The organism is Paenibacillus sp. 1001270B_150601_E10, from assembly GCF_015558675.1.
Lineage (GTDB): Bacteria > Bacillota > Bacilli > Paenibacillales > Paenibacillaceae > Paenibacillus_B.
This window is the reverse complement of sequence record NZ_JADMOL010000006.1, coordinates 219,305-260,033: the sequence shown is the minus strand read 5'-3', so window position 1 is coordinate 260,033 and position 40,729 is coordinate 219,305. Positions and strand designations below refer to the sequence as shown.

31 protein-coding genes, 1 pseudogene and 1 other annotated feature (1 of these 33 only partly in view) are annotated in these 40,729 nt (G+C 45.3%); of the genes and pseudogenes, 26 read left to right on the top strand and 6 right to left on the bottom strand.

Annotated elements, in window-relative coordinates; all coding sequences use genetic code 11:
- Nucleotides 1–106 precede the first annotated feature (106 nt).
- The gene (locus I2H74_RS15815; RefSeq protein WP_195575184.1) at nt 107–685 is read left to right on the top strand and encodes a sigma-70 family RNA polymerase sigma factor; all 579 of its coding nucleotides are present in this window, start codon (nt 107–109) and stop codon (nt 683–685) included.
- The gene (locus tag I2H74_RS15810; RefSeq protein WP_195575183.1) at nt 675–1,664 is read left to right on the top strand and encodes a hypothetical protein; all 990 of its coding nucleotides are present in this window, start codon (nt 675–677) and stop codon (nt 1,662–1,664) included. Before I2H74_RS15815 ends, I2H74_RS15810 begins: the two co-directional genes overlap by 11 nt.
- A 161-nt stretch (nt 1,665–1,825) precedes the next feature.
- Here I2H74_RS15810 and I2H74_RS15805 read toward each other — a convergent pair whose 3' ends face one another.
- Nucleotides 1,826–3,340 (bottom strand): FAD-dependent oxidoreductase, encoded by a 1,515-nt coding sequence (locus tag I2H74_RS15805; RefSeq protein WP_195575274.1) that lies wholly within the window; start codon nt 3,338–3,340, stop codon nt 1,826–1,828.
- 425 nt (nt 3,341–3,765) lie between these two features.
- Here I2H74_RS15805 and I2H74_RS15800 point away from each other — a divergent pair, with 425 nt between their 5' ends.
- Entirely contained in the window at nt 3,766–4,965 is a 1,200-nt protein-coding gene (locus tag I2H74_RS15800; RefSeq protein ID WP_195575273.1) for an MFS transporter, read from the top strand.
- A gap of 139 nt (nt 4,966–5,104) precedes the next feature.
- Here the strand turns inward: I2H74_RS15800 and I2H74_RS15795 are convergent, their stop codons facing one another.
- A complete protein-coding gene (locus I2H74_RS15795; RefSeq protein WP_195575182.1) occupies nt 5,105–6,292 on the bottom strand; it encodes a Ger(x)C family spore germination protein in 1,188 nt (395 codons plus the stop codon).
- 264 nt (nt 6,293–6,556) lie between these two features.
- On the opposite strand from I2H74_RS15795, the gene I2H74_RS15790 reads away from it, so the two are divergent.
- From I2H74_RS15790 to I2H74_RS15760, 7 genes are all read left to right on the top strand, one after another.
- Entirely contained in the window at nt 6,557–8,035 is a 1,479-nt protein-coding gene (locus tag I2H74_RS15790; protein ID WP_195575181.1) for a protein adenylyltransferase SelO, read from the top strand.
- A 475-nt stretch (nt 8,036–8,510) separates the two neighbouring features.
- Entirely contained in the window at nt 8,511–9,350 is an 840-nt protein-coding gene (locus tag I2H74_RS15785; RefSeq protein ID WP_195575180.1) for an alpha/beta fold hydrolase, read from the top strand.
- Nucleotides 9,343–10,320, top strand: a complete 978-nt coding sequence (locus I2H74_RS15780; RefSeq protein ID WP_195575179.1) for a diguanylate cyclase — start codon at nt 9,343–9,345, stop codon at nt 10,318–10,320. Before I2H74_RS15785 ends, I2H74_RS15780 begins: the two co-directional genes overlap by 8 nt.
- A gap of 122 nt (nt 10,321–10,442) precedes the next feature.
- Entirely contained in the window at nt 10,443–11,114 is a 672-nt protein-coding gene (locus I2H74_RS15775) for a YdeI/OmpD-associated family protein (RefSeq protein WP_195575178.1), read from the top strand.
- Nucleotides 11,115–11,242: 128 nt separating this feature from the next.
- Nucleotides 11,243–12,271 (top strand): helix-turn-helix transcriptional regulator, encoded by a 1,029-nt coding sequence (locus tag I2H74_RS15770; protein ID WP_195575177.1) that lies wholly within the window; start codon nt 11,243–11,245, stop codon nt 12,269–12,271.
- A gap of 24 nt (nt 12,272–12,295) precedes the next feature.
- Nucleotides 12,296–12,784: a DinB family protein gene (locus tag I2H74_RS15765; protein WP_195575176.1), complete on the top strand. Its 489-nt coding sequence runs from the start codon at nt 12,296–12,298 to the stop codon at nt 12,782–12,784.
- 125 nt (nt 12,785–12,909) lie between these two features.
- Complete coding sequence (locus I2H74_RS15760; RefSeq protein WP_195575175.1) at nt 12,910–13,677, top strand: TrmB family transcriptional regulator; 768 nt, start codon at nt 12,910–12,912, stop codon at nt 13,675–13,677.
- Nucleotides 13,678–13,787: 110 nt separating this feature from the next.
- Here the strand turns inward: I2H74_RS15760 and I2H74_RS15755 are convergent, their stop codons facing one another.
- Nucleotides 13,788–14,987 carry an MFS transporter gene (locus I2H74_RS15755; protein WP_195575174.1) on the bottom strand — a complete coding sequence of 400 codons (1,200 nt, stop codon included), beginning with the start codon at nt 14,985–14,987 and terminating at the stop codon, nt 13,788–13,790.
- A 309-nt stretch (nt 14,988–15,296) separates the two neighbouring features.
- Here I2H74_RS15755 and I2H74_RS15750 point away from each other — a divergent pair, with 309 nt between their 5' ends.
- From I2H74_RS15750 to I2H74_RS15720, 8 genes are all read left to right on the top strand, one after another.
- Nucleotides 15,297–17,687 (top strand): polyprenyl synthetase family protein, encoded by a 2,391-nt coding sequence (locus I2H74_RS15750; protein WP_195575173.1) that lies wholly within the window; start codon nt 15,297–15,299, stop codon nt 17,685–17,687.
- A 241-nt stretch (nt 17,688–17,928) separates the two neighbouring features.
- A complete protein-coding gene (locus I2H74_RS15745) occupies nt 17,929–18,813 on the top strand; it encodes an aminoglycoside phosphotransferase family protein (RefSeq protein WP_195575172.1) in 885 nt (294 codons plus the stop codon).
- Between the two features lie 140 nt (nt 18,814–18,953).
- Entirely contained in the window at nt 18,954–19,487 is a 534-nt protein-coding gene (locus tag I2H74_RS15740; protein ID WP_195575171.1) for a dihydrofolate reductase family protein, read from the top strand.
- A gap of 134 nt (nt 19,488–19,621) precedes the next feature.
- A complete protein-coding gene (locus tag I2H74_RS15735; RefSeq protein WP_195575170.1) occupies nt 19,622–19,960 on the top strand; it encodes a hypothetical protein in 339 nt (112 codons plus the stop codon).
- A gap of 288 nt (nt 19,961–20,248) precedes the next feature.
- The gene (locus I2H74_RS15730; protein ID WP_229106727.1) at nt 20,249–21,991 is read left to right on the top strand and encodes a DUF5054 domain-containing protein; all 1,743 of its coding nucleotides are present in this window, start codon (nt 20,249–20,251) and stop codon (nt 21,989–21,991) included.
- The gene (locus tag I2H74_RS24735) at nt 21,918–22,316 is read left to right on the top strand and encodes a hypothetical protein (protein ID WP_229106726.1); all 399 of its coding nucleotides are present in this window, start codon (nt 21,918–21,920) and stop codon (nt 22,314–22,316) included. Before I2H74_RS15730 ends, I2H74_RS24735 begins: the two co-directional genes overlap by 74 nt.
- Before the next feature lie 248 nt (nt 22,317–22,564).
- A complete protein-coding gene (locus I2H74_RS15725; RefSeq protein ID WP_195575169.1) occupies nt 22,565–23,758 on the top strand; it encodes a Gfo/Idh/MocA family protein in 1,194 nt (397 codons plus the stop codon).
- Nucleotides 23,759–23,851: 93 nt separating this feature from the next.
- Nucleotides 23,852–24,103, top strand: a binding site (T-box leader).
- 42 nt (nt 24,104–24,145) lie between these two features.
- Nucleotides 24,146–25,141, top strand: a complete 996-nt coding sequence (locus I2H74_RS15720; RefSeq protein WP_195575168.1) for a tryptophan--tRNA ligase — start codon at nt 24,146–24,148, stop codon at nt 25,139–25,141.
- Between the two features lie 112 nt (nt 25,142–25,253).
- On the opposite strand, the gene I2H74_RS15715 is transcribed toward I2H74_RS15720, so the two are convergent.
- Entirely contained in the window at nt 25,254–26,231 is a 978-nt protein-coding gene (locus tag I2H74_RS15715; protein ID WP_195575167.1) for a hypothetical protein, read from the bottom strand.
- A gap of 457 nt (nt 26,232–26,688) precedes the next feature.
- Nucleotides 26,689–27,600 carry a serine hydrolase domain-containing protein gene (locus I2H74_RS15710; RefSeq protein WP_195575166.1) on the bottom strand — a complete coding sequence of 304 codons (912 nt, stop codon included), beginning with the start codon at nt 27,598–27,600 and terminating at the stop codon, nt 26,689–26,691.
- 430 nt (nt 27,601–28,030) lie between these two features.
- Between I2H74_RS15710 and I2H74_RS15705 the strand changes: the two genes are divergently transcribed.
- From I2H74_RS15705 to I2H74_RS15675, 7 genes and pseudogenes are all read left to right on the top strand, one after another.
- The gene (locus I2H74_RS15705; RefSeq protein ID WP_195575165.1) at nt 28,031–28,789 is read left to right on the top strand and encodes an alpha/beta hydrolase; all 759 of its coding nucleotides are present in this window, start codon (nt 28,031–28,033) and stop codon (nt 28,787–28,789) included.
- A 20-nt stretch (nt 28,790–28,809) separates the two neighbouring features.
- On the top strand, nt 28,810–29,772 hold the full coding sequence (locus I2H74_RS15700) for an ABC transporter permease (protein WP_195575164.1): 963 nt from the start codon (nt 28,810–28,812) through the stop codon (nt 29,770–29,772).
- Nucleotides 29,773–29,788: 16 nt separating this feature from the next.
- Nucleotides 29,789–30,691 (top strand): carbohydrate ABC transporter permease, encoded by a 903-nt coding sequence (locus tag I2H74_RS15695; protein WP_229106725.1) that lies wholly within the window; start codon nt 29,789–29,791, stop codon nt 30,689–30,691.
- Between the two features lie 53 nt (nt 30,692–30,744).
- Complete coding sequence (locus tag I2H74_RS15690; RefSeq protein WP_195575163.1) at nt 30,745–32,340, top strand: extracellular solute-binding protein; 1,596 nt, start codon at nt 30,745–30,747, stop codon at nt 32,338–32,340.
- 270 nt (nt 32,341–32,610) lie between these two features.
- Entirely contained in the window at nt 32,611–34,773 is a 2,163-nt protein-coding gene (bglX, locus tag I2H74_RS15685; RefSeq protein WP_195575162.1) for a beta-glucosidase BglX, read from the top strand.
- A gap of 40 nt (nt 34,774–34,813) precedes the next feature.
- A pseudogene (locus tag I2H74_RS15680) lies at nt 34,814–38,163 on the top strand (GH36-type glycosyl hydrolase domain-containing protein).
- A gap of 87 nt (nt 38,164–38,250) precedes the next feature.
- A complete protein-coding gene (locus I2H74_RS15675; RefSeq protein ID WP_195575161.1) occupies nt 38,251–39,243 on the top strand; it encodes a LacI family DNA-binding transcriptional regulator in 993 nt (330 codons plus the stop codon).
- Nucleotides 39,244–39,360: 117 nt separating this feature from the next.
- Here I2H74_RS15675 and I2H74_RS15670 read toward each other — a convergent pair whose 3' ends face one another.
- Nucleotides 39,361–40,248 (bottom strand): LysR family transcriptional regulator, encoded by an 888-nt coding sequence (locus I2H74_RS15670; protein ID WP_195575160.1) that lies wholly within the window; start codon nt 40,246–40,248, stop codon nt 39,361–39,363.
- Between the two features lie 234 nt (nt 40,249–40,482).
- Here I2H74_RS15670 and I2H74_RS15665 point away from each other — a divergent pair, with 234 nt between their 5' ends.
- Nucleotides 40,483–40,729, top strand: partial view of an ankyrin repeat domain-containing protein gene (locus I2H74_RS15665; protein ID WP_195575271.1) — the 5' end (the start) only. 350 nt of this gene lie beyond the right edge of the window; the window shows 247 of its 597 coding nt (coding positions 1–247); its start codon is at nt 40,483–40,485; the stop codon falls past the right edge of the window.

Below are 40,729 nucleotides of genomic sequence, written 5' to 3'. Positions count from 1 at the left end.
AAATATTTCGTGTTTATACCTGCAAAGGTTTATTTTACATCTGCAGTGAACCTTATATTGAATCAGAGCCAATATCTCATGTAACACCTGAATGGAGGCCGGCTACATGAAGGATATCAATATCGTTCCCTTAATCATCCGGATGAGAGAAGGGGATACAGAAGCGTTTCAGGAGCTTTATCATGCAACAAAGGACTATACCTATCGATTGATTTACTTTCTAGCAACCAATAAGCAGGATACTGCAGACATCATGAGCGAGGTGTACTTAGAGCTGTTCCGTGTGTGGGAGAAATACGATCCAGAGCAGCCCTTCCATGCATGGCTGAACGGTATTATCGTTCGCCAGGTACGCAATTGGAAGAGAGGAATATGGCGCAAATTCCGGCTGTTGGAACGTGTGAAATCGCACAGCGGTGAAGAGAGCAGCATTTGCTTGGAAGGACAGTTTGATGCGATCTATGCACAAATGGAAGTACTGCCTGCTGTTGAGCAGCTCTCGCTAAAGCTGAAGGAGGTCATCGTGCTTCGGTATATGCATGATTACAGCCTTCAGGAGATCGCGAGCATGTTAAATATCCCGATAGGAACGGTAAAATCACGTCACCATTTGGCGCTAAAGCAGCTGCGCCGTTATGTAGGCGAACAGATCGAAGAAAGGGGAGAAACCTCCTATGTCCATTGAAAACAAACTGAAGCAGGAATATCAGACAGCTTCCGATTCAGTGCAATGTCCTCCCTCGATGGACGTCTACATGACGGCCATGCTTGCAAGCCAAGGGACGAAATGGAGAGAGGGAAAGCCTGTGAAAGGTAAACGAGTATTCACCGCACGAAAGATGGTAGCTGCCGTATGTATTGCAGCCGTATTGTCCGGCTTTGGTTATGCAACACAGAAGTTCTTATTTGCAACGGATTCGGGTATGGTTCGTTCTGAGGTGTGGACGGATACTAGCTTTCATCTTCCAGAAGCATTGAAGTCCGATATCCACACAACACTGTCGTCTGTACAAGGACAATTGAATGAGGGACAGAGTGCTGTGATTTACATAGCCTCTCTAGAAAATGCTAAGATCCCAATGCTCAAGCAGCATCCATTGCTCAGTACTTCTAAACCAATAAAAGTAGCTCAGATGGAGGAATGGAAACAGCTATTGATTGCTGCTGATATCGCTCACACGTTACCGCTTCAATTAGAAGTCGGCTTTACCTTTGATTATGGCAAGAAGGAGCCCGCCTTTGGCGGCGATGTTAGCTCAGATAGCCTTCAGTTATTGGAGGTGCTACAAAAAGAAGCTAAGGATCAAGGGAAGCCTTATGCTTGGAGAATTCAAGAGTCGGACCCGAATCGTCCAATGGATTCGTATACAACTACTTACAGTAATTCAACCAACGACCACATTTATGTGCAGATCGATCACGCATTGGAAAAGGTGAAGATCAAGTCGGTATCTCCAGAAACCATTGCCCATGAACAGGTGCAAATGAATGATGTAGAAGCAAACTATGTGGAGAATGATCAGTACTTATTCAGTGATACGGGTCTATACAAGGAAGTATCATGGATGGCTGAAGATGATGAATCGGTCATGATACGAGTCAGCACGGATTCGCTTAACATTACGAAAGAGCAGCTCATTCAGGCTGCGGAATCCTTGAAGTAAGTTTGTATTGATCTGCTTAATAGCATGAAAGAAGCCTGCTCCTTTTCATTCGAGCAGGCTTCTTTTTTATATAGCAAATGGAAATACATGCAAACACACTTGATGAATATTCTTGAATACTCATTTCCCCACTTTCATGCAATGATGCCCAGCCTGTGAAGTTAGGAAGACGTTAGCTTCGGCAATGGTCTTTTGGCCGGCCCTTCAAGCACTTCGCCATCATAGGAGAATCGAGAGCCGTGACAAGGACAATCCCAGCTGCGCTCACCATGATTCCATTCGACCTCACAACCCATATGGGTGCATGTTGTATCCACAATATGAAGCATACCCTTGTCATCCCGATAGGCGCCCGCTCGCTTGCCATTCACCGTAACGACTGAACCCTCATCATTCTCCAAATCCTCAGGCGTCTTACGGACGAACTCAAGCTTACCTTCGATAAGGTGCTTCGCAACATCCACATTTTGTACGAGAAAGGTCTTAATATCGGGATCAGCATGGAACCTCGAAGGGGAGTAAAGCTCTTGGTAGGGATTTTCTTTCCCACGAATAAGATCAGACAGCAGCAAAGCAGCCGCCGTTCCGTTGCTCATTCCCCATTTTCGGTAACCGGTTGCCACATACATATTAGGTTTGTCTGAGGTCATATGCCCGACGTATGGAACCTTGTCCAACGTCACGAGATCCTGTGTCGACCAGCGGTAGGAGAACTCGTTGATGCCAAACGTTTGATTGGCGAACGTCTCTAGTGCCTCATAATGCTTGATCGTGCATATGCCTTGACCCGTCTTATGGCTTTCGCCACTGATAATCAGAAGTTCTTCCCCTGTGCTGAGAGGCGTGCTTCTCACGGAACGCTTCGGATCTTCTGCACTAATATACATGCCGCCTAAATAGTGTTTGTCGCTCTTCACACCAATAACGTAGGAGCGTTCAGAATGCAATCTCGCAAAGTAGAGACTCATTCCATCATGGAAGGGGAAGTGAGAACAGGAGACGACCTGCTGGCAGGTTACACGATGATTATCTTTGGTAACGATAACCGGCTTGTCACCTTCCTCTACCGTATTCACGGTTGTCTGTTCATAAATCTTGCCACCGTGTTGAACAAATAATTGAACGAGCTTATTCAAATATTTGAGCGGATGAAACTGAGCCTGTTTTTTCATCACAATGGCGCCTTTTATTGGGATAGGCAGAGCGATTTGTTCCACCCATTCACCGTTTATGCCAAGTGTCCTATAAGCTTCCAGCTCCTTCTCGAGCTTAGGGATTGAAGTTTCCTGATCCGTATAAATATAGGCATCCTGTTCACTTAGGTCACAGTCTATCTCATGCTCTTCAACCATACGCTTAATGAATTGCAGCGCTTCATCATTCGCCTTATAGTAAAGCCTTGCTTTTTCTTCACCAAAGTGGCTGATCAGTTCATCATAGATGATATCATGCTGAGCAGTAATCTTCGCGGTAGTGTGGCCGGTCGTACCATTCAGAAGCTCTCCAGCTTCAAGCAATACAACGTTAAGTCCTTCTTTTGCCAATAGGTAGGCTGTTGTGATCCCTGATATTCCACCACCCACTATTCCTATCTCAGCTTCAATATCGTTAGACAGCTTGGGGAAAGAGGGGAGGCTTATCGAGTCTCGCCAATACGATTCAGGCAATTCAGGCATAGACTTCGATACTTTAGGTTCCTTCTCCGACAATGCAGCTTCCTCCTTAGGTTAATCGTTTTGTTCTATTCATTTCCTTACAAGCAAAGGTTTAATCAATGACGTGCAACGAAGTGAATAGAATGAAACTGCCATCGTGATAAAAGGGAGGCCAAAGCTCTTCATCTGTGGACTCTGCAGCTAAAACAATCAAATCTTTTATATTGACTTTCTGGCCCATTCAACCTAATATTCAAGCAGTATAAAGCCCCATATTGCTTGTTCATTCTGGTATCGATAACATAACTTAGAGTACTAGCATTTTATCAATCAACGGGAGCTGCAGCTAAACGAAAGCTTTGCTAACTACTAAAGAGTAGCGCTAATATAGGTTCTGGGGGGATTGAGTGGAAAAGCGTTTAAAAAAAGTGAATAAAGTGTATGCGATGCAGCTGGCAACCATATTTCTAGGATTCGTCGTATTTGGCCTATCAGAAAATATAAAAGGGCCAGCCATACCGAGAATTCAGTTTGATTTCATGCTGAATGAGTCCCAGCTAGGCACACTGCTATCACTTAATGCACTAGGATACCTCATAGCTTGTTCGTTCACAAATTACCTTACAAGAATATGGGGGATCAAAGTCGTAAGCATCACCGCTTTTGGTTCTATGATGCTTTCTGGTGTATTGATTTATTTTTCGCGCAGCTACCCGATGTTCTCAGCCTCATACTTTCTGATGTATATCGGCAATGGCATGCTGGAAATTGCATTGGCTATCTTAGGGGCACGCATCTTCGTCAAAAATACAGGAACGATGATGAACCTCACGCATGGTTTTTATGGACTTAGCTCAACTATAGCACCGTTAATTGCAACGGGACTCATGTCCATCACCGTATTTGGACATACGCTGGATTGGAGAGGCATGTATCTTGTCATGTTGTCTTTGTCTATATTGCCGATTCTAATCGCGATGCGAAGTTCCTTTCCAGGTGATGATGTCCCGCATGAGGACCGTATTCCTTTGAAAAAACTGATGCGTGATCCCGTTCTGTGGTTCATGGTACTCATCCTCTCGTTTGGCGTTGTATCTGAATTAGCAGTAGGGGGCTGGCTTGTTAATTTCCTTGAAAAAGCTTACGGGTGGGACACCGTGAAAGCTTCAGGCATGCTGTCGATCTTCTTCTTATGCTTTGCACTAGCCCGACTGCTTCTGGGACCTCTTACCGATAAGATAGGGTTTACGTTCTCTCTGTTCATCTTCTCAGGATCGTCAGCGATATGCACGTTTCTGGCAATAGTGGGAGGAGAGCGTCTAGCGTTCCTATTTGCTGCAGCAGGCATCGGCATCGCCATGATTTATCCAACCGTGATGGCTTTTATTGCTAAAAGATATCCACATGGCAGCGATACAGCCATCACTTTTACCGTAACGTTAATGGGAATCGGCAGTGTTATAGGCAATTACCTCATCGGCGGGGTTATTGAAGTGGTTAAGCTGCTGTTCGGTGCAGAGACCGAAATTGGATTGCTTCGAGGCCTCCAAGCAGGATATGGATTTATTGGACTATGCGCAGCCATTGCTGCACTTTTTAGTTTTATACTATACCGAATGTTGAAGAAGCGACATGAACTGATCTAAGATGTTTAATAGGATTATGATTTGCTAATAGATAGCACTGAAAGAGCCGTAATGATTACGGCTTTTTTTGATGGACCATGAACATAACACGATGCGCTTGAGCAAAAAAAAGAGGAGCTTATTCGCCATGCCTCGCATGTTAGTTGCCTTGATTATTCAATTCAATATTGCGAATAAGCGAATTGGTTCTTAATCCTAATCGTTGGATTCGTACCGTCAGCTGAAGATCATGCTGAAGCTCTGGAAAGCCCTTGTCGGACCAATCCTTCTGCCAGTGGCGCCACAGCCCTGGTTCATATTGATGAACGACATCGCCAAAACCGAAGATATCACAATGAAGGGCCTGCAGCTTTGTAATGGCTTGGTTGACTTCTGCACGAATGGCGTCTTCTGTTAGCTTCTCTAACTCTAGAATGACGAATGGATCGAGAATATCAATATTCGTCTCAACCTCTCCAATGTTCGCATCTACTTCGATGTGAATCTGCATTTTAGGCTTGCCTTGTTGACTGATTGCCTTTACATTTGCTTTGGTACGGATTGGTTCTATACCAACGCTGTTTTTTTGTCCATTAACATCTAGACTTACTAATGTTGATCGGACCTTATCTAACACCCACATAACGCCTCGACTTGATTGCGAATCAAGCCAATGAACGAGCTTGCCCTCTTGAAATACACCTAAGCTGTCTAATACCACTATCGGAGCTTGAGGTGTTTGGACGATTTCAAATCCGTTAACCATTGCATTGCGTCCAGATGAAGTAAGCGTGCGAATGACCTGATACAATCGGGTGTCGGGGTTTTCTCCTAACAAGTTCTGCGAAAATTTTGTCAAGCGCTTCACTTTCATTGCGCTAATACGATCAATGATGGCTTTATTGCGCAATAATTTTTCTGCACTAATCCCTTTTGTAAGAATGATTGAAGCAGAGCTTCGAATCTCTGAATCTCGCTCTATACCATCCAGCATGTTATACAGACCTTCCTTTCTGGCGAGATCCTCGCTGATCGCAACCAGGATGGTATGACCATAGTGCAGCTGCCGTGAGATCATTTTGCTTATTTTTCGTGAGGCTTGAAATACGTTGTCCCCTTCGGCTGAATAGGTGACTGTGTCCAAAGAAGTTGGACCTTTCGAAAAAGTTCCGCCTGCAGAGTTGCTGGGGTTAACGACTTGCACGGATACACGATATCTATTTGTGCTGCCAAGATCTACTCCCAGTGCGGTAACAAATCCTGTTTCATTAAGCTCTCTGAGATCATAGCAACCAGTAACGAAGGGGAAAAGGATGATCAGTAGCAATATTTGGATCGATAACTTCATCGCAAATTTCTCCCTTCTTACTTGGTCGTTATTTCATATGACTCATGACATATTCGACAGAAATTCTTAAATCGTAATTATAATTCCCTTCCATTATTTGTTTGAATCCTCTATATTATGCGATGGAGGATCAGGGCTCGATATGCATCAAATTTAATGAAATAATGATCCATCAAGATCTGGATGCAGGTATAATAAATAAACGGAAGCAAACCCTAAAAGTGGATTTCTACTGAATATAAACGTCAAGAATAAGGAGATAAAATGAAAGAGATCAATGCAATAGAAGAAGCTGGGTGGAACTTCGATAATAGCTATAGTCGGCTGCCGGACTCCTTTTACACGAAACTCCAACCTGCACCTGTACGCTCCCCTCATTTGGTCATTGTCAATGAAGCAGTAGCGGAATGGTTAGGCTTAAGCCTGCAGCAGCTCCAATCGAGTGAAGGGGTTGAAGTCCTAGCTGGCAATCGGATCCCAGAGGGGGCTGAGCCTCTTGCTCAAGCTTACGCAGGGCATCAATTTGGGCATTTTACGATGCTTGGCGACGGAAGGGCTTGTTTATTAGGCGAGCAGATCACACCAAAAGGTGAACGGTTCGATATTCAGCTAAAAGGCTCAGGAAGAACGCCTTATTCTCGAGGAGGAGATGGACGAGCAGCACTAGGACCCATGCTTCGGGAGTATATCGTTAGCGAAGCGATGCATGCGCTTGGGATCCCTACGACTCGCAGCCTTGCTGTTGCACGGACTGGTGAGACGATTATCCGCGAGACTGAGCTTCCAGGCGCTATTCTCACACGCATCGCTTCGAGTCACATCCGTGTGGGTACTTTTCAATATGCTGCCGGCATAGGAAAGCCCAGTGATCTTAAGGCCTTAGCCGACTATACGATTAAAAGACATTTTCCAGAGGCCGCCGAGCATGAGAACTGCTATCTTGCTTTACTTCAAGAAGTGATTAAGCGCCAGGCCGCGCTTATAGCGAAGTGGCAGCTTGTCGGCTTCATCCATGGGGTCATGAATACAGACAATATGGCTTTAAGTGGGGATACCATTGATTATGGACCTTGCGCCTTCATGGATGCCTATGATCCAGAGACCGTATTCAGCTCTATTGATCGATATGGTCGTTATGCCTACGTAAATCAACCGAGTATTGGGGCATGGAATCTTGCCAGATTAGCGGAAGCTTTGCTGCCGCTGCTGCATGACAATGAGGAGGAAGCGATAAGGCTTGCTGAAGAGGCGATAGGAGATTACTTCGAGTTGTACAACCAGAATTGGCTGACAGGCATGAGAGCTAAGCTTGGTCTTATCGATGAGGATGCCGAAGATCAGGCACTGATCAATCAACTGCTGTCCTTGATGGAGGAACATGGTGCAGATTACACGAATACATTCCGGGCCCTAACATTAGGCAAGTTAGAGAGTAGTACGAATTTATTCCACTCGGAAGCATTCGCCGAATGGAAAAGGCATTGGGAGCAAAGAAGATCGAGAGAATCTCAAACGTTAGAAGCTTCTAAGGCTCTTATGATGAACAGCAATCCTGCGATTATCCCTCGCAATCACCGTGTTGAAGAGGCGTTGGACGCTGCTGTCACGAGAGAGGACTACAGCATCATGAAGAAGCTGCTCAATGTGCTGTCTAGACCTTATGCATACGCTCCAGAACAGGATGAATATACTGCACTTCCGCCGCAATGCGATGCTCCTTATCAAACGTTTTGCGGGACGTGAGGTCTCATGATGCCCTACGAACCGATGAGAATCACAAAGGAAACAATCATTTTTCTTACTAATAGCTTGAGAACATCAAATCTATAGATTACGATATCGTCTCTAGATTCAACTAGAGCCGAGGTTCGAAAAGCGATCCAGCAATTAGCCTGAAGCAGCAGACATGCTCAGAATCAATCCAAGAGGAGCTGAAGACTGAGGGATATACGCAAAAGAACGTGGAGGAAGGAATATCCACATTAAGAGCAGCGATTGAGCGTTTCAAAGCAATCACACAATGATGAAATACGTACGAAGACCGTTTCTGACGAAAGTGGAAACGGTCTTTTTCTTAGGATCGTCCATACGTAAGGTCGGTTTCCATCCAGCAATCCATATCCGTAGATTTCATTTAGGAGATGCCACAATGTTCTTGAAATTTAAAGGATACGCCTTCAAAATAAAGAGAATGGAAAATATAGAGGAGATAATGTAGATGAATCTTGTATCTGCCCGCAATCGAGTAAACATAAGTGGAAGAGGGGACCAGACGATTGTATTTGCCCATGGATTTGGCTGCGACCAAAGCATGTGGAGATACATAGCCCCTGCATTTGAGGAAAAGTATCGAGTGGTTCTGTTCGATTATGTTGGCTCTGGCGAATCCGATCTTCATGCGTATGACCCGAAGAAGTATCATACGCTGAGAGGGTATGCCCAAGATGTGATCGATATTATCGAAGCATTCGGACTCCATAATGTCATATTTGTCGGCCATTCAGTAAGCTCGATGATTGGCATGCTCGCTTCCATTGAGCAGCCGGAATATTTTGATAAGCTTATTATGATCGGCCCTTCGCCTTGTTACTTAAATGATGGCGATTACAAGGGCGGCTTCGAGAAGAGCGATATTGACGAGCTGCTTGAAATGATGGAAATGAACTTTGCAGGCTGGGCGAGCATGATGGCCCCATTAGCCATGAACAACCTCGAGCATCCAAAGCTAACGAAGGAGCTGGAGCGGAGTTTTATTTCGTCCGACCCTGTCATTGCTAGGCAATTTGCAGAGGTTACCTTCTATTCTGATCATCGATCAGATCTGGCTCAATCGAATCTCCCTACCTTGATTATGCAGTGCTCTGATGATAGCATCGTGCCGCTAGAGGTTGGGCAGTATCTGCATCAGCATCTGAAGCATAGCTCGTTTCAGCTAATGGAGGCGAAAGGGCATTATCCGCATATCAGCCATCCAGAAGAAACGATACGATTGATCGAGAATTATTTGCACCAACATGAAGGAACAACTCGAAAGGATAGGATATTGAATCATGGATGACCGACTGAATTATGCACCCTGCGGTTTCATATCCATCTCACATGAAGGTATGATTCTAGAGGTGAATCATACGTTTGGAGACCAAATGGGGTATAACAAGTCCGAATTAATAGGCAAGCATATTGAATCCTTAATGTCGATTGCCAATAAGCTCATCTTTCATTCTTATTTTTATCCATTTATCAATCTGAACGGCCATGTGGATGAGCTGTTTATCAGCTTGAAGAATAAGCAAGGGGAGCCTATTCCGTATTTACTTAATGGCAGGCGGCTTGATAAGGATGGGCTCGAGATCATGGATTGTATTTTGATGCAAATGGGCAAGCGCATTCATTATGAGCAAGAGCTTCGAATGACGAAAAAGCACACGGAAGAGGCTTACATTGAGAAGGATCAGGCGCTGGAAAAGCTTAAGCACATCTATCAGGAAATTGAAAGCAAGCAAGCGGAGCTCATCGAGATGAATTCGCTGCTAGTTGAATTATCCAGCACAGACAAGCTAACCGGCATAAAGAACAGAAGATACTTTCAAGAGAAGTTGGATGAGCTTATTCGCTGCTGTCATGATGGGGAGCAGTCATTCTCTTTGCTTATCGTCGATATCGATCATTTTAAAAGAATCAATGACAAGTATGGACATCAGACGGGTGATGACGTATTAGCTCAATTAGCAAGTATTCTCTCGGATCATTCCCGAGAATTGAATATTCCGGCCAGATATGGCGGTGAAGAGTTTGTTATGATCCTTCCCGGACAAGAACTCACTGAAGCCAAGAAGACGGCGGAACTGCTGCGCGAAGCGGTGGCTGATTATGCGTGGGAGATTGGCAATTTAACAGTAAGCATAGGGGCTGCCACGTTCACACAGGACGACACGAGCACGTCTCTGTTAAAGCATGCGGACCAAGCTCTATATGTGTCGAAGGAAAACGGGCGAAATCAAGTGACCCATTACGATGAGATGAAATGAAGAGTGATCCAACCCGTTAGAGGATACATCCGTTAGGCGTGCTTGTTTTTATATTGTGCTCGATTTCGATTATAATAAGTATACCAGAGCTAACAACAATACAAGTAAGGGATGGCACACCATTGTCTAAAACAATCGTTGAGAAATTAAACTTATCCAAATACAATCAAAAGACAGTCTTGAATCAGCCTGAGGGCACAACCTATTTTGATGGGCTAACCGACTACGATACTTCACTTGAGAAGAAAGCATATGATCTTATCTTCGCTTTTGTGCTTGATATGGAATCGCTGAAGAATCTGCTAAATCGAGTTATTAAAGACGGGCTTCTTCAAAAGAACGGATATCTGTTCGCTGCCTATCCGAAGAAAGGCAACAAAGTTTACGATACTTATATTCATCGTGACGATCTATTCCCTAGTCTTGGCAGTGATGAAGACGGATATATTGGGACAAGCACTATCAAGTTCGCTCGCATGGTTGGATTAGATGACGTGTTTACAGTCGTAGGATTCAAGGAGGATGCGAAGGGGAAGGGGCAAGCATCCACAGCCTCAAGCCAATGTGTCGATGATTATGTTGACCTTATTCCAAGCATTGAGAAGGACTTGGAGGATACACCTGAGCTTCTTGCCATCTATCAGGCGCTAACGCCAGGGTATCGCAAGGATTGGGCGCGCTATGTATATAGCGCCAAGCAGGAGGCAACGCAAGCGAAACGCAGAGAGGAAATGAAGATGATCCTTAAGGCCGGCTACAAGAGTCGCGACCTATATCGAAGAGATCAGGCATAAGCCCCTTCATATTGATGGTTACACAGCACGACATAACATGCTGGATGAGCATACAACAGATGAAGCCGTGAGGTTCGCAAGCCTTACGGTTTTTCTTTATTTAAATTTCTTTCCTAGATGGATGTTTAATGGTGACATACAAGCTGTCACCGAGTTTATGCTATCCTAACATTCGAGCCAGTGCTTTGAAAGGAGGACGCCTTCGTGAGGCGAATGGATTGATTGCAATTGTCATCGCGCTGCAGCAGAAGCAGCAATCCGCTCAAATGCTTGCGGACAAATTTGAGGTATCCAAGCGTACGATCCTGCGAGACATGCAGGCCCTTTCCGAGATGGGCATTCCTCTGTATGCCGAAGCGGGACCAGCAGGGGGCTACCGATTAACAGAAGGATATACCTTGCCGCCGCTGCAGTTGGATGTACAGGAGACACTAACGGTACTCGTCGCGCTGCGTGCGCTAACATCGTATGCGGATACTCCCTTCAACCAGGAACGTTGGACGGTTATCGATAAAATCCGTGAGAGCTTGCCTCAAGAAAGCCTGCAGCAGGTTGAACCGTTACTTGAACTGATGCATGTGGAGGTGCCTCAGCGCTCTTTCAAGGCACCGCTGCTTAATAAGCTGCTTGCTTATTGCTCAAGAGACGTGTGGATGAGGGCTTATTATCGATCCGAGCGGCATCAGCGGTGGCTGCTTTTGAAGCCGAAGAAAGTATTTGCTGAGCATGGCTTTTGGTATTGCGAAGCCTATTCGGATACACATGGGGAACTGCGAACGTTCCGAGCGGATCGATTTGACGAGCTGCAGGATGCCGATCCAGGAGCTGAACATGACTTTGCTAAGCAGGACAATACGAAGAAGGATAAACCCACGAATCACACGATCCGAATTCGAGCCACTTTAACCTATAGGGGCATGCTGTTGGTGGAGCAGGATCCTCATATTGGTGAAAGGATAACCGAACGGGAAGAGGATCTGTGGGAGGTTGATTTTCAATGTCCGATCTCGGAGTGGCAATGGGCGACAAGATTCTTTTTTACCCTCGGAAAAGATGCACATGTGCTTGAACCAGAGTCCTTGCGAACGGAGATCTACGCGAAAGCCTTGGAATTATGCAGTCAATATGCCGCAAAGGACATGCCTCAAACGACTTAATGATGATGAAAAGGAGCGAATGACATGAGTGGAGCAGCACCAATCAGAGATCACTTGTTGGATGAACTAGAATTGGCCGTTCGAACTGTAGATGCACTGCTAAACAGAATCAAGCCTGAGGAGTGGAGCTATCGCCCAGCCGAGAATATGCGAACACTATTAGAGCTCGCGCATCATATTGTCTCGATCCCTGCATCTGATCTTGCCATTCTCAATGAGCAAGCACAGCCTGATGTTGAGCGGATCGAGAACCGAGTCAACGGCATACAGGATCCGAATCAGTTAGCAAACCATTTTCGTACGAATGTTGAGGAATTGCGGACCTATATGCTGTCTTTGTCAGAAGATGAGCTGCTGCATAAGTCAACGAAAGCATTCTATGCTGAACATAGCGTTGTTCAGATTAAATGGCTCATTGAGATTGTGACCCATACGTTCCACCACAGAGCCCAGCTCTACAACTATTTGAAGCAGCTTGGACATCCTCTGCAATTCTTTATGCTGTACGGTTAACGTATAAGCCCTCTTGCAGATTCCTACGAAAGACTTGCGGATGACATCCATGTGCGATATGAACTTGTCTCCTCCTGAACCATTCAAGTAAACTAGTGATAAAAGGATCGTGATGGAGGAAGGACATGCTGCAGAAGTTCGGATATTCGCAATATGAAAGCAAAGTATATGAAGCGCTGGTTACCCATGCGGAGGCGATGGATGCCACGACGATCGTGAAGCACTCCGGTGTCCCAAAAGCCAAAATATATGAAGTGATTGCGAGGCTCGTGGAGAAGGGGATTGTCTCTGACGCCTTGTCCGGCAAGAAGCGCACTTATGTGGCTATACCGATGCAGATCGTCATTGATAAGCTGACACAGGAATTCAAAAAGGACATTGCCGATCTAAAAAAGGCAGGAGAACGACGGGCTTATGCAGATGATCAGGTATGGAGCCTGAAGACAGACTCTTCAATTCAAGCCTACTTCCGCCAAATGATCGAAGAGGCGGAGCATTCTATTGTGCTATCGATGTTCGTAAATGAATTTGAATCCATTGCTCGACTGCTTGAGGAAAAGGAGAAGCAGGGCGTAGATGTGGAGGTATTGGTTACAGGAGGCACACCCAAAGGCGTATTGTTAAAGAACATGAATATCCTTGAGCCGTCAGAAGGCCATGAGATGATCTTGGAGCAATTTAAGCTTATCATAACGGATGGCAGTCAAGTGCTCTTTGCTGGTATGGAGGAAGGCAATTGGCAGGCGATGCGCACGATGGCGCAGCCATTCGTTAAGTTCTTTACAGAATTCTTTCACCATGATGTGGCGCTTGCCGCCATCTCAAAGAAATATGCGAATGAATTAATGCAGGATTCAGAGATGAAGGCTCTTCTGATGCGCTTAAGATATTAACAGGATGGCGCATGGCGGCAACAGCATAAAGACCACACGAAGGATAACTGTCTGTTATACTCGGTGTGGTCTTTTTTCGTATGAAGATTGATTAAATGAAATCCGTTATGTTAAACGGAATCTGCGCTTGAGATCGAAGCGCACTTCGCCATCGGCTCGGTCACAGAAGCCGGCTTGCGGCTGATCGAATAGGCAGCACTGCCAAGCGCCAGCAGAGCGATAAGACCGCCAACCCACGGGTTGTTGGCTACAGAGCTCTTTTCAATAACCATGCCGCCGATAAAGGAGCCTGTTGCAATGCCGAGATGCATAACCGAGTTGTTCAAGCTAAGCTGAATGTCAACGGTGCTCGGTGCCTGCTTTATCAGATAAGACTGTTGTGCAGGAGAGAGGGCCCAGCTCAGACCGCCCCAGATCATCATCATCGCCATGAATACATAGATCGAAGCGTGTGCAGCAAACAGCATCATAAACATGGATGCGGAGAAGCACACCAGCACCAGAACGATCGTCCTCGTTGCTCCCCATTTATCCGACAATAGACCACCTAATCCACCGCCCGCTACAGCAGTGATGCCAAATAGGAAGTACACAATGCTCATCATCGCAGGGCTAATGTCAAAGTTAGCATGTACAAAGGGTGTCAAATAGGCGTATAGCGTTAAATGACCTGTAAGCATCAAGAAGGAAATCAGCTGTCCACTAATGATCTTCTTCGTGCAAAGCGCAGACAATTGCTGACGAAGCGATACGACTGGACTTGGTGCTGTTCGCTTGAGAAACATTGCATTTGCAACCATAACAAGAGCGCTTAGTCCAGCGATCAGAAGGAACGGCGCTCTCCAGCCGTATGCATTCCCGATGACCATTCCAACCGGTACGCCAAGCACAAGCGATCCGCTGATCCCCATATAAATAATCCCGATCGCTCTTCCTCGGTGCGATTCAGGAACAAGCTGAGAAGCAAGTGAAATCGATAACACAATGATGACAGCGCCACTCATGGCTGATAAAGCGCGAGCAGATAAGGTGAGCCCATAGCTCGAGCTGAAGGCAACAATAAGGTTGGCAACGATAAAGACGCCGAGCGCTAACAAATACAGCCTTTTGCGTTCCATCCTTGCTGTGATATTCATCAATATAGGTGCGGATAGGGCAAATGCTACCGAAAATATCGTGATGAAATGACCTGCTGCACTTACAGAGATATGCAGATCAGAAGCAATCAGATCCAGTATTCCGCCGACAATCAGTTCCACTGTACCAACCACAAAGGCGGAAATAGCTAGCAAGTATACACGTGCATTCAAAAAAAACATCCTTCCCTTAAATAAAAGTTACTACCATTATAGTAACCATATCGTTAATTGACAACCTATTTTGTTTTGATCACGATCATGATCAGCTGGAAAGTATTGTTTTTCAGCATGTTAAAGGGTTAAGGTCAAAAAAATCAGTCTCATTTAGAAAATGATTCTGTAACCCAAATCTTTCTTCCTCGTATACAAGATATGAACTTATATGAAGGAAGTTGCCCCAACAAGCATTCATCCTTATTAACGATCATGCTTGACTAATAAATAGGTACCTTAACCCATAAGAAACAGAGGGAACAACCAATGAGTGTACAACATATAGATCATGCTGGTCCTGAAATAAGCTATCGGCTGGCTGAACAGAAGGCGGTTCAATATTTCTCAGCGCTTGATGCTCAGATTAAAAATCAATCCTTTCTCACGGGGCTGACTGAGGATATTCAGCTCTGGAAAAAAAGCCATATTCATAAGCCTTCGCTCTTCTCCTTGTTCTCAAAAGGGAGAAAAAGGCCGGATACAAGAGATTACCAGCTTTACATCCAATGGCTGAATTATACAGGCAGGCTAGATGATTATCTGGATCGGAGCGTCTCCTATATCTACATGCGAGACCTTGGCAAAGCCTTGGATTCACCTGAGGTAAATAGCCGAATACAGCGAATTGTAGCTGATGTAAAGAAATATGTTATCCAATCCTCGGAAGGAACCAAAGAGAACCCTCCTGCCATGATGGACTTGGCTGAGCTGTACCGCAAGGCTCAGAAGATGGGAATTGAATCATCGACCATCTGGCTGATTGACAAACTAAAAAGGGTCGCTGCGCATATTCCTGAGGGCATGAGTGCTGAACATGCACAGCGCAAACTGATTAAGATTGTTATCGGCGTGTTGATGCATGTTTACGAAGACCTGGATGCAGGCATATCTCATTCAGAAAGAGCGAAGAGACTGGGAGACGCGATTCGGCTTGGTTATTCTTATGGTCTCACGTATCCATTTATTGATGATTTGTTGGATTCTCATGTACTGACCTTGCAGGAGAAGGAACAGTATTCGCGGATGATACGTAGTGCCTTGCTTACAGGGATTGTTCCTGAGCTTGGAATATGGAAGGGAAGCAACAAAGAGCTGATTCAATACATCCATGCAGAGCTGAAAGAAGGATTTGAATATATAAAGGGTTATCAAAACGAGGCATCCCGCCAGGTGTTCTTTGAACAATCCTATGTATTCTTCCATTCGCAAGAGCAGGACCGGGCTAAGAATCTTGCTTATGCAAGCTATACCAATGAAGAACTTTTTGTTCCTGTTATCTTAAAGTCTTCCTCTTCACGGCTAATCGTTCGATCTGTTATCGGTGCTCAAGCGGATGACGGCTTTGATCAACGAACGTTCTATTACGGCATTTATAATCAATTAGCGGATGATTTTGCCGACATGCATGATGACTTGAACAACGGGGCCGTTACACCGTATACCTATTATTTAAAATACCGGCATCAGCGCTCTGATCTCATTAATCCATTTGAAATGTACTGGGCAGTTATTCATCATCTGATTCACCACGTGCATCATGCCGATCCTAAAACAAGAGAAGTCATATTAGACCGTGCTATCAATGGCCTGAAACGATGCAGAGAGCGTGTTGGCGCGGAGAAATATACAGAGATCATGGAGATCTTTGCAGCAGGCATGCCCGTGTTTAATAAGCTGGTTCAGCAAATGGTTCGAAAGGCTGATGACGTAGACTTCTTTGATAAACTGCTGCGGGATCAGCTTGTGACATCCCTTAGAAACGATCAGAAAGAAAAAGATGCATTCTTTAACACCATTAATCAACTGCGGGAAAAGATCAATCGTGAGTTGAAGATAACAAAGGAAAATGGAATATCACCTATGAAAGAGCCGCTGATTGACGCAGCGAATTACAGCCTGGAAGGGGACGGCAAACGGTTGCGTCCAATTCTGTCCTGGGTTGTAGGCGTAAACGAATACGGCTTGAAAGCAGAAGAAATGTTGCCTTTGCTGCGCTCAATTGAGTATATGCATACCGCTTCCTTAATCTTTGATGATCTGCCTTCTCAGGATAATGCTGCTACTCGTCGAGGACGCCCAACGCTTCATCAGGTGCACAATGTTGCAACAGCAGAGCTAACAGGACTGTTTCTTATCCAGAAGGCCATCAAAGAGCAGTCCTCACTTGAACGTTTTGATCCGAGATCGGTGCTTGCCTTAATGAAATACTCCGCTGAAAAAACAGAGGAAATGTGCATGGGGCAGGCAATGGACATTGATTCGAAAGGGAAGGCGCTGAATCTCGAGCAGTTGAACATGATTTGTTTTTATAAGACCGGCATCGCCTTTGAAGCATCCCTTGTTATGCCCGCTATTTTGGCCCAGATTCCAGATAAAGAGATCGAAGCCTTAAAGAAATATGCCTACCATGCCGGCATTGCCTTTCAGATCAAAGATGATTTGCTGGACCTTGAAGGAAATACCGAACTGCTTGGCAAGCCTGTTGGTCAAGATGCTCAAAATAACAATTCGAACTTCGTGTCCATTCTTGGGCAGGATGGCGCTAGAAAAGAGATGTGGGAGCATTATTGTCTTGCAATGGAGGCATTGAAGCGTCTGCCGCGCAGTATTGCCTTTCTCCGTCATCTATTGAACTACTTTGTTAATCGAGATCGATAAGAGGAAGTGCTGAGTTAGTACTCAGCACTTTTTATTTTCCTGCAAATCTACGGATAGTAATGTTAGCGGATGCCGAAACATACTTAACTAGGTTAAATAATATTTGGCTATACTTTAATTCGACCGCGAATACACTCGTAATTCTGTTAAGATTGATTCATGCATCTGATATCGAACAATCTTGTAAGCTCACGATCATTTATCATAGAAGATAAGTAGAGATAAGGAGGATGTTACGATTATGGTGGAGATTCAAGTTGAGCTTGTGAAGCAACTTATACATGATCAATTTCCGCAGTGGTCAATGCTTTCGATTCGGCCCGTTGAGAAGGGAGGACATGACAACCGCACATTTCACTTAGGCGATACCATGACTGTCAGACTGCCTAGTGGAGCGGCGTATGCTCCTCAGGTTGAAAAAGAGCTTTTCTGGCTGCCAAAGCTTAAGCCGTTTCTTTCATTGCCAATCTCTTCACCAATCGCGAAAGGAAAGCCGACGGTAGTCTATCCATTTCCATGGTTAGTTAATGAGTGGCTGCCAGGAGATACCGTCTCTCGATCAAATATATCGGATCTGGAGCCATTTGCTGCTGACTTAGCTCATTTTCTAATCGAACTTCAAGCCATTGATGCGGCACAAGGACCGCTGGCAGGAGAGCATAATTTTCATCGCGGCGGTGATCTGATCGTTTACAACAATGAGACAGAGGCTGCATTGTCGGAGCTTTCACCTGCCTTGCCAACCGAACAATTTCATGAAATATGGTCGATCGCCTTGGCGTCCCATTGGTCAGAAAAAGGCGTATGGGTTCATGGCGACATCGCTCCAGGAAACTTGCTGGTTCATCGCGGTTTGCTTTGCGGCGTTATAGATTTCGGCATACTTGGGGTGGGAGACCCAGCTTGCGATTACGCTATGGCTTGGACCTTCTTTGATCGAAAGAGCAGAATGACCTTTAAAGATGCATTAGGCTGCGATGAAGGCACTTGGAACCGAGCGAGAGGGTGGGCGCTCTGGAAAGCACTTATAACCTATGCTGGACCAGACCAGCAATCGGAAAGAGCACGAGAATCCAAGCATACACTTGATGCTATCTTGGAGGAATATGAGCAAGATAAGAAGTGACTATACATTAACGGTGTTAAACAAATTTTCTCAATGAAATTCACTTTCGTTTCTTTAAAGAAGACAATTATTGTCGTATATAGCAGATAAAATGGATCATGTAATCAGAAATGTAAACGAACATATTAAGGAGGTTCCTTATGGCGCGTGAAGTTGTATTATACATTGCAGCTAGCTTGGATGGTTACATTGCCAGAGCAGACGATAACTTAGATTGGCTAACGGAAACGGAGAGTGAAGGGGACGCAGGCTATGCTGAGATGTATCAATCTATTGATACCGTTCTTATGGGGAAGCGTACCTATGACTGGCTGCTGGAACACACAGATGCCTTTCCTTATCCCGATAAAAAGTGTTACGTCTTTTCTACAACAGAAAAGGGCTCGACGGATCATGTAGAATTTGTGAATGAGGATGTTTTGGCTTTTACACGTAAACTTAAGGAAGAAGACGGTGCGAAGATCTGGATGGTGGGTGGAGGCGGCATCCTTGATGCGTTTATTAAGCATCATCTCATAGACGAATACATCATAACGGTTACACCTCATATTTTAGGAGCGGGTATTCCACTATTCAAAGCGAATAATCCTGAAATTCACCTTTTCTTAAAAGAGAGCAGACGCTACGGGCAGTTTGTTCAAATGCATTATCTAACTACAAGGGATGGGAACTAAGAGCTGAAAGGGAATCTACTACCCTTTCAATATGAATACAACAATAGATTATAGTGGCATCTACTAAAACCGCGATAAATGCGGTTTTTTTCATAGACTCAAATAACGGAAGATTTTGGTATAGTAAAATCGGAATGGGAAATACGATCGTAACACTAGATGATAAGCTTAGCTTTATCGATTTTGGCTTTTTTGGTCCGCGCTATTACGGCATTGATGTTGCGATGGGAGCGCTCATGATCCCTGCTGAGCTTAGGGATACGTTCCTTGAAGGGGTGTATGGTCATTCCAGCATCCAAGAAGAAGAGGTTGTTCGATTAGAAGGTTTTATGCTGCTATCGATTATTGGCTTCTATGCTTTTCAAATGGGCAATGAAAAGATGCACGATTGGATGCGAGAACGGATGCCAAAGCTTTGCTCCGATTACGGTTTGCCTTACATCTCGGGAGAACGCATTATTTATTCGATTTAGGATCGAACGTCCGTAAGAATTTATGGACAGCCATAGTTCTACATAAAAACAAAAGTCCTGTTTATACAACCTTGCGATGTCCAATATGACCGTCATATCTCCATATAGGTGAGAGTTGTTGTAACGCTTTGTATTGAGCGAAAGGAAGAACCCTTCGATTAGGCTACTCCATAGCTGTCCTTATTTTTCAAAAGGATGACGCATTCAGACAAAGACGCAACCAGCTTGCTTTAGTAGAATGTGCTCAAGATCGGTATTGTCGCTCATACTTGAAAGGGGTAGAATTTCTTGACCACAACAATCAAAAGAGTACACGTCGTTTTTAAAACACATCTGGATATTGGATTTACGGATCTGGCAAAGAATGTTGTCGATCGATATATGAATGGATTTATTCCTCAGGCCCTTGAACTGTCTGAGCAGTTAGGGAAGGAAGAAGGGAATGTGAAGTTTGTCTGGACGACAGGATCATGGTTAATCCATGAATTTTTAGATCAAGCATCTCCAGATATGCGCTTTCGAATGGAAGAAGCGATCAGAGAAGGCAGGATCGTTTGGCACGGTTTGCCGTTTACAACCCATACGGAAATTATGGATGATCGGTTATTTGAGTTTGGGCTTTCCATTTCGAAGGAGCTGGATAACAAGTATGGCAAGACCACCATCGCTGCCAAAATGACCGATGTTCCGGGGCATACAATCGCGATCGTTCCCATGCTTGCGAAGCAAGGTATTCAATATTTGCATTTAGGGGTCAACATGGTCTCTAAGAATCCGAAGGTGCCCAATATGTTCGTATGGCAGGCAGCAGACGGCTCAGAGATTATCGTTCATTATGCTGATAGCTATGGAAAGCCTTTTCAGATGGAAGGGCTGGAGGACGCTTTATACTTTGCTCACACCCATGATAATCATGGTCCATCGACGCTGGAGGAGGTCCGCGAACTGTTCCAGCAGCTGCAGCTTGAATACCCAGGAGCAGAGATCATGGCATCCACACTGGATGCTTTTGCTGAAAAGCTGCTGGCCATCAAGCATCGCTTGCCTGTCATTCGTGAGGAAATCGGGGACACCTGGATACATGGGATTGCTTCTGATCCATGGCGAATTGCGAGATACAGAGAATTGCTTCGTCTTAGAGATGAATGGATCAGCACAGGGCAATTGGATCCGCAAAGCGAGTCCTATGCGCAGTTCTGCAATCGGTTAATGTTAATACCTGAGCATACATGGGGCTTGAACAATTCGGTCTATCTTATTGACTTTGCGGACTACTCCGCTTCGCAATTCGCTGCTGCGAGGGCTAAAGATGTGATAGAGAGGAAGAATGTAAAGAAATTCGCTTATCTAGGCTATTTTACAAATACCAAGCGCACCTACAGTTTCTATGAGAGCTCGTGGCAGGAGCAGCGTGATTATTTGGATTCGACGATTCAAGCGCTGCCTGAAGGTTTGGCAAGGGAAGCTTCGGCTAGGCTGCGTGCGATGAATGCCCAGCCCGCAGCGGTTGCGAGTCATGATGCATGTACATTAGCCATGGATGAGCTTTACGATCTAGGGCAGTTTAAGGTAAGCTTCGCGCCAGATGGATCCATCAATCGCTTATTGGACCGAACCGGTAAAGAATGGGCGAATGAGACAAACAGACTAGGTACGTATAGCTATGAAACATTCAGCAAAGAGAGCTATGATCGATTCTTCAAAGAGTATTTGACGAATCTGGATATCCATCATGAATGGGCAGACAATGACTTCGGCAAGCCGGGTATTGAATACGTGAAGCCAAGACCAGAGCATCGCATTGCGACACCATCTTTGCGTTCCCTTAAGCTGGAGCAGCAGGCAGGGAAGGACAAGGTGACAGCAGAGCTGAAGCTTCCTACGGAGCTGTGCGATCAGTATGGAGCGCCTTGCAAATTAAGCATCGTGTATACTTTCCATAAGGACGAGCCTATCCTTGATGTGGCTTTATATTGGAGCGACAAGCAGGCTTCCAGAGGCAAGCTGGTTCTCATTCGTTCCGCTGGTTGATAATCCGAATGCATGGGAAATGGATAAAATGGGGAAACGCATCTCGCCGCTAACCGTCGTACGAGACGGCAACCGAAATATGCATGGCGTGCAATCCGGACTCTACTATGATGCAGCGGATGGAGCAGTTGTCATCGAGACGCTGGATGCACCGCTTGTATGTCCGGGGCAGGCCAGATTGCTGCAATTTGACAATACGTATGCGCCGCTCACGGGAGGTTTCCATTTCAATCTGCACAATAACGTATGGGGAACCAACTTTATGATGTGGTTTGAGGATGATATGCAGTTCCGCTTCAGATTAACGCTGAACAGCTATGCTTGATCCGTTTCTTGCACATTTTATGGATGAACGAGAAGGTGGTTCTTTGCGGTCTAGGCCTTGTTTATTATGATAAAGGCAGCTCCCGAAAGAACACCACTAATGATGTTGCGAAAAGACGAGTTTATACTACATTTCTACCTATAAATGGGGGCCCACCTTCGATACAATAGGAGTATTCATCCACATTATAAGATAATTGTGGAATCTTACGCCATTGAAGTTGCATCATTATGAAGGAGCGTGCTGAAATGAGTAAGCAAATCAAAGTCGGAGTTATTGGCTTGGGTGCACGTGGTAGCAGCCTACTTGAAGGGATCATTCTTCAGACTCCAGATGTAGAAGTAGTAGCAGTATGTGATCTCTATGAAGATCGCACGGAGCATGCGGCTAAAGCAGTAGAGCGTTCTCAAGGGAAGCGTCCTTTCACGTCGCAGCGCTACGAGGATGTACTTGCAATTGACGCCATTGATGCCATAGTCGTATGCACATCCTGGGATGCGCATATTGAAATTACGATAGCTTCCATGGAGGCAGGCAAATATGTCGCTTCTGAGGTTGGCGGCGCTTATTCCATTCAGGAATGCTGGAAGCTGGTTGAAACCTATGAAAGAACCAAAGTGCCTTGCATGATCTTGGAAAACTGCTGCTACGGCAGAGAAGAGCTCATGGTGCTTAATATGGTTAAGCAAGGCGTATTTGGTGAGATCGTCCATTGCTCAGGCGGCTACATGCATGATCTGCGTGATGAAATTGCATATGGGCGTGAAAATCGACACTATCGCTTGGATCAATATATGAATCGCAATGGTGAGAACTATCCGACACATGAGTTGGGACCGATTGCGAAAGTGCTGGATATTAATCGCGGCAATCGCATGGTTTCTCTTGTCTCCATTGCTTCAAAAGCAAGAGGCATGCAGGAATATATTAAGCAGAATAAAAGCAATGACCCAGAGTTAGCTCATGCAGCGTTCAAGCAGGGAGATATCGTTACGACCATTATCCAATGTGCACGTGGCGAAACGATTACGCTGACACTTGATACTACGCTGCCAAGATATTATTCCCGTGGCTTTACGGTTCGTGGAACGAAGGGAATGTTCACGGAAGAGAACAACTCTATCTTCTTAGACGGCGTCCATGATCATAATGCGGTGTGGAGTCCAGAGTGGGGCAATGTTGAAAACTTCAGAGAACAATACGAGCACCCGATCTGGAAAAAGTATTTTGAAGAAGGCGTAAAAGCAGGGCATGGCGGTATCGACTGGCTCGTATTCGCTGATTTCTTTGAAAGTGTAAAAAATCAAACTCTGCCACCACTTGATGTATACGACATGGCTTCATGGATGAGTATTTCCGCATTGTCTGAGGAATCCATTGCGCTGGGCGGCCAACCTGTCACCATTCCAGATTTCACAAATGGAAAATGGATGAAGCGTTAAGCAGATAACCTATCATTTTTACAAACAAGCGTATAAGACGTTTGACTTTGATCAGAAGTTCTTGTAATAATATAAAGAATTATATGCACATATAACACTGCGATGATGAAGAGAGTACGTATGGTCAATCCTCCAGAGAGCTGATGGTTGGTGTGAATCAGTGGTGAGACGATACTGAAGTGGGCTTCTGAGCATCCAAACCGAAAGCATTAGCAAGTAGGCTTTGGCGAAAGTCTCGTCGTTACAAGAGACACGTATTCAAACATGATGCATGTTTCGATACGCAAAGCGAGCTTGTTTTACAGGCTAACGAAGGTGGTACCACGGGGTTTCCTCGTCCTTTTTAGGATGAGGGCCCCTTTTTTATTTTTCACGAGGAGGGATAACATGAGCAACGAAATCGTTCTTACAGGCGTCAAGCCTACTGGGAAGGTTCATGTCGGCAATTACATTGGCGCTATTAAGCCTGCATTGGGAATGGCCAGCAGTCAAGACTGCACAGCCATCTTCTTCATTCCTGACTATCACGGATTAACCTTTATTCAAGACAGAGATGAATTGAAAACCTTAACCTATGGGATCGCAGCAACGTGGCTTGCGATGGGACTTGATCCTGAGAAGGTTGTTTTTTACAGACAATCGGATGTACCGGAGATATTCGAGCTTCATTGGATCCTCTCGTGCATGACACCAAAGGGACTCATGAATCGAGCCCATGCCTATAAGGCGATTCAGGACAAAAACGACGCTCAAGGGATTGAACGGGATCATGGGGTTAATATGGGTTTATACACTTATCCGATCTTAATGGCAGCAGATATTCTGCTGTTTCAAACGGATAAAGTTCCTGTTGGCAAAGATCAGATTCAGCATGTTGAGATTGCTCGTGATATTGCAGAGAGATTTAATCACCATTACGGCGATACGTTTAAGCTTCCAAACTATGTTGTTGATGAGCATACTGCTGTTATCCCTGGCCTTGATGGCAGGAAAATGAGCAAAAGCTATGGTAACACCATTCCGCTCTTTGCGTCTTCTCAAAAACTAAAGAAAATGATCAATAGAATTGTAACGGATTCCACTCCTCCTAATGAGCCAAAGAATCCTGATGAATCGAGTATCTTTTTGCTGTATAGGGAATTCGCTTCGTCTGAGCAAACCAATGCGCTTCGAAAAAAATATCAGTCGGGCATAAGCTGGGGAGAGGCCAAACAAGCTTTGTTTGAGGTCATGAATAACGATTTAGAGAAGCCTCGCAGAACATTTATCGAGTTAATGGCTGATCCAGCACAAATCGAACAGATCCTGCTGGAAGGAGCACAGAAAGCACGTGCACTTGCCACACCAATGTTGGAGAAGGTTAGAGGCAAGATCGGGCGTTAAAAGCAAAGCACAGTTATGTTAATGCCTTGGAGAAAGGGGGAGGTTGTTGGGGTATTACTCAACAGCCTTCGAACCCGTCTGATAAGCCAAACCGATGCGGTCGGTATGGCAATTATCCTGCCGTAATCAAGTTTTTTACTTTTTGATACATATCTTTACTGTAATAGAATTGACCCTGATATTGTATAAGATCGTTACCCCATACCTTAATAATCACTTGCTGTCGTTCATCCTTGAAGGTGATCGAGTCCACATTAAGAGTAGAACCGACCTCAGAAGCAGGGATTGACTCCTGCTTGATAGCGGATGAAAGCATTCTCCACAATTGATCTAGGTGATTCGAGTCCTTACCTTCAACATAGGAACCGTCTGGCAATTCCATCGATACGGTTTGATAGCGAAACAGACCGTTTCTTTTTAGTTCCTCAGCATGATGATCCTGAAGCCAAGCCCACCATTTGCTGTCGGGAAGCTGAACCCATCCAATCGGATTGTCACTGAAACGAAGTCCTACTATAGACGGTGACAACCATGTTACAATCAAGTGCTCACCAATTGTTACGCGAATATTCGGATAAGGGATTCCGGATATCCATGGCGGATTAAGTAATGGTTGGGAACTCTTAAGGTCTTGAATTAATAGGTCATAAGTCGATGAATCTAACGAGAAATCAACCTGTGTATCTAAAAACACTGCCTTAGAACCCAATCGATTCGGAACATGGATATCCTTCATGTTGATAAAGCTTGCTGCTAATATACTTCTTAAGGGGGCCGTATCCACCCGATATTGCTTGTCCTTATGGACAATCCCTTCCTCGAATATTGTAAAGCGATCGTTCTTGACAACAAGCTGAAAGATTGGTTTTTCCATAGCCTCCTTTGTTATCGTTGAATTACTGATAAAATCAGCAAGTAGGGAAGAAATCAGAGGATCATTGCTCTTGATCGAGTATTGATGATAATGAATTTCAATACTCTGCGCGCTTTCCTGACGGAGCTGTTCAACGAGTTGTTCCTTTGAATCGGGCAGACTGCAAGCCGTGAGGACGAATATCATCATTGTGATCATTATCATTCCTTTTACCATGTATATTGTCCCTCCAACTATCTTTACTTCTCCTTGTAATAGAAACACCTGAACTCTTGTCTATGTTGCACTGCAGCCTTCGCTTTACAAAGCGTGTGTGATTTTTCAACCTTCATTGAGGTCGTGTCTTTGTATCAAAAACAAGAAGAATGAGTTGGAAGTTCCTATGCATGTATGGCTGGTAAGAAGGTTTCGGAATGTTAATAACGAAGTAGGTTTAACGAAGATAAAATGAATAAGAATGCAAAATCAAAATGTTATCGAAAACATTCAAATGAGCCTATTCTTTTTCCACACAAGGTGCTTAAGCAAAAGAAGTCATACTGAAAAGGGGCTTTAATACAAGCCCCTTCATCGTTTAACATATGTTGCTCGTTAACGAAAGATGAGATAGCCATCATTTTGAAAATCATGTTTGTGTTAAAAAATCCGCGTACTTCTGCGATTCTATTTCCTCCTATAGCAGAGGTAAGATTTCCTGCCATACTACATTCAATATTTCCTGCATTCGATCTTCCTCACTAGTAATGGCAATGACAGCTTCTTTAGCAGGAAGGATCACGCAGAATTGGCCATGTGCGCCGTCAGCTCGATAAGCGTCGTGTGAACACATCCAGAATTGATAGCCGTAGCCCATGCTCCAGTCGATGCTGCCGGTGTTTGCAATATGCTTGCTTGTTGCATGTTCAATCCATTCTTTTGGAACAAGCTGTTGGCCTTGCCACATTCCCTGCTGAAGGAGCATCTGGCCAAATCGACTTAACTCCTCATTGCTGATTCGTAAGCCTGCACATCCCAACGTGATGCCAATCGGGGATGCATCCCAATCTACATGCTTGATTCCAAGCGGATCAAACAACCGAGGCGTTAAATAGTCCTGTATGGTACACCCGACAGATGCCTGGACAAGCGCGGACAGCATAAAGGAATCGCCACTGCTGTATGTAAACTGTGTGCCAGGTGCACGATCTAGCGGCAGGGACATATAGTACTTCACCCAATCTTTCTCCACTAAAGCAGCTCGTTCTTCTGCCCACAGCGGGGGAGAATCATGGCCGCTGCTCATGGTCAGCAAGTGCTCCACAGTAATGCGGCTTGGTTGAAGCGCAGGAGATGCGACATTGGCTATATGTGCATACTGAGGAAATACCTCCCCCAGAGTCGTATCAAGGGATAGTTTGTGCTCATCGATCGCTAATCCAACCGCCATGCATGTAAAAGATTTGCTTATCGAATGCTGAGGACGCCGCGTATCGGAGGTCAAATCCCATGCTCCGATTGTTTCTCCTTTCTTCAATACTCGAACAGAAAGAATATTCAATTGTTCTTCAAAGGTGCATTGCAGAAAACGATCAAGGAGAGTCGTCATTAAGGCATCCTTCTTTCATCGTATTTATCTGTTTATTTCCTTCTCGAATTTATTCGAAACGTTTTGAATTTTGTCTAAATAAATTATAGTTCCTCCTATTAAGCGAAGTCAACGAGTAATCTGTAAGCGATTGCATAAATATAAATTTTAGCAATCTATATCTATATTAACTATTATATGGGTATTATCTCCGATTTTACCGCAATACCTCTGATATTTTACAAAAATAATGATTGACAGGTCAGCTTTGCCAGATATATGATTTAGTCGAAACGATTCGAATAAATCGCTTTCATTTCATCAACATTGTGTTCATTACCGTTCTTCGAAGACAAAGTCCGAACACTCGAATGGAGATTGTAGAGGTGGAAAGCCCAGAAAACAAAGAGGGAAGTCGATTAATTATTTTCTTAAATGAAAGGGATTCCATATGGCACATGTAACGATAGACACAGGTTCAACAACGTTATGCATGTCAACCAGCATTCATGTTGTTTATCCCTTGGAATCACGAATTCCACCATCCAGTACGCTGTATTTGCTGCATGGTGCAGGTGATAATGCGAGCACATGGCAGCGGTTGACAACGATTGAAATGTACGCACAAAAATACAACTGCGCAGTCATTATGCCAGAGGCAAACCGAAGCTATTATGCGGACATGAAATATGGCCTTAATTATTTTCATTACATGACCAAAGAGCTTCCTGAACTGTGCACCAATCTGTTCCATATAAACACGAACCCTGAAAATACTTATATTGCTGGTCTGTCCATGGGGGGCTACGGCGCATTAAAATGTGCTCTTACTTATCCCGATCAGTATGCCAAGGCCGTGTCCTTATCAGGCGTAACTGACATTCAAAAGCGCCTAGTAGACCCTAAGATGCCTGATCGGATGAAAAAAGAGATGCAAGCCGCATTTGGACTAGAGCTTAAAGTAGAATCTGGGGATGACCTCTACCAGCTTGCTGCAAGGAGATTGAACGAAGGTTCATCCCTTCCTTCCATCTTGTGCTGCTGCGGCTCTAGTGATCCTTTCATTGAGATGAATCGAGAGTTTGCTTCCTATATGCAAGATACGAACTTTCACTTTCAATATGTTGAAGGACCTGGCACCCATGATTGGCTGTTTTGGGAGGAGCATCTGAAGACAACATTTGATTTTTTATTTGAAAATCATCAATAGACAGAGAGGGGAGATGTGTTTTGAAATCGGCTGCAATAGAGGGACCGAATGGAGATGGGAAAGGGCGATCGAGAGCAAGGTCACTCTTTACTGAAATCTGGAAGCACCGCATGGTATACACCCTGCTAATACCGGGACTTGTCTGGTTGATCGTGTTTGCCTACATGCCGATGGGCGGTCTTTCTTTAGCGTTCAAGGACTATAAAGCAAACCTTGGAATATTGGGAAGTCCGTGGGTAGGGTTTGAGAATTTCATGTATGTGTTCCGTGATCCTGCTTTTCTAGATGCGGTATGGAGAACCTTATATATCAATATTATCAAGCTGATCATTCAATTTCCGTTTCCTATTCTAGTAGCGTTAATGTTGAATGAACTGCGCATGCGCCGTACGAAGAAGCTATTCCAAACCGTGCTTACGTTTCCACACTTTCTATCGTGGATTATCGTCTCTGGGGTCGTCATCAACGTCCTCGCTTACGACGGACTCGTAAACAGTGCGCTGGCGATGCTAGGCTTGCCAACGATCAATTTCCTAGGCTCAGAGAGCATGTTCGTTCCGATGATCATCTTTACGGATATCTGGAAATCAACCGGATGGGGCGCGATCATTTATCTGGCAGCAATATCTGGTATTGATCAGGATCAATATGAGTCGGCAGAGATTGATGGAGCGTCACGCATGCAGCAAATGTTCCGCATTACGCTTCCAAATATTCTTCCGACCGTAACGATTATGTTTATTCTATCGGTTGGCGGACTCATGTCTTCAGGCTTTGATCAGATCTTTAACTTGGCAAACGCAGCGACCAAAAATGTATCCGAAGTATTGGATGTATACATCTATCGGATTACATTCCAATCTGCAACAGACTTTTCCTTCTCAACGGCAGTCAGCTTGTTCCGTTCTCTTGTGAACATGGTTCTGCTGCTGTTAGCAGACAGAGTAGCCAAGATAATGGGTGGAGACGGTCTGTTCCGTTAAGAAAGAGGTGAATACATTGAGCGCAACAACAGCTAAACGATCTGTTTACAAAAAAGGCAAGATGACAGCTCTTGATTACTTCCTATTTATTGTACTGATTATCGCGGCACTAATGATTCTCATTCCGTTCTTGAACGTTATTGCCATATCATTTGCAACTCCTAAAGAGTATGCGGACAATCCGTTGATGATTTTTCCGAAAAATCCGACGCTTGCATCCTATAAGGCGTTATTCTCGGATGGCAGTATTCTAACAGGCTATTGGAATACGATTAAGCTGCTGCTTGCAGGGCTTCCGCTCAGTTTATTCTTGACAAGCAGCATGGCATACGGCCTTAGTCGAAACAAATTTCCAGGGAAGAAATTCATCTTCTTCTTGGTGCTGTTCACGATGATATTCAACGGCGGTATTGTACCGCTTTACCTCGTGATGAAGACTCTACATCTCACAGGTTCGCTTTGGTCCGTTATTTTGGTAGGCAGCTTCAGTGCCTTCAACATGATTCTCATGATGAACTATTTTCAAAGTCTCCCGGAATCCCTGATGGAGTCCGCTCGTTTGGACGGTGCAGGGGAGTGGAAGATCTTATTCTCCGTCGTGCTTCCGTTGGCGGCTCCTATTATGGCCACCATTACATTATTTTACGGCGTAGCATTCTGGAACAGCTGGTACGATGCCATGATCTTTCTTCGCAAGGCCGATCAGCTCCCGCTGCAAAATGTATTGAGATCCATTATCGTTGAATCGTCAACGAATGCATCTAATGCGTCCAGCGTCGATGCTGTCGGTAAGCAGGCTTTCTCTACAGGAATGAAAATGGCTGCGGTCTTTGTCACCATGGTGCCAATCATGTGCTTCTTCCCAATGCTGCAAAAGCATTTCGCGAAAGGGGTATTAACAGGGGCTATCAAGACCTGATTAATGCGATATAGGTTTTGTAACAAAAATCTAATCAACAAGGGGCTAAAAACATGAAAACAGGAAACAAACTCTCATGGAAGTCGTTAGTCGCGCTCACGATGTGCTTGACCATGCTGCTTGTAAGCGCATGCTCGAATCAAGCATCTGAAGGCAGCAATGAGAAAGACAGCAACGGAGCTTATAAAGACAAGCTGAAGATCTCCGTTGCAAGTACGATTAACTTGAAAGACGGCCAAATCGAAAACAAGTTCCATCAATATTGGATGGATAAGTTCAATCTCGAATGGGACTACAACTATGTAGAATGGGATTCCTGGGGCGAGAAGCTTCGCCTATGGATCAACTCTGGCGATCTGCCTGATGTTGCAGTGTGGAACTATATTCATGGAGATGCCATGAACTATATTGACCAAGGCTTGCTTTACAAGTTGCCTGACGATTGGAAGGAACGTTGGCCTAACGTTGCTGCAGCTTACAAATTGACGGGCCTTGGGGACAAGCTGGAAGAATTGAAGGGTGGTACGTACATTCTGCCTCGACCTGTTTACTATGAGAACAAGCCTGCTGATCCGCTCGTTAACCAAATCGGAGTTATCGCGCTGCGCAAAGACTGGGCAGAAGCAGTCGGCTTCGAATTGAAAGATTCTTATACCACTTCTGAGCTGATGGAATATGCACGCTTGGTAAAAGAGAAGGATCCAGGTAAGGTTGGCTCCAAGCTCGTTCCAATCTCCTATAATGCAGGGGATGCGCTGACAAACATTATTATGGCGAATAGTGAGCATTCCCGTGTTGAGTCCGCTTTCTATAAAGGGGAAGACGGAAAATATCATTGGGGTCCTGCTGATCCAGAAACGCTTACAGGTCTTAAGCTGATGCAGCAATCGTATAAAGATGGGCTCCTTAACCCTGAATTCTATACTTGGAAGAGCAGTGAAGCAAGCGATAACTTCCGCGTAAGCGGTACAGCAGCAATCACAAGCTTGGGAGGTCTTGCTTCTTACAGACAAGACGTCGATAAAGCCATGAAGAAGAACTTGAACATTGAAAGCGATGATGTGGTTCATACAGCAATCGTTGTGGGCGATGACGGCAAGTATCGCAACTTGGAGCAAGTGAATTTCTGGTCTGCACTCGTATTCTCTCCTAACATCAGCACTGAGAAATTCGAACGGATCATGGATATGCTAGATTATTCTACTAGCAAGGATGGACAAATGATCCTGAACATGGGCTTTGAAGGCGAAGATTGGAAATACGGAGACAATAATGAGCTTGTGAGCCTGATCCCAGAAGGCAAGTCTCTGGAAGACAAATATCCTAGCCGCTTCGAAGGCCTCTACCTGCTTGGCGATGACTTCAGTGTCATTAACCCAGCAATCAAGAAAGAGTACCGTGATAGAGCCGTTCTGCATTACCAAGACAAGGCGAAGCTCGGTAAAGAAGGCGGCAAGCTTGCTACATACGATTGGGATGTCCAATTGTATGATTCCAAAGCAAAGAACCAAGCAACCTTTGATTATGAAAAAGAGTATGCAAACTTAATTCTGCAAAGCGGCGACTTGGAAGCTAACTGGAAGAAGTGGGTAGAAAGCAAGCAATCTCTTGTTCAGCCCGTGCTTGACGAACTAAACAACTTAAAGTAATTCAGCATTCAACGAAGATTAAAGTTGGCTAGCGGCGTGAGCCAACGGCCCGAGTTTATTGAACCCGGTATGCCAGAACTCTGATGCTGCCGGGTTCTCTCTATTATAGAAGCGATATCGTTTCTTTTTTGACGAATTTGCATAACGCATAGAGAATCAGGGACTACATTTTTTGTGCAAATTCATGAGAAAGGAGACGGCAGAAGAAGGTCATCTCATTTCAACTCAAATGTCATTACAAAACTATGGATAGGCGTGGAGGAAACTAAAATGGACGATAAACAACTTCAATCTCTAGTCGAACAAATGACGCTGGAGGAAAAAGTCGCTCAATTGCTTCAGCTTACCCCTAACTTTCACGAGGGTTCAGATCAAGAAGGTCTAATTACAGGGCCGATGGAAGAGATGGGAATTACGGATCAGATGGTTGCGGCCAGCGGTTCCGTGCTAGGGCTGTCAGGAGCTCAAGCGGTCATCAACATCCAGAACGCCTATATGAAAAAGAGCAGATTAGGAATTCCGCTGCTATTTATGGCGGATGTTGTGCATGGCTTCAAGACGATCTTCCCAATCCCGCTTGCCATCGGCTGCTCCTGGGATATGGAGCTGGCAGAAAAGAGTGCCGAGATTGCGGCAAGAGAATCTGCCGTATCCGGGGTGCATGTCACCTTCGCGCCAATGGTGGACTTGGTACGCGACCCTCGTTGGGGGCGTGTTATGGAAACGACGGGTGAGGATCCTTACCTGAACAGCCAATTTGCGCGCGCCTTCGTACGCGGCTATCAAGGCACAAGCTTGAAGGAGGATCATGACCGCTTAGCAGCATGCGTAAAGCACTTTGCCGCCTATGGCGCACCAGAAGGCGGACGAGAATACAACACTGTCGATATGTCGGAAAGACAGCTGCGCGAATCCTACTTGCCGGCCTACAAGGCAGCATTGGATGAAGGCTGTGAAATGGTCATGTCTTCCTTCAATACGGTTGACGGCATTCCGGCTACCGGCAATGAGAAGCTGCTGCGCGGAATTCTGCGCGATGAATGGAACTTCGATGGTGTCGTCATATCGGACTGGGCATCGATCAGAGAAATGATTGCGCATGGCGCTGCTGAGGATGATTGCGAAGCTGCATACCGCGCGATGAAGGCAGGCGTAGACATCGAGATGATGACGCCTTGTTATGTGCACCACCTGCCAGAGCTAGTAGCAAGCGGACTAATTGATGAAACGCTCATCGATGAAGCTGTACTTCGCATTCTGCGTCTGAAAGCAAAGCTTGACTTGTTCAATCATCCGCTGCGAGCAGCAGACCCTGTGCGTGAGCGCGAAGTTATTCTTTGCGGCGAGCACCGTCAAGCTTCGTATGAACTCGCAGTCAAATCCTGTGTCCTGGTCAAGAACGAAAACGTCCTTCCGCTTCATCAAGAGGCGAAGGTGGCGTTAATCGGCCCATTCGCACAAAGCGATGATATCCTGGGCTGGTGGTCCTGCGAGGGCAAAAAGGAAGACGCGGTGAAGCTGGGAGATGCCTTAACAGCACGCATGCAAGAAGGCACTTTGAAGATTGTGGAGGGATGCGGCATACACCGCATTGCCAAGGATGTGCTGGAGCAGTCGCTCGAAGCTGCACGCCATGCAGATATCGTCGTACTCGCCCTTGGAGAAGAATCCGCGATGAGCGGAGAAGGGGCATCCCGGACTGACATTCGTCTTCCGCAAGCTCAGCTAGAGCTTGTTCAACAGATAAAAGCATTAGGCAAGCCTATCGCAGCTGTAATCTTTAACGGCAGACCTCTTGATCTCCATGGCGTGTTCGAAGAAGCAGATGCAGTGCTGGAAGCATGGTTCCCAGGCACAGAAGGCGGCGCCGCTGTAGCGGATCTGCTGCTTGGCCATGTGAATCCAACAGGACGCCTCTCGATGTCATTCCCGCAATCCGTTGGTCAAGTGCCCGTGTATTACAACCATTTTAATACGGGACGCCCGCTTAACCCTGCTAAGCGCGAAGAACGTTATGTATCGAAGTACATTGATGCAGAAAACGAGCCGTTGCTGCCATTCGGCTACGGATTAACCTATACATCATTTGATTATAGCGAATTGACATTGTCCAGATCGGAGCTCACAGCCGATCAACCGCTTGATATCAGTGTTAAGGTCACCAATACCGGTTCAAGACCAGGAGTTGAAACGATTCAATTGTATGTTCGCGATATTACCGGAGAGGTCGTACGTCCGCTCCGTGAGCTGAAAGACTTTGCAAAGCTAGAACTTGAACCTGGCGAGAGCAAAGTCGCGACCTTCCAGCTAACAGAAGAGCAGTTACGCTATCACCATTCGGATCTGCGTTATACGAGCGATCCAGGACATTTTCACATTTTCGTCGGACCTAACAGCCGTGATACCTTAACGGATTCATTCAAGCTAGTATAGCCATTATCCATCCGATGAGAGCTAGGAGGAAGACATACACATGACAACCATTGCGAAATCAACACAGAGTAAGCTGCATCTTCAAGCTGGCGATTTGCAGTTTACCTTCTGGGAAAGCGGAGACTTGTACCAAGCCACTTATGGACGCACCATGATTAATCAGATGCTGACAAGTCCCATTGATGGTTCCCTGAACAATCTCTATTTAAGAATTATTGAGCCGAACGGCATCCGTTTCTATCCGCTGCTTGGTACTCGTTCAACGAGCAAGTTCTACTGCAGCTTGTATGGAAAGGCCAAGTTGACCAGATTGAATACGAAGTTCGTTTTTCCCTTTACGAGCAAGGCGTATGGTTTTGGGATATCGTAACACGAGGGGAAGGCGTTACGATTGATCTCGTATACGGCCAAGACATTGGAGATGCAGACATCGGTGCGGTTCGCAGCAATGAAGCCTATCTCTCTCAATATATCGATCATGCCGTATTTGAGGATGAGACATATGGTTACGTCATCTGCTCGCGCCAGAATCAGCCGCAGGGCGGAGATTTCCCATATGTGCAGCAAGGCTCCTTAACGAAAGCAGTCGGGTATTCGACTGATGGGTTCCAGTTTTACGGACTCTCCTATAAAGAGACGAATGTGCCTAAAGCCTTATTGCAGCCCTCACTTGCGAACGAAATCTACCAATACGAGTTTGCCTATGCAGCCCTTCAATCTGAGCAGGTTGAGCTTGCAGGCGAAGCGCGCTTTGTCTTCTATGGCCTCTATAAAGCTAATCATCCTGAGGCAGTGACGAAATTCGAGTATAAAGATGAAGTTGAGAAGGCGTGGGAAGGGATTCAATCTCATAATCAAACTGAAGCTTTGATCGAACAACCGTCTGTTGAGATCCAGGAAGCAATTGGCGAACCTTTGCAAATCCTTTCCATGACAGAAGAGGAATTGAACGTTCGTTTTCCTAAGAGACATCAAGAAGAGCGCAAGGAAGACACACTACTGGCTTTCTTTACCGATACCTTTGAACACATCGTATTGAAGGAAAAAGAACTGCTGGTGGAACGACCGCATGGACATATTCTCATGAGCGGCAGTAAGGTGAAGCTGGGATCTGAAGTCATGACAACTACTTCTTATATGTATGGGATCTTTAACTCCCATGTTGTCATCGGCAACACAAATTTCAACAAATTGATGAGCAATGCAAGAAACCATTTGAACGTTCCAAAGACTGCCGGACAGCGGATCTATGTTGAAATGGATCAGCAGTATCACCTGTTAACGATGCCATCAATGTTCGAGATCGGCTTCAACTACGTGCGCTGGTACTATAAAACGGCGGATGACATGCTGATCTTCACCAATTATTCAGCGGCGGATGCCCCTGAAGTTCGTCTTCACTTCACATCCGAACAGGGGAGAAGCTATCGCTTCCTAGTGACAACTCAAGTGACGATGAATGTCAATGAATACGAGACGCCATTTGTGATGGAAAAAGGGACTGACTACGTCCTTTTCCGTGCTGATTCACAAACGCTTAGTTCACGTATCGTTCCAGAGCTGCAATACCGGATGTCAGTTGAGGGAAGTCCCATTACTGTCGGTGACGAAACGGTGCTGGCTAAAGGCATCCAACCAGGGGAAGCTTCTCTTATCACTCTGCAGCTCGACTCAAGCCATGATTGGACATTAACCTTGCAAGGCCAGCTTGAAGGTGAGATAACAGCGCCGGCATCTCGCAGCGCTCATGATGAAATTGCGGCTTACCGTGAGTTTTTCAAAGAGCTCATGAATGGTTTTCATCTGACTCGTCCAGAGGGAGACCAACCTGATTCATTGTTTAAGCTTAATGCGCTTGCGTGGTGGTACACGCACAACATGCTCGTCCACTATTCTGTGCCGCATGGATTAGAGCAGTACGGCGGCGCAGCCTGGGGAACACGCGATGTGTGCCAAGGGCCAGTTGAATACTTCATGGCTACTCAAAAATATGAGCAAGTTCGCGATATCTTGAAGATGGTGTATGCCCACCAGTATGAAGATGACGGCAACTGGCCGCAATGGTTTATGTTCGATAACTATTTTTCTATTCAACAAGAAGAGAGCCATGGGGACATCATTGTATGGCCGCTTAAGGTATTGAGCGATTACTTGAATGCAACCCAAGACTACAGCATCTTAGAAGAGCAGATTCCTTATACGTTAAAGGATGGCTTCTGCTTTAGCGACCACAAAGAAACCGTGCTGGACCACGTGAAAAAGGAACTGGAGTACATCTGCACTCATTTTCTACATGATACACACTTGTCTTCGTACGGTGACGGGGATTGGGACGATACGCTTCAGCCCGCCAATGCGCAGCTCAAAACGTACATGGTCAGCAGTTGGACTGTTGCCTTGACGTATCAAACCTTGACACAGCTGTCCAAGGCACTCGCACAGGTAGAGGCTGAGTTATCAGATTATCTGCACAACTTGTCGTCCAATATTGCTAAAGATTTCAACGCATATATGCTTCAAGCGGATGTTATTCCGGGCTTCCTATACCTGGAAGATCCGAAGAAGCCGAAGCTTATGCTGCATCCATCGGATAGCGAGACAGGCATACAGTACCGTTTGCTTCCCATGACACGCAGTATTATTGCTGAGCTGCTTGATCAGGAGCAGGCCAAGTTCCATTATAATCTGATTAAAAAAGAGCTGTTCTTCCCAGATGGCGTGCGTCTTATGAATCGTCCGGCTCAGTATGCTGGCGGGGTAAGCACTTACTTTAAGCGTGCCGAGCAGGCTGCTAACTTTGGACGTGAGGTAGGTCTTCAGTATGTGCATGCTCACATTCGTTATGTTGAAGCAATGGCGAAGCTCGGCCAAGCGGAAGATGCATGGAATGGACTAGAGATCATTAATCCTGTCGGAATTAATGAAGTCGTTCCTAATGCAGCCTATCGTCAAAGCAATGCTTACTTCAGCAGCTCCGACGGCAAGTTCAATACACGCTATGAAGCGCAGGAGCATATGGATGCACTTCGAAATGGCGAGGTTCAAGTCAAAGGCGGTTGGAGAATTTATTCTAGCGGTCCGGGAATCTATATGAACCAGTTGATCTCCAATGTACTCGGTATCCGACTATCTCAAGGAGACCTCATCTTGGATCCCGTGCTTCCTGCTCGAATCAGCGGCATGCGTTTTGACTATCGTGTCGCTGAGAAAAAGGTTACGTTTGTCTACCATATCGCAGAAGGAAGCATTCAACGTATTATGGTTAATGGAAAAGAAACGGATCTCTCCTTCATCTCGAACTCATATCGCAAGGGCGGCGTACGAATCTCAAAAGCAGACCTTGAGCGTGAAATGAGCCTAGAGCATAATATCGTCGACATTTACATGTGAGCCTGATCCCGCTTAGGATCAGTCTTATCGCATTACCCTACGTGAATGGAAGATAGATGATAGATTAATAAACGGAGGGGTGAGAGAGTGGTAAGTATTAAGGACATTGCGAAAAAAGCAGGGGTTTCGATATCGACCGTTTCCTATGCGCTTAATGGAAGCGACAAAGTCACCGATGAGACCAGCTCAAAAATATTAGCGGTAGCCAAGGAACTAAACTACGTTCCTAATGCGGCTGCACGATCATTAAAAAAGAGAGAGTCTAAAATTATCGGCGCTTTTTTGACAGACTTTAAAGGCGATGTTTATGGAGAGCTTCTTGGCGGGATGAAGGAAGTATGCAATGCACAAGGTTATGATCTTATCGTATGCAGCGGCAAGCAGTCTCATCGAATGCTTCCTGAGCGGATGATCGACGGTGCAGTCATCCTCGATCAAACCTTTACAAGCGAGGAGCTCATCCGATATGCAGACCGTAACAGCAAGATTGTCGTGCTGGACCGGGAACTGAAGCATCCAAACATCAATCAAGTGCTGCTGGACAACAAAGCTGGTGCGACGCTCGCTACGGAATATTTGGTTGATAAGAGACATAAAAAGATATATATCGTAACAGGCCCGTCTGGTTCTTTTGATTCCATACAGCGCATGAAAGCAGTAAAGCTCGTTGCAGATCGGAACGAGCATATTGAATGGATTGAGATCGCTGGTGATTTCATGAAAAGCGGAGGAGAGCGGGCTGCAGAGCAAATCCTTCAGGAGTACTCCGAGCCAGTCGGCGTATTCTGCTTAAATGACGAGATGGCGATTGGCTTATGCGATCGCTTATCGGATACGGAGCTTCAAATCGGGAAGCACGTTCATCTGATCGGTTTTGACAATATCGAGCTGGCACGCTATATGCAGCCTCGGTTGGCAACGATTGATTATTCGAAGCGCAAGTGGGGCGCATTAGCAGCCGAGCAGCTGCTTAAGATTGTAGCTGGCGATAAAGTAGAGAATGAACGAATCTACGTATCACTGATTGAAGGAGAATCTGTTAGAAAAAGAAGTGCAGAAGACGTGCTAAGTATTCATTAGATCAATAAATATCCCCTTTGAGTTAATGGCATAATCATTCTCAGATGATATGCGGTTGACTTCAAAGGGGATTTTTTCGATAAATCTGATGTTAAATCAATCCTTTTTAAGTTGCACTTACGAGTGAAGAACTTCCTGTTCAAACATCTGAATAAAGTTCTGAGCCGTGCTGGATAAACGATGATGCTTGAGCCAGATAAGACCAACCGGCGCTGACATCTCTGTTGGACTGGTAATAAGATGCGCTTGGATCGCATAGCCTTCATGCCTTTTTAGCAGTGTCTCTGGGACAATCGATGCACAGAACCCGGATGTGACAAAGTCCATAAGCAGCGAAATATCTGAGCATTCACCAATGATGTTCGGCTCTAGATGGCATTTGGAGAACGCCTCCAGAATTAAATAATGTACCCCTAATCCTTGCGTGCTTGGCAGTAGCAGAGGACAGCTTTGAATGTCAGAAAGAGACACTTCTTCTGTGTATAGATCCTCTTGACTGGATGTAATGAAATAGAAAGGTTCATTATAAAGGTGCAGTACTGAAAAATCCTCTAAATCGAGCGGCATACGGATGACTGCCAACTCCACGACACGATCTCGCACTAACTTGCATAGATGCGACGACTCATTTTGCTGGATATGATACGTGACTTTGGGGTATTGCGCTTTGAATCGTTGAAGCAGGTCAGGCAGTTCGGTAACGGAGAACGTATTGACGCCAAGCGTTAATCGGCCGTTAGTCCCGTTGCCCACTTCCTGAACTTCCAGTTTGGCTTCTTCCATCAGCTGCAACATTTGCAGTGCATACTGATATAGCGTTCTCCCAGCTTCCGTTACCTCCAAACGCTTTCCGCTGCGCTCCACCAACCTTGCTCCAAGCTCCAGCTCCATCGCTTTTAACTGCTGACTTAATGGGGGTTGAGAGAGATGAAGCTTCTTGGCAGCAGCTGAAATATTTCCTTCCTCGACAATTGTAATAAAATAACGCAGCTGTCTCATGTCCATCGTCGATATCGCTCCTTACTATATGAAAAACCTTAGTAAAACGAATGATTTATATATTTTTCGTTAGCTATACTTCATGGTAGCATATTTTTATAGGACGACAAATGAGTATGATCCAAAACACGAGCACTCCGAATTCTTGATGTACGATTGTTGACAACTTGTCAATCTGCTTCTAGCTCTTTAAGGAGCTCATTGATAAGACTTGGGACGAGGGAGAGGAAGGTGGAGAAGATGAACGATCAATTAATCATCTCAGCTGGGCAAGGAGATAAGGATAAAGTTCTATCGTTGCTGGAGGATGGCGCAAACATCAACGCAACGGACGGGTATGGACGAACAGCCGTTATGACTGCAACTTATCACCATCAGGTTGACATGGTTAAGGTACTGATTCAGAAAGGTGCGGACATTAATATTCGCGATCACAATCTGAATAATGTTCTCCTATATGCAGGAGCAGAAGGCCTTCTGGATATTG

Excerpts from the sequence above, each read along its gene's own strand:
- I2H74_RS15815 (WP_195575184.1), top strand. The coding sequence starts at position 107 with ATGAAGGATATCAATATCGTTCCCTTAATCATCCGGATGAGAGAAGGG.
- I2H74_RS15810 (WP_195575183.1), top strand. The coding sequence starts at position 675 with ATGTCCATTGAAAACAAACTGAAGCAGGAATATCAGACAGCTTCCGAT.
- I2H74_RS15805 (WP_195575274.1), bottom strand. The coding sequence starts at position 3,340 with ATGCCTGAATTGCCTGAATCGTATTGGCGAGACTCGATAAGCCTCCCC.
- I2H74_RS15800 (WP_195575273.1), top strand. The coding sequence starts at position 3,766 with ATGCAGCTGGCAACCATATTTCTAGGATTCGTCGTATTTGGCCTATCA.
- I2H74_RS15795 (WP_195575182.1), bottom strand. The coding sequence starts at position 6,292 with ATGAAGTTATCGATCCAAATATTGCTACTGATCATCCTTTTCCCCTTC.
- I2H74_RS15790 (WP_195575181.1), top strand. The coding sequence starts at position 6,557 with ATGAAAGAGATCAATGCAATAGAAGAAGCTGGGTGGAACTTCGATAAT.
- I2H74_RS15785 (WP_195575180.1), top strand. The coding sequence starts at position 8,511 with ATGAATCTTGTATCTGCCCGCAATCGAGTAAACATAAGTGGAAGAGGG.
- I2H74_RS15780 (WP_195575179.1), top strand. The coding sequence starts at position 9,343 with ATGGATGACCGACTGAATTATGCACCCTGCGGTTTCATATCCATCTCA.
- I2H74_RS15770 (WP_195575177.1), top strand. The coding sequence starts at position 11,243 with ATGGTGACATACAAGCTGTCACCGAGTTTATGCTATCCTAACATTCGA.
- I2H74_RS15765 (WP_195575176.1), top strand. The coding sequence starts at position 12,296 with ATGAGTGGAGCAGCACCAATCAGAGATCACTTGTTGGATGAACTAGAA.
- I2H74_RS15760 (WP_195575175.1), top strand. The coding sequence starts at position 12,910 with ATGCTGCAGAAGTTCGGATATTCGCAATATGAAAGCAAAGTATATGAA.
- I2H74_RS15750 (WP_195575173.1), top strand. The coding sequence starts at position 15,297 with ATGAGTGTACAACATATAGATCATGCTGGTCCTGAAATAAGCTATCGG.
- I2H74_RS15745 (WP_195575172.1), top strand. The coding sequence starts at position 17,929 with ATGGTGGAGATTCAAGTTGAGCTTGTGAAGCAACTTATACATGATCAA.
- I2H74_RS15740 (WP_195575171.1), top strand. The coding sequence starts at position 18,954 with ATGGCGCGTGAAGTTGTATTATACATTGCAGCTAGCTTGGATGGTTAC.
- I2H74_RS15735 (WP_195575170.1), top strand. The coding sequence starts at position 19,622 with ATGGGAAATACGATCGTAACACTAGATGATAAGCTTAGCTTTATCGAT.
- I2H74_RS15725 (WP_195575169.1), top strand. The coding sequence starts at position 22,565 with ATGAGTAAGCAAATCAAAGTCGGAGTTATTGGCTTGGGTGCACGTGGT.
- I2H74_RS15720 (WP_195575168.1), top strand. The coding sequence starts at position 24,146 with ATGAGCAACGAAATCGTTCTTACAGGCGTCAAGCCTACTGGGAAGGTT.
- I2H74_RS15715 (WP_195575167.1), bottom strand. The coding sequence starts at position 26,231 with ATGGTAAAAGGAATGATAATGATCACAATGATGATATTCGTCCTCACG.
- I2H74_RS15710 (WP_195575166.1), bottom strand. The coding sequence starts at position 27,600 with ATGACGACTCTCCTTGATCGTTTTCTGCAATGCACCTTTGAAGAACAA.
- I2H74_RS15705 (WP_195575165.1), top strand. The coding sequence starts at position 28,031 with ATGGCACATGTAACGATAGACACAGGTTCAACAACGTTATGCATGTCA.
- I2H74_RS15690 (WP_195575163.1), top strand. The coding sequence starts at position 30,745 with ATGAAAACAGGAAACAAACTCTCATGGAAGTCGTTAGTCGCGCTCACG.
- bglX (WP_195575162.1), top strand. The coding sequence starts at position 32,611 with ATGGACGATAAACAACTTCAATCTCTAGTCGAACAAATGACGCTGGAG.
- I2H74_RS15670 (WP_195575160.1), bottom strand. The coding sequence starts at position 40,248 with ATGGACATGAGACAGCTGCGTTATTTTATTACAATTGTCGAGGAAGGA.